The sequence below is a fragment of the Natronomonas amylolytica genome (genome assembly GCF_037031205.1).
Taxonomy (GTDB): Archaea; Halobacteriota; Halobacteria; order Halobacteriales; family Haloarculaceae; genus Natronomonas; species Natronomonas amylolytica.
This window is the reverse complement of the sequence record NZ_JAYEZM010000001.1, coordinates 493,668-547,543: the sequence shown is the minus strand read 5'-3', so window position 1 is coordinate 547,543 and position 53,876 is coordinate 493,668. Positions and strand designations below refer to the sequence as shown.

Sequence of the window (53,876 nt, the reverse complement as noted above, 5' to 3'; positions counted from 1 at the left end):
CCCGCGAGAATCGCGTAGCCGAGCGCGTAGCGCGGCGAGGCGTCGGTGTGTTCGGTCTTGATACGGAGTTCGCCGCGTTCGAGGCGGTCGAACAACCGGTCGGTCCGGGCCGGCAACCGCGCGAGAACCGGCGCCGAGGCTCGCAGGTCGTTGCGAACCTCCCTGGCCAACTCCTGTAGTTCCTCGCGGAAGAGGCCGTGTTCGACGAGGAACGACCGGATGAAGGCGACGAAGTCGAACTCGGGGTCGAGTTGTCGGCAGACGCCCTCGGTGACCGTTCCGACGCGAAGCAGGAGCATCACGTTCGGCGGAATCCGGAAGGGGAAATCGTGGAGCATCGTGAAAAGCTCCGTAATGATGTCCCGCCAGTCGATGTCGGAGCGGCCTTCGAGGTTCTCCATCGCGAGTTCGAGCACGCGGCGGACTTCGCCGCGGTCGGCCTCCGGCGCCAGCACGTCGAGGGCGATGAGCGCGTCGATGAGGCCGTCGGTGTCACGCCGGGCCAGCGACCGATAGAGGTCGATGATGCGCTGTTGGGTCTCCGGCGCGAGTTCCTCGCTCATGCCGTAATCGTAGATGAGCAGCGTGCCGTCGTCCATCACCGAGAGATTGCCGGGATGGGGGTCGGCGTGGAAGACGCCGTGTTCCAGTCCCATCGAGAGGTAGATGTCGGCGATACGTTCGGCCATCTCCTCGGGGTCGACGCCGGCTTCCCGCAGCGCCTCGGTGTCGGTGACGCGTTCGCCTTCCGCGTACTCCATGACGAGGACGCGTTCGGTCGTCCGTTCCTCGTCGACGTCGGGAATGTAGACCCGTTCGTCGTCGGCGAAGTTCTCGCCGATGAGTCTCATCATGCGGGCCTCTCGCTCGAAGTCGAGTTCGTCGAAGATGATGCGCTCGAAGTCGTCGGCGATGTTCCGAATCGAGTACTCCTGTCGCACATCGGCGATGAGGCCGACGAACGGGACCAGTTTGCGGATGATGCGCAGGTCGCGGGCGATTCGGGGTTTCAGGCCCGGCCGCCGGACCTTCAGGGCGACCTCCTCGCCCTCGATTGCGGCGGTATAGACGTAGGCCAGCGACCCGCCGGCGATGGGCGTGAGGCTTCCGGAATCGACCGCATCGCCGAGTTCCTCCTCGACGACGACTGCAGGGTCCTGTCCGCTGTCTTCGGGCACCTCGTCCTGCAGGGTCGACAGCGCCTCGGCGTAGATGGGCGGCACGATGTCGGGCCGCGTCGACAGCACCTGTCCGGCCTTGATGAACGCGGCGCCGAGCTGAAGGAGCGTCTCGACGAGGCGCTCGGCGCGTTCCTCGTGGACCGCCTCGTGGACCTGGCGGGCGCCACCGAACAGGAGGAACCGGCGCTGGTCGCGAGCGAAGGCGACGGCGAAGGGCAACAGCCGAACGACGACCTGCAGAAACCGTCGATAGAAGCCCCTCATCTCGCTGCCTCCGCGACGACGACACGACGCCTCATGTAGCCGGCTTGATGGCCCGCCATCAAATACCTGCCCTTGACTTCCTCCCACGGCTGAAGCCGTGGGATTCCTCCGCGTGGGTGATTCAGGCCGTGCCTGTGCCACCGGAGGCAACTTTCCCGTCGCCGGTACTCCGGTTTGCAGGGTCCTCTTTGGTCGAGCGATCCCGCCGTCGCCAGCGGTGATCGTCCCACTTGAGGCGCGGCACCTCTCGGTGTCCGCCCTCCGTCGTGTTCTCTCGGGAGACCGCGGGCCGAGCCATCGACCCAACCGCGTCGCACAGCAGGTTCTCGGATGCCGCCACATCCGAGTGTCCCTCGAAGCCACAGCCGTAGCACGTGAGCAGGTCGCCCTTCCGCTCCACCCGATCGCCCCCACAGTCCGGACATGCTGAGGAGGAACCGTACTCGTCGACTTCTTCGACCGCGATGCCGTACTCGCCTTCTAGGACTTCTCGGAGCCGTCGGCGGAACCGGCCGTGGCTCCAGAACTGGTGGGTCTTCTCGTTCACGGTCGCGCTCCAGTGTTCCCGCAGCACGCCCGCGAGGTCGCCGGCGATCACCTCACCGACGCCGAGCCCGGCCAGCCACTCCGCGAGATCACGGATGAGAGCGTCCTGCAGGTGGTACACCTGCTCGGTCCGCTTGCGGTACAGGCGGCGAATGCGCCTGCTTGACCGCTCGTCGCCGGCGAGGTGCCGTTGGAGGGCGGCGATCTTCTCCGTGATGTGGCGGAAGCGGTGGAATTGGGGGCGGGCGTGGTAGAGCCGCTGGTGGCCGGTGGAGGTGGTGGCGGCGACGAGGTTGTTCGCGCCGATGTCCAAGGCTGCCACCACCGAGTCGTCGCTCTCGGCGGTAGCCAGTGATTCGTCCCGTCTGAGAACAGCGTCGGAGACGGGTTGTCGTGCCCTGAACGCTTCGGCATCCCTGTCGTGCACCAACTCCAACCGGCCTTGCTCCCCACGCCAACGCGGATTGCCCCGGGCCTCCAGTCGAAGCCGCTCGTAATACCCGAGGCCGTACTTCTCCTTGAGATCGTGACCAACCGGGATCTCCAGTCGTGACTGCTTGCCCCACTCTACTGTGTACATATCGTTGCGGATGAGCGTCTGCAGCTCCCGATCGCCACTATCTTCGTCCTTCCAGTACCCGGGCGGCGAGGGATTCTTGCCGTCTTTGAGAAGGGCGAAAAATGACCGCCACGCCTCGTTGTTGCGGCGGATGAGTTGCTGGGCGGTCGCACTGCCGAGGACGCCCTTGTACTTCAGGCGGTACTCGTCCGCGTCGATCGTCCACACGTCGCGGTCGTCGAAGAAGGCTTGGCGGCGCTCGTAGGTGAGTTCGTTCCACAGCGCGGCGGACGCGTCCAGCACCTCGAGGAGCAGCAGTCTGTCTCGGTGGGACAGGGGACGCACCTCGAAGGCGTTGACGCGCTGCATACGCTGATGTTGATCTGCCTCCGAATTAAATGTCGGCATTGGAACCACGGCAGAGCGACCGAATCGGTGGACTGACCGGTCGTGGGCTTCCGCTCGCACCGTGTCACCGACGGGGCGTCCAAGTCTGCCGGTCGCTCGGGAACGATAGGACAAAGTAGCCGCCCGCCGCAGAACCGCGTATGACCGACCACGACGACCACGAGGACGAGGCCGAAGAGGGACGGACGACTGCACCGCAGAGCGATTATACGGGCCGCGACGTCGCCGTCGGCGCCGTCGTCGCCCTCGTCGGCCTGCTCGTCGTCTTCGGTATCCCGTTCCTGCTGGCCTGAGGTCTTTTAATACCCGCTATTCAGCCGTCGCGTCTCGTAGTCCTCCGTGAGTTCGTCCCATCGGTCGGCCAGTTCCTCGCCCGACCAGCCGTTATCGGACTCCGTCGAGAGGCTTCGCTCGCGTTCGGGGTCCGAGACGACCGAGACGCTGTCGCCAGCGACGGCGAGGGTACAGCCCGTGATTCCCTCAGCCGCCTCGCTGGCGAGGAAGACGGGCACGCCGGTGGTGTGCTGTGGGCCCATGTCCGCTTCGTCCATGCCGGCCATGCCGGGCAGGTCCTCGGTCATCCGGGTTAGCGCGGTCGGCCACATGGCGTTGATGCGGACGTCGTACTGGTCGAGTTCGAGCGCACCGGTCCGCATCAATCCGAGGATGCCGGCCTTCGCCGCCGAGTAGTTGGCCTGTCCGATGTTGCCGACCGAGACGCCGCTGGAGACGCAAATAAAGGAGCGCTCGCGGTCGAAGCCATCCTCGGCCTTGTGGCGCTGGCGCCAGTGAGCGGCGGCGTTGCGAAGCAGTGAGAAATGCCCCTTCAGGTGGACGTCGATGACGCTGTCCCACTGGTCCTCGTCCATCTTGAACAGCATGCCGTCCCGGAGGATGCCCGCGAAGTTGACCACCGCGTGGACGGCGCCGTATTCGTCGACGGTATCGGCGATGAGCCGTTCCGTGTACTCGAGGTCGGTCACGTCGCCGAAATGGGCCATCCCCTCGCCGCCCGCCGCCTCGATGCGGGCGACCGTCTCCTCGGCCGGCTGTTCGTCCGAACCCTCACCGGAGACGTCGACGCCGAGGTCGTTGACCACGACCGCCGCGCCCTCGTCGGCCAGCGCCGCCGCCGTTTCCTCGCCGATGCCGCCGCCGCCACCGCAGACGATACAGACCGTGTCGTCGAGCATGCTTCGGAGTTCACCCCCATTCCGTTATAAGTTGGTGCCGTCTACGGGCGGTGGCTTTAGCCGCCAGCACGAGACCCGCCTACCGTCGCGGAACCAGTACGACCCCGAGCAACACGAGCGTACCCCCGCCGGCCACGACAGCGGAGACGGGTTCGGCGAGGAATATCGCGCCCAACACGACGGTGATAACCGGTTCGACGGTGCTGAGAATCGCCGCGGGGCCGGCGCCGATACGCGAGAGGCCGGCAAAGAAGGTGAATATCGGGACGGCGGTGGCGAAGACGGCGATAGCGAGGATAGTTCCCCACGCGACGGTCCCGGAGGGCATCGCCAGCGAGTCGGTCCCGAGGCCGATGACGAGGAACGTGACTGCGGCGGCGGGCATGACGTGGGCGGTCAGAATCGGGGCAGCCACGTCCTCCAGCGTGGTTCTGCTGGCGGTGATGTAGCTGGCGTAGACCAGCGCCGCCAGCAGGACGATGCCGACGCCGCGGGGGTCGGCGGCGGCCGGGTCGGCGCCGGTGATGAGGGCGATGCCCGAGAGGGTGACCGCAAGCGCCGCGATGCTCCGTCGACCGATGGGTTCGTCCAGGAACACGGCGGCCAACACGAGGACGAAGACGGGGTAGGTATAGAGGATGATGCCGACGAGGCCGGCGGTCATGAACTCGAGGCCGAGGAAGTAGAGGCCGGACATGGCGGCGTAGCCGAAGGCCCCGAGGGCGATGCCGGCGAGCAGGTTCCGGCCCCGGAGGGGTTTCAGGCGGCCGCGGACGCCGAGGATGGCCCACACCAGCACCGTCGCCAGCGAGAAGCGAAAGAAGAGGACGGTCGGAATCGAGAGACCGGCGTCGCCGGCGACGGTGCCGAAGATGCCGAGCGTCCCGAACCCGGCGGCTGAACAGAGCACCAACAGCGCGCCGACGCGGGCGTCGTCCATGCGCGAGGCTCCGCTTGCGCGCGGAAATCGGTTGTGGAATCCGTCGACTGCGGCCGGCCGGTTGCGGAACCGACTTATTCCAGTCGCTGCTGGGTCCGGGTGTGTTGGCCCGTCTCGAAGCCCGGACGCCGCCGCTTCTCGCGCTGGCGGTCGCCATCGTCGCGGTCTCGACGAGCGCGATTCTGGCCCGCTGGAGCGCCGCCGACGCCGTCGTCCTCGCGTTCTATCGGGTCCTGTTGACGACGCTGCTCATCGCGCCGTTCGTCTTCACCCGGTATCGGGGCGAGTTCGATGCCTTCGGACCGCGAGACCTACTTATCGCCGGATTGACGGGGGCGGCGCTGGCGGTTCACTTCTCGGCGTACTTCGAGAGCCTCGAATGGACGAGCGTCGCCGCCAGCGTCACGCTCGTCCAGTCACAGCCGGTCTTCGTCGCCCTGGGCGCCGCGCTATTTTTAAGTGAGCGCATCGGCCTCCGGAAGGCCGCCGGCATCTCTGTCGCCATCGTCGGCATCGTCGCTATGTCGGCCAGCGAGTTCGTCGCCGGGGCCGCCGTCGCGGGCTCGCGGCCGCTGTTCGGCAACGCCCTGGCGGTCCTCGGGGCGTTCATGGCGGCCATCTACGTGCTTGTCGGGCGGTCGCTCCGCCAGCGGGTCGCCCTCGTACCCTACGTGATGGTGGTCTACTCCGCGTGCGCGCTCACGTTGCTCGTCGTCGCCCTGTTTCAGGACCTCCAGTTGACGGGCTATCCGACCCGCGAGTGGCTCATCTTCCTCGGGATGGCCGTCGGGCCGGGCATCTTCGGCCACACGGTCATCAACTGGGCGCTCGAACACGTCGAATCCTCGGTCGTCAGCGTCTCGCTGCTCGGCGAACCCGTGGGTGCGACGCTGCTCGGTGTGGCGTTGCTCACGGAGGTTCCGGGGCTGGCGACCGTCGCCGGCGGTGTGGTCGTACTGACGGGCATTTATATTACGTCGACTGCGCGGGCCTGAGCTACTCCGTTCGGGCCTGCCGGTGTGCCTCGGCGACCGCCGATTGCAGTTCGGCGCCCGTCTCGGCGTACGCGAGGTGGCTCTCACAGTCGCAGTCGGAGGCGCCGAAGCCGTCGACGGGGCCGTCCGGAAGCGCGCTCGCGACGGCACATTCGACGTCCGAATCGGGCGTCCGCACGTCGCCGCGAATCCGGCTGTCGGGGTGGCCAAGCAGGTAGTCGATATGCCAGTGGCGCGTTTCGCGGTCGCCCGCAGCGAGTTCGTAGTGGCGGTCGACGCGGCCGAAGCCGCCCGTCCCGAGCGCGCTGCCGGTGTAGGCGTACCAGCCCGCAGGAAACTGCTGGTCGCCGAGAGCGCCGACGGTGATGGTCGTCGCCTCGGGCACCTCGACGAGCAGGGTGTAGGTACCGCCGGTCACAGGCGGGATTCGGCGGGCGTGGACAAAACTCCCGCGAAGCGGTCGGACCCGCCATACTTTTGGCCCGGCCCACCGGAGACTTCCCTATGAAGGAGTCGCTCATGGATATCCTGTGCTGTCCGCTCGACAAAAGCGACCTCGAACTGGAGGTCATCCGCGAGGACGACGACGAAATCCTCGAGGGACGGCTGGTCTGTACCGAATGCGGCGAGGAGTACCCCATCGAGGACGGCATCCCGAACCTGCTGCCGCCGGACATGCGCGACGAGGCGGCGGCCTGAGGTCCGGTCTCTCGGCCCCAGCAACGAGTCGGTCCAGCAGTAGCCTTTTTTAGGCCACCGCGCGAGTCGACGCCCGTGACCGAAACGCTCGCTGTCGATGTCAACCGGACGGGGCTGCACACGCTCGAAGCGCCGACCACCTTCGAGGCGAACGGCCCCTTCGCCATCGCGTTGACGAACCATGGCGAGCCGACCCACATTCACGTCCACCTCGACGACCGCCTCTCGGAGATCGCCCGCATCGAGGCCTCGAACCACTACGTCGAGACCGACGAGACCAGACACATCGAGGTCAAGACCCGGGACCACACGGAGTGGCCGTCGGACCTGATTCGTGGAAAACTGAAGGTCGTCACCGCCCACGGCCAGGAGACCCACTACGTCGACATCGAGTTCGACCGAACGCCGGCGAAGGAACCGGTCGAGGTCGACCCGGACCTCTCGAAACCACGGCAGACCGAGACGTCGGAGGTCTCACCGGCGATGCGTGCCCTGCCGGTCGGCGTGCTCGGCGCCGTCGCACTCGTTCTGGCGCTCGGTGCGGTCTTTGCCGCCGACGGCATCAACTTCGTCCTCGGTGCCTTCGCCGTCGTCGCCGGCGGCCTCTGTGCGGTCGCCGCGAACTACCTGCTGGTCTGACCGCGCCTCTATTCGTCGTCGGTCGGCACGCCACAGAGGTTGCCCTCCTCGTCGAACCGTTTCGCCCGCAAAAAGCGCGTCCGATAGCGGTTGGCGCCGTCGTAGACGTCGGCCTCCCGGACCTCGTCGGCCTCGCCGTCGGCGACGGCGTCGATGATGGCCTCGATTTGCTCTTTCTCGCTGGGCGTGAGTTCGAACTCGTAGGTCTGTGTCTCCTCGCCTTCGAGTTTGGTCCACTGTCGTGCGGCCGCGATGACGAGCGAACAGGGCTCTCGACACGGGAACTCGCCGTCGCCGCCGTCGACATCGAGGTCGGTCTCGGCGTCGTAGTCCCACTCGCGGCGCTTCAGACACTGGGAGTCGTCACAGCAGGCCTCGGCGACCCAGTCGACGTGTTCGTGGCCGTCGCCGCGGTTCCACGTCTCGATGACGCCGTAGATACCCGTCTGCCGTTCCATCGTCGGCACCCAGTGAGAGACGTCGAGTTCGCCCTGTCGTTCGAGATGCCAGTTGGCGATGGTCACCGGGTAGATGACGTCGACCGCGCGGCCGAGCGCCCGGCCGTCGAGGTCGACGAAGGCCCATCCCGTCGGCAGCGTCGGCGCCGTCTTCAGCGGGCGATACCGGCCCCGGTCGTCGTGCTTGACGAGTTCGCGGGCATCGAGCGGGTCGGTGTGGACCGCCAGCGAGTCGAGGTCGGCGTCGGCGTCTTCCTCGTTGCGGAGGGTGTAGACGCGCGTTCCGTCGTCGCCGAGCGCGATTTCGATGTGGAGTTGCCCCCACGATTCGGTGAGGCCGCCGTCGGCCATCGCCTCGTATCGTTCCGTGACGGAGCGTTCGTCGGCCCCCTCCAGCCACCGGAGGAACGCCTGTTCGGGTTCGGGCCGGTCCGCCTGCGTCCAGAAGTACCAGTTCGAGACGAGCCACGGGTTCTCGGTGGCGACCTCGCGGAAGCCGTCCTCGTCGAGTCCTTCGTAGGGCTCGCCGGGGGTTTCGAAAGTGTAGACACCCGCATCGTGGGTGACGCGCAATCCGTCGTAGTCGATACCCTCGTCGGCGGCCTCGACGAGCGCGTCCAGTTGCGTGTCGTTCACGTGTTAGTCCCCCGCGCTCGCGTTGGCGTCCTCTACTCCCGCAACGCGCGTGCGGCGTCGAACCTCATCGATGGCGTCGCCGACGTCGGCGCCGGCATCGGCCGCCCGTTCGAGGACGACGTCGGCCATCAGGGCCTCCGTCCCGACGGCGCCGGCATACCAGATGCGGTGGCCGTCGACTTCGGCGGGGGTGTCCCAGCCCTTCCGGTAGTCGTCGGTTAGACCCATGTCCTCGGGGATGTCCTCCTGTGTGTGGTAGCCGTCGGCGACGAACAGCGGGACGACGACGATGTCCTCGACCTCGAAGAAGTCTGTCACGTCGTCGATTTCGGGGTCCTCGTCCATGAACAGCGCCTTCACCTCGTCGAAGCGGCCGCTCTCGGCGACGCGTTCGGCGTGGTACTCGATGGCCTTCGCGGAGTTCTCGTTGCGCTCGGTGCCGTGGCCGACGACCGCGAGGCCGAAGCCGTCTCCTACGTCGGGGTCGCCGGTAACCGTCTCCGCGCGGCGGACGATGACGTCGGTCATCGCGTCGTGGGTGCCGACCGGCCCGCAGTAGTGGACCGTCTTGTCGACGTCGTCGGCCTCCAGCGTCGCGTGGGTGGCACTCGTGCCGTCCGAATCCCACGCCTCGACGTCCCAGTCGTCGAGTCGGAGTTCTCGGGGGATGACCTCCTCGGTGAAGTACCCCTCCGAGATGAACAGCGGGACGACGTACACGTCGTCGCTTTCGAGGGTTCGCAGCACCTCGCGGAACGACGGTTCCTCCTTCCAGAACGCGGTCGCGACCTCGTCGAACACGCCCGACTCGCGGATGGTGTCGGCGTGCTCGTAGGTCGGCGTACTCGCGTCCGGGTTCAGATGCGACCCGTGGGCGACGATGACGAGCGCCTGCATACCTCTACTGTGGGCAACTGCGGGCTTATGACCTTCGGGACCCGTCTTGCCTTGCTGGATTCCCGCGGGGGTTCGAGGGCTATGCTCCGGACTCCCACGGCGAACCGAATCGACAACCCTTAAAACTGCGGCGACACTCGTGACGTGTATGGCTGGAACTATCGAAGTGCTCGTCCCCGGCGGGCAGGCCGACCCCGGGCCGCCGCTCGGCCCCGAACTCGGCCCGACGCCCGTGGACGTGCAGGCGGTTGTCAACGACATCAACGACCAGACGGAAGCCTTCGACGGCACGGAAGTCCCCGTTACCGTCACCTACGAGGACGACGGCTCCTTCGAGATCGAGGTCGGTGTCCCGCCGACCGCGGCCCTCATCAAGGACGAACTCGGCTTCGAGACGGGCTCCGGCGAACCCCAAGAGGACTTCGTCGCCGACATGTCCGTCGAACAGCTCAAGAAGATCGCCGAGCAGAAGCTCCCGGACCTGCTCGCCTACGACGCCCGCGGCGCCTCGAAAGAGGTCGCCGGTACGTGCGTCTCCCTCGGTGTCACCATCGAAGGCGAGGACGCCCGGACCTACAAGCAGCGGCTCGAAGACGGCGAGTACGACGATACGTTCGAAGCGGCTGAAGCGGCGGCGTAAGCCGGTTCGATTTTCGGTACGTTTCTCGCGTTCCTTTTACTCCTCGCAGACGTAGCAACGGGTGTGTCAAACGCCGAGTCGGCCGACACCGATGTCGAGATTCCCACCGACAAGCCGATACTGCTGTTCGACGGCGTCTGCAACCTCTGTAACGGCTTCGTCCAGTGGGTCATCGACCGAGACCCCGAGGCACGGTTCCGGTTCGCCGCGCTGCAATCGGAAGCCGGCCAGCAGTTGCTGGAACGCCACGGCCTGCCGACCGAGAGCTTCGAGACGTTCGTGCTCGTCGAGGGCGACGACTACTACACCAAATCGACCGCGGCGCTCCGGATGCTGAAGCGGCTCGGCCTGCCGTATTCGCTGCTCTATCCCTCCGTGGTCGTTCCACGCTCGATTCGCGATTCGGTCTACGGGTTCGTGGCGGCCAACCGCTACGACTGGTTCGGCCAGCGGGACCGGTGTATGGTCCCGCCACCGGATGTCGAAGACCGATTTCTCGACGGCGACGTGGGGTGAAAACCGGCCGTCGGCACCGCTGGTTCGACGGCCTTAAGTGCGTCATCCTCGTCGCTTCGAACGAGACAGGCGCAGCCTGTTTCACACCGTAGTAGCCCTCGTGGCTGCAACTACGGAGGTGAACGATGGCAAATTCGATAGAGGACGCAGTAGATCGCGCACTCGAGGAGGCCCCTGAGCGGAATTTCCGCGAAACGGTCGACCTCGCGATTAACCTGCGCGACATAGACCTAGACGACCCCAACAACCGTGTAGACGAGAGTATCGTCCTACCAGCGGGTACGGGCCAGGACACGCGTATCGTCGTGTTCGCCGAAGGTGAAACGGCCCTCCGGGCCGAGGACGTTGCTGACGATGTACTCGACAGCGACGACCTCGAAGACCTCGGCGACGACGATGACGCGGCGAAAGACCTCGCTGAAGAGACGGACTTCTTCATCGCGGAAGAGAGCATGATGCAGGACATCGGTCGCTACCTCGGTACCGTGCTCGGTCCCCGAGGGAAGATGCCGACTCCGCTGGATCCCGACGACGACGTCGTCGAGACGATCAACCGCATGAAGAACACCGTCCAGGTCCGTTCCCGTGACCGACGCACGTTCCACACGCGCGTCGGCGCCGAGGACATGGACGCCGAGGACATCTCAGACAACATCGACGTCATTCTGCGTCGGCTGTTCACGGACCTCGAGAAGGGGCCGCAGAACATCGACGCAGTCTACGTGAAGACGACGATGGGGCCGGCCGTGGAGGTGCCCGCATGAGCGCCGAAGCCGACTCCGAACGCAAGACCGAAACGATTCCGCAGTGGAAGCGTGAGGAAGTCGACGACATCGTCGAGTTCGTCGAGCGATACGACTCCATCGGCGTCGTCGACATCGCCGGCATCCCGAGCCGCCAGCTGCAGGACATGCGCCGTGACCTGCACGGCACCGCTGCCCTGCGCGTCTCGCGGAACACGCTGGTCGTTCGCGCCCTCGAAGAGGTCGACGACGGCCTCGAGGACCTGACCGAACACGTCGCCGGACAGGTCGGTCTCATCGGCACGAACGACAACCCCTTCGGGCTCTACCAGCAGCTCGAGGAATCCAAGACCCCCGCGCCCATCGGCGCCGGTGAGGTCGCGCCCAACGACATCGTCATCCCCGAGGGTGACACGGGCGTCGACCCGGGTCCGTTCGTCGGCGACCTCCAGGCCATCGGTGCGAACGCTCGCATCGAAGAGGGCTCCATCCAGGTGATGGAGGACTCGAAGGTCCTGGACGCTGGCGAGGAGGTCTCCCAGGACCTCGCGAACGTCCTCAGCGAACTCGGCATCGAGCCGAAAGAGGTCGGTCTCGACCTGCGTGGCGTCTTCTCCGACGGCGTGCTGTTCGCGCCCGAGGAACTCGCCATCGACGTCGAGGAGTACCGCGCGGACGTCGAGTCCGCCGCGGCCGCAGCCCGGAATCTCGCGGTCAACTCCGAGTACCCGACCGCACGGACCGCGCCCACGCTGCTCGCGAAGGCGGCGGGCGAGGCCAAGTCCGTCGGTCTCTCGGCGGCCGTCGAGAGCCCGGACCTCGCGGACGACCTCGTCTCGACGGCCGACGCGCAGGTTCGCGCGCTGGCCGCACAGATCGACGACGAGGAGGCGCTCCCCGAGGAGCTCCGCGGCGTCGAGGCCCCCGCGGCTGAGGCAGACGCCTCCGCCGAGGCGGCCGAGGACGAGGAAGCAGACGAATCGAGCGACGAAGAAGCAGAAGCGGAAGCCGACGACGAGGCCGACGACACCGACGAGGAAGACGGTGACGGCGGCGACGCTCTCGGCGACATGTTCGGGTGATACATCATGGAATACGTTTACGCAGCACTTATCCTGCACGAGACTGGCGAAGAGATCAACGAAGACAAGCTGACGGACGTCCTCGAAGCGGCCGGTGTCGACGTCGAGGAATCCCGCGTCAAGGCGCTCGTCGCCGCGCTGGAGGACGTTGACGTCGAAGAGGCCATCGAGACGGCCGCGGCCGCACCCGCGGGCGGCGCCGCTGCTGGCGGCGCTGCTGCCGGTGCAGCCGACGACGAGGCCGAAGCCGACGAGGCCGAGGAAGACGCCGAAGAAGAAGCGGAAGCCGAAGACGAAGGCGACGACGAAGACGAAGGCGACGGCGGCGAAGGCCTCGGCGAACTGTTCGGCTAAACTGGCCAACAGCAACCTTCTCTATTTATCGACCGGGAAGCGGCGGCACCGGCGCTCGTGGCGATGTCGAGCGCGGATTTAAATACCAATAGGCGGCCAACCCGTCTCGATGGAGGTGGCCGTCGCACCCCGGAGCACGCTGACAGCGCTGGCGTTCGTAGTCGGGGGTATCGCGCTGGGGACGGCAAGCGGCCTGATACCCGGGCTCCACGCGAACAACATGGCGCTGCTGTTGGCCGGCGTCGCGCCGTCGGTGCCGGGGCCGCCCCTTCCGGTGGGGATGGCGATGCTGGCCGCGGGCGTCGTGCACACGTTCCTCGAAATCGTACCGACGCTGGCGCTGGGTGTGCCCGACCCGGCGATGGCGGTCGCGGCACTGCCGGGCCATCGGCTCGTCCTCGAAGGACGGGGCCGGGAAGCACTCCGACTGTCGGCGCTGGGCAGTGGCATCGCCGTGTTGCTCGCCGCGCCGCTGGCGATACCCGTCACTCGAATGATGGTGGCAGTGTGGCCGCTCGTCCGCGCGAACCTGTCGGTCGTCCTGCTTGGCGTCGTCGGCGTACTCGTCCTCACCGAACGGAGCCTCGCTTCGATGGCCGTCGGCGTGTTCGCGTTCGTGACGAGTGCGATGCTCGGCATCGCGACGCTCGACCTCTCGCCGGAAGCACCGCTTGCGGCCGGTGGCGTGTTGGCGCCACTTTTCGCGGGGCTGTTCGGTGCGCCAGTCCTCATCGACGCCATCGGCGGGGAGGGCGTCCCGCCACAGGACGACCCGGCTGTCGCCCTCTCGAAAGGCGGGCTCACCGGCCTGTCGGGGCTCGGAACCGTTGCCGGCGCCGTCGTCGGCTACGTGCCCGCCGTCTCCAGTGCCGTCGCGGCGACGCTCGCCCTGCTTGCGGTGCCGGGACGGTACGGTGCGCGGGGGTTCGTCGTGACGACATCGGGCGTCAACACGGCGAATACCATCTTCGCCCTCTTCGCGCTGGTCGCACTCGGTGCCCCACGGACGGGCGTTTTAGTCGCCGTCGAGGAGGCGGGTGTACCGCTGTCGCTGCCGCATCTCCTCGCGGCGGTCGCGCTCTCGGCGGTGGTCGGGTTCGCGCTCGTACTCGCTGTCGGCGACCGCTATCTACTGGCCGTCGGCCGCCTCGACCCGACGCACCTGTCGGTCGTCGTTCTCGTCGGCCTCGGCGGGGTCGGCTATCTGTTCGCCGGACCCGTCGGTGTGGGCTGTTACGTTGCAGCGACGATAATCGGGTTGGTGCCGGCGCGGTTTCGCGCCCGTCGAGCGCATCTGATGGGGGTGTTGATCGGGCCGATACTGATCGGCTAACGGTCGGCCGGATGCTGGATACCGGCGAGCAGCGTGTCGATTCGGGACTCCTCGTCGATGTCGTGCGGATGGACGCCCGCACAGATGACGAAGTCGCCCTCGCTTTGGATGCGGCAGATGTGGATGGTGATGTCGACGCTCTCGCCGTTCGTCTGGGCCTCGGCGTCGTATTTCGAGACGGTGGTTTCGGTATCGCCGACGGCCGTGGTCCGGTCGCCGACGCTTTCGACGTTCTGGACGTTGTCGTACTGCTGTTGGACCCGTTCGGCGAGTTCGTCGTTGTCCATGTCGGCGACGGGGTTCATCGCCTGACCGGCGATGTCGACTTCCGGCGTTGCGACGGCGGTAAAGCGGGCGAGTTCCCCACTGAGTCCGAGTCCGATATCGACCGTGCGGGAGTATTCGGCGAGGACGTTGGTGACGCGGACCGTTCGACCGGCCGGCAGTTCCCGCTCGACGGTGCTGTTCTCGACTCCGACCTCCTCGTAGCCGGTCTCCGAGCGGGCGTCCTCGGAGACGACGGCCGTCTGGGCCTCGAACTCGGCTTCGCCATCGACGACGAGACTGGTACAACCGGCGAACAGTGCCATCGGAATGCCTGCAAGCAGCGCGCGACGTTTCATGTGGCCGAATATTAATCGGGGACTCATAAGTTAGATGGCCGTCGAGACGGACCGTCGAGAGATGCCTCCCGCCGCCCCACTTAATATGCCGGCAGTATACCGCGTCAAGGTTTGACACAACGGTTTCGTTGAGTCGGTATCCGTGTCTTCGCCGGTCCAACCGACCGCGCGCGAGGTCGGCGGCGCGGCCACGCTTCCGCTCGCTGCTGTCGGGGAGTCGGGAGTCGAAGACGGCAAAAAGCGCTGGAAACGGACCGATGGCGAACGCCGAATCGTCCGTATCACGTTTTCGGTCCCGGCCGGTGGGTGCCTCGAAATCGTGGCCGAATCCGGCTCCGACGAGGGTGGGAACTCGAGGCGCTAATCGGCCGATAGGAGACGTTTTGCACGTTCCATATACGGATAACGTAGTTGTTCTCAACCGACAATTTATATGCTGGGACGTATACGAAAAGGTATGGATACCAGACAGGAGGTGGAGGGATGAGTTCGCAAGGCGGGTCCGAACGGACCCTCCAGAGTCTCATCGGCGAACTGAACGGGGTCGGTCGGTCCGACTCCTCGTCGGACCCGGCGGTTCGAACCGAGGCCGTCATCCAGGACGCATCCGGAAGCCTGTTCGACGACGGAACGCCGACCATCGACGACGGACTGGTCAAGGAATCCCTCCCGGAACTACTCATGATGCTCGTCGGCCTTCGCGACGGCGACACCCACGGAAAGGGCGTCATGGAGGACCTCAACCGCTTTTTCGGTGCCCAACTGAGTCCCGGCACGGTCTACCCGATGCTGCACGACCTCGAGGAGGAGGGCTTCCTCGAGATGCGCGAGTTGGTCCAGACGAAGGAATACGCCATCGACGACGGCGACGCCGTGCGGAACGAACTCCACGAAGCGATGACCCAACACCTCGCTCTCGGCATGGTGTTCCACCGCGCCCTCGACGAGTTCGACGCCGCCGACGACTGACTGCGAGTCTCTTCTTCGCCGCCTTCGACCCCGCATCCGCCCCGTCTACAATCGGTAGGTCGGGCCGTCGTCGGTGTCCTGTACCTCGACACCGAGAGCTTCGAGGTCGTCGCGGAGGTCGTCGGCCCGCCCGTAGTTGCCGGCCTCGCGTTCGGCCTCACGGACGTCGAGGACGAGTTCGACCAGTTCCTCGGCGAGAGTGGCCTCTCCCTCGGCGGTCCCCGAGAAGTCGAAGCCGAGAACCTCCTCGCCGAACGCCTCGAAGGCATCGACGGCCTCCCGGAGGCCGCGGTAATCGTACTCGTCGGCCGCATCGATGTGGGTATGGACCGCCGCCGCGAGGTCGAACAGCGCGGCGATGGCCTCGCGGGTGTTGAAGTCGTCGTTCATCGCCTCGGTGAACGCCTCGCGGACCTCGGGGACGACCTCGCGGAGGTCGGATTCGACCTTCGTGCGCGCGTCGGGGGAGTCGACGGCCTCGACCGCTCGCTCGTAGGCGTTCTCGAGGCGGTCCCAGCGCTCCAGTGCCTCCTCGATGGCCTCCTCGCTGTAGGTCTGGGTGGAGTTGTAGGAGGCCGACAGGAAGAACATCCGCAGGGGGTTCGTCCCGAAGCGGTCGACGGCCTCGCCGACGGGGATGAAGTTGCCGAGACTGGAGGACATCTTGGTCTCGCCCATCTCGAAGAGGTCCGCATGGAGCCAGTAGCGGGCGAACTGCTGGCCGGTCGCGGCCTCGCTTTGGGCGATCTCGTTCTCGTGGTGCGGGAAGACGAGGTCACGGCCGCCCATGTGGATGTCGATGGTCTCGTTGAGGTGGGTCATCGACATCGCCGAGCACTCGATGTGCCACCCGGGTCGGCCCTCGCCCCACGGGGAGTCCCACGTCGTTCCCTCGGGGGTGTCGGTCTCGTACTCGCAGGCCTCGTCGCGGTGTTCGTGGACGGCCTCGTCGGAGACGCCGTCGGCTTTCCAGAGGGCGAAATCCGAGGGGTGGCGCTTCTCGGCACGTTCCTCGTCGGGGCCCTGTGCTTCGACCTCGTCGAGTTCCTGATTCGAGAGTTTGCCGTAGTCGGGGAACTCGGTGACGTCGAAGTAGACCGACCCCTCGGACTCGTAGGCGTAACCCTTCTCGATGAGCGTCTCGATGAGGTCGATGATTTCGGGGACGTGCTCGGAGACGCGGGGGTAGACCTCCGCCCGCTTGAGGTTGAGCGACCGCATGTCGGAAAGCAGTTGGTCGATGAAGTGGCGGGCGACGTCGGGTTCGCTGTCGCCGAGCGTCTCGCCGTCGGTCCGCTCGCCGATGCGGGCGACGATCTTCTCGTTGACGTCGGTGATGTTCTCGACGTGGCGGACGCCGTAGCCGAGGTGTTCCAGCCACCGATGGATAACGTCGACGTGCGTCCACGTGCGCGCGTGGCCGAGATGGGGGTAATCGGAGACGGTCAACCCACAGTAGTACAGGAGAACGTCGTTGGGGTCGGCCGGCTCGAACTCTTCGCGTTCGCCCGAGAGGGTATTCAGCACGCGGAGCGTCATTTGTCGGAGCGACGCCCGCGGACGGTTTGAATGCGTCGCTTACAGCGCGTCCTCGACGGCTCGAACGGCGTTGGCGCCCGCACGACGGCCGACGACGACGGCCAGCGTTCCCTCGGCGGCGGCCGCCGCTTCGACGCTCACCTCGGCGGTTCGAAGCCGGCCCAACACGTCCACGAGTGCGCCCGCGTCCACGTCGCCATCGGCGACGACTGCCGTGTAGTTGCCACCATCGGCGGTGAAGGTGGTCTCGCCGATTTGCAGAAGTGCGTCGGCGTCCGCTTCGTCCCCTGCCTCGACGGGGCCGACGCCGGATTTCATCGAGACGCTGGCACGTCGGTCCGATTCCTCGTAGTCGTCCAACTCCTCAGCGTAGCGGCGGAGTGCGGCGGCGACGGCTTCCGTCTCGCCCACGTCCAGAAAGCGGGCGGCGGCGGTGTAGTTGACGACGCCGGCCCGGAGCGCGGTTTCGAGGAAGGGCCGCCTTCTGACGGCCTCGCGGGTGTCGGCAGCGACGGTCATACCCGGTGGTCGGTGGATGGCGACAAGCAACTGTCGATTGCGGAGACGGGTTTTCGACCGCGCCGGCCGAGATGCGGACGGTCGAACACGGGGACTGCCCCGTCACAGGGGTCTACGGCAGCGAGATACCGTTGCGGACGAGAAATTCGTTGACCTCCTTGATGACGACGGGACTGCCGATGATGCGGGCGGCGTGGCCCTCGTCGTGGACGGTCACCGTGAACTCGGATTCGAGTTCGCAGCGAAGCCCATCCAGCGCCTCCCACGGGAGAACGATCTGGGTGCTGTCACGGAGGCTGGAGGGGTCGGCCATCACCGGTTTCTTTCTTGTATCCGGGCATTAAACTGTTGAAACCCCTGCCGAAACGTGGTGTGTTGGCGGGCGACACGCGTTACGCATTGATGACGAGCAGGCCGAACAGGCCGGCACCGATGAGGAGGCCACCGACCGCCTGCAGGCCGTAGCCGAACAGCGTCGAGAAGACGAGGTGGAAGACGCCGAGGAACGCGAGGCCGAGACTGACGAAGGTGTAGGCGAGTTTCTTCTTGTCCTCCATACGAGCGATTCGTCGTGGCGGCTGTTAACCCCGCCGCTTCCGGTGAGGACTGCGGATGCCCAACCGAACGGCTTTTTCGGTGGCAGCGTCTTCGGCCACATAATGGGGCTCGAAGAGGAGATCGAGGAGCTCGAAGAGGAGATCGCCAACACGCCCTACAACAAGTCGACCGAACAGCACATCGGCCGTCTGAAGGCCAAACTCTCCGAGAAAAAGGAGGAACTGGAACGGCGACAGTCCTCCGGTGGCGGCAGCGGCGGCTACGCCGTCGAAAAGCACGGCGACGCGACAGTCGCCCTGGTCGGGTTTCCCTCCGTCGGCAAATCGACGCTCCTCAACGCCCTCACCAACGCCGAAAGCGAGGTCGGTTCCTACGAGTTCACGACGCTGGACGTCAACCCCGGCATGCTCGAATACCGGGGGGCGAACCTCCAACTGCTGGACGTGCCCGGCCTCATCGAGGGCGCCGCCGAGAACCGCGGCGGCGGACAGGCGGTCCTCTCGGTCGTTCGAACCGCCGACCTCGTGTTGTTCGTCCTCTCGGCGTTCGAAATCGACCAGTACGAACGCTTGCGGGAGGAACTCTACAAGAACAAGGTCCGCCTCGACCAAGAGCCCGTGCAGGTCAACGTCCGCAAGAAGCACAAGGGCGGCATCAACCTCACCACCTCCGACCAGGTGAGCCTCGACGACGAGACCATCATGAGCGTCCTCCGCGAGTACGAGTTCATCAACGCCGACGTCACCATCCGCGAGGACCTCACCATCGACCAGTTGGTCGACTCGCTGCAGGACAACCGCGAGTACCTCCCCTCGATGGTCGCGGTCAACAAGGTCGACCTCATCGAGCCCAGCTACGTGGATACGGTCAAGGAGAACCTCCGAGAACACGACATCGACCCCGAAACGGCCGTCTTCATCAGCGCCGAGAAGGAGAAGGGCCTCGACTCGCTGAAGGAGAGCATCTGGGAGCGACTCGGCCTCATCCGCATCTACATGGACAAACCCGGCCGCGGCGTCGACCGGGACGAACCGCTCATCCTCACCGAGGAGGACAACACCGTCGACGACGCCATCGACAAACTCGGCGGGAGCTTCGACGAGCGCTTCCGCTTTGCCCGGGTGACCGGCCCCAGCGCCAAACACGACGAACAGCAGGTGGGCCGTGACCACGAACTCAAAGACGAGGACGTCCTGCGTATCGTCGCCCGGAAGTAACGTCGTGGCCGACGACGCATCGCCACGCCGCCGGTTGCTCGCTGTTCTGGCCGTCGGGCTGGTCCCGTGGACCGTCGTCCTCGTCAGGGAGCCGACGTTCGTCTTCTCGTTCGGGCTGGTGAGTCTCGACCCGTTTCACCTGACGAACGTCTACGAGTTCCTGTTCGTGTACACCGAGGTGTTGCCCCGTCGACTGCAGGCGTGGCCGGCCGGATTACTTCTCTACGCGGGCGCGCTCGCGAGCGCGATAGGTGGGCTTCGGGGATACGAGGACCCGCGACTCACGGGCGGTCTACTAGCTTTCGCCGGGATTGCACACGCACAGGTGTCCTACGGACTGTTCTGGACCTACGGGCTTCCGGTCTCTGAACTTCCCGTCCTGCCGGTGGGCGCTGTCGCCTCCTGGCTCGTGGCGTGGTGGTACTACTGGCCGCTCGCCCGGCAGAAAGGACTCGCACCGCTGGATTAGCCGCCGGAACCTGCCGGTGTCGACTCCTCGGCGACGCGCCACGTTCCGTCGATGGCGACCCGGGTTCCGTCGATGGACACGTCCCGGGTCGTCGCGGAGGTTCCGACCTCGTTCTCGATGGCGGCCCGGTCGGGCGTCTCGCCCTCCGGGTAGACGGCGGCGAGCGAGGCCGTTCCCTCCTCCGGCCCGAGGGTAACGGAACTCACCACGCCACTCGCGGATTCGAGTACCGGGCCGCTCTCGACGAACTGGTCGGTGTCGGCTTCGCCGCCCGCTGTTTCGCCGGCTTCGGGGTCGATACCCCACGCACCCAGCGTGACGTGACCGTGGCCCGCGGTTTCGAGGGCCCACCCGCCGTCGTCGTCATCGGCCAACCGCTCCGTTTCGCCGGCGATGGTATCGAGGACGGCATCGAGATCCGATTCCCCGTCCAACAGCGTGACGAGGGCGTCCTCGCGGACCGCGAAGGCTAACCCCTCCGTCGAGAGGAAGCCCTCCCCGGTGCCCTCGTAGATGTCGAAGCCGTTTCGCTCGCCGTCGGGTTCGAACCCCTCGGAGGCGGCGACGATGGTATCGGCCTCGAAGGAACCGCGGAAGACGCCGACGCCGTCGACGAGCAGCATCGAATCGACGCGTACGTCGCTCCCGGCAGCGTCGGTTTCCGTGGCGCTCTCGGTGTCGTTTTCGGACGTCTCCTCCCCGAGTTCCTCCTCGCCGAGCGGGCCGAGAAGACGGTCGGCAAAGCCGTAGGGGAGGAGGCCGAACCCGAGGCCGATGCTACCGATGAGGAGGCCCGCGGTGGGGTAGCCGACCAGCGGGTCGACCTCGACCGGCGCGGAATCGGAGCCGACGTCGATGTCGACGGCGTCTGGGAACTCCTCGGCGTAGGGCAGTTCCTCCTCGCCGTCGTAGGCGCGGAGCCACTCGGCGTCGATGTGGACGAAGAACACGCCAGCATCGTCGTTCGCGCCGTCTCCGGGCGTGCTGTCGCTGTAGGATGGTTTCTCGCCATCGCCGAGAACGCCGGTACAGCCCGCGACCGCCGCCAGCGGGACCGCGGCGGCCGTCTTTAGGACGTCGCGTCGGTGGAGGGTCACATGCTGGATTCCCCGGCGTGAGCGTATAGTTCATACGGCCGGGCGATAGCGAACCGCCGCTGCTGCTACGCTTTGGCGTCCGGTCGAACGCGCGCGCGGCGCACGCGATAGTAACAAATCGAAGCCGGAGGCTTCGCCTCGAAAACGCTGAAGCAGGAATCAGACGACCTCGCTGGGGTCGGTCCGGTCGACGATACCATCGAAGTCGTCGTCGAAACTGAGGACGGTGTCGATGTCGTTGGCTTCGACCTGCGATATTATCGTGGCGTCCGTGAAACTGAGGTCGTGGTCGCGGTAGCGTTCGAACGTTTCCACGCTTTCCCGGACTCGTGGTCTGTCGACTTGGAGGATGCTGATTGGTGATCCGGAGTCCAGGATTCGGTCACTGACCGCCTTCGTCCCTTCGAAGCTCCCGGTTCGCTTTCGGACTAGCGTGACGGCCTCGTCGTGAACGTAGTCACTCGTGTAGAGCCGACCGTATTCCCCGGAAAGCGTGGCACGAAGTGCGTCTGTCGCAACGTCGTGGCGGCTCGCTCGTTCGTGTTGGTGTGCGTAGAAGACCCCCGTATCCACGAAGACGCTCATTCGATTTGTTCCTCGTCGTAGAGGATTCGGTCGATATCCTCCTCTTCGACGGGGTCGCCGGACGCGGTCGTCCCTGAGAGGAACTCGTCTATCTCCTCTTCGCTCAGCGGGAGCGACGTCTCTCGAAACGAGTCGATAAACTCCGTTTTCGACTCGTAGGCCTCCGTGACGAGTCGCTCTAAGATCTCCTGTTGGGTCACCTTCCGGCCGGTCTCCAGTTTGATCTCAGCTTGGAGCTCCTCCAGCCGAGACTTCGTTTCCTCGTCCATCTTCACCGAGGTCGCCATACCTATCAGTAGAACGTTCTACTGGATAAACCCTCGGCGCTGCCATACGATACATGGCCGAAACCCGACACTGGTTCAGGCAGACAACCGTCGTGCTGCGGCGATGAATAGCCCGGATGTTTCTCCGTCAACGGCTTCGATTTATATACCGACGACGCCCGTCTGACGGGTGTGATACAAAGTACCAAATGGCCGCTACTGCCGGAATACGGCCGCGTCAAACGTTGTCATGAATCTCGAAACCCCACAAAGCATTTATAGTGTCCAATAGTTGTTCTGGGTGTACCCCTACCCATGGTGACAGTGCTGAGTATCGGTGTGGGCGGAATGAAGTGCCCTGCCGATTACGACGTACGGTCGCCGATTGCAGACCGAAACCAACTATGACAGACAACAATAGCAAGCTGCGTGCGGTATTCCTTGCAGCGCTGATGGTCCTGTGGGTCTTCGCAGGAACCATGGCGTTCGCGGGGAGTGCTGCGGCAGCGGACGGTAATACCTCGGCTACCGCCTTGGACCCGAGTCCGAACGGTCCTGGCGAGACAGCAACGTATACAGTTAACGTAACACTCGATAGTGTCGAGTCTAGCAGCCACGGGCAAGTTGACGGCTTCCAGGTCAACTTCACGCAGGCTGCTGTTGACGCTGGCCTTGACGCGAGCAGCGTGCAATCGGGCGACATCACAGTCACTCGTGAGCAGGCTGACGGAACGTCAGCGACACAAACTGTTGACAACGCACAGAGCTACAATGATCGGGTCTTCGTCGGTATCTCGAGCGATTCGATTGGCAGTGGGGCCAACGACGGTACGACCTACGAGATTGTAATCGATAACGTTCAGAATCCGGCTGCTGGTGACTACCAGTTGAACGCCTCTGCCCTCGCGGGTGAGGAAGGTTCCACTAGCGTCGGCGGTGGCTCCATGGCCTCCTTTAGTGTCGGTAATGCCCAGACGGCTGGCGCTGACGCAACCTGGCAAACTGGTGGCACGCTGCGCTGGCAGGGTCAGGGTCTGTTCTTCGACGCTGAAGGCCAAGGCTACTCTGAATTCCAGGTTAACGAGTGGGACAACTCGGCAAGCGACCTAGATGCTGCCATTGGTTCCCCCGTTCGTGAATTCAGTCTCAACGATGACGGACAGCGGGTCCTCAGTACGTCCAACCTGGAAGGTGACTACGTCATCACGGCTACCGACAGCAATGGTAACCGTCACGCCCTCTTGACGAACAGTGACGGTATCGTTACTGGCGAAGCAGGCAGTACTGCTGACGACCCCCACGTCGTGGTTCAGGTTCAGTCCATCACGACTGAGTTCACCGACGACGAGGTCAACAAGGGCGACAACTCGACTGTTGAAGTCGACTCCGCTCGGACGGACTTTAGCCTCAACGTAACGTCTGACAGCTTCACGGGCGCTGAACTCGAAGAGCTCTTCCCGGAAGCCACTCAGATTGACAGCGACACGGCTCAGTTCACCGGCGTCACGAACGATCCGGACGAGCTCGAATTCAACACGAGTTCGGACGAACTGTCCTTCGACCTCGAAACTGGTAACTACACGTTTGACTTCGATGTCACCGACACGACCGCGTCGGATAACGCGAGCATCACGGTCTCGGAAGAGCTCGCTGGTGACGCCAACTTCGACGAGAGTCAGTACTCCGCACCGCGTGGCGATGTCGTGAACATCACGTACTCCACTCAGGAGCTCGACACAACTACGCTCCACGTTGGTGGTGCCGAGGATGGCTACAACGCAACGCTCGTCCTCGAACCCAACGACGACGGTGAGGTCGCAGTCGAGATGAATACCTTCATCGCCTCGGATAATAGCTCCAACATCGAGGATGCCTTCGAGGCAACCAAGGGTAACCTCGTTGTCGAGGAATCTACCCGCGACACGTTCGACTACGCAATCGAGGAGGGCACCTACGATCTCGAAATCACCGCTGGTGATAACGAGACGCAGGACCTCTCGCGCCTCCGCATCACTGAGCGCTCCTACGACGGTCTGACCGTCCACACGGCACCGTCGAACGAGTTCACTCGGATGCAGTCCAAGGACCGTCTGCTCACCCGTCTCAACGACGGTTGGGTGACGGAATCCGAAGAAATCGCCATCGCCCCGTCGGACCGTTCGAACGGTCGCATGGGCGATGTCATCGTCTACGAGGTTGAGGCCAGCGGCATTGAGGGTTACCTCGAGACTGAGAGTGGTAGCGATACTACTGTCCAGACCCTGCTCGATAGCGGCTACTTCGATCTAGCGATCGATCAGGAGAACCCCCGGCAGAACCGTTACCCCAAGGCGCTGAACGTGGACGACTCCGCTGCTAACAACTCGTTCGCCTTCGTTCCGGATACGGACAACAACACCCACTACATCGTGGTCAAGTCCGACCGGCTTCGATTCGACCGCGTTGATGGTGGCGACGATGTGACCGCTAGTGGCCTGCACGCCACACCCGACGACCAGTTCAACACCTCGTTCCAAATCACGGACAACTACGAGAGTCAGTTCATCCGTGGTGACGTGGACAACGTCACGAACTACGCTGACTACGAGATGGTTGACCGTGAGGCGAGCTTCGACACCCGCGGCGGTAACGTCACCGCCCAGGCCGTCGAAGGCGCCGAAATCACGGGCGAGACGACCGTCGCGCCCGGTACGGAACTGACCCTCTTCGTCGAAGGCAATGAAGGCGACGAAGGTGCTCCGGTCTTCGAGAACAGCGTGACGCGTGTTGACGAAGACGGCACGTTCAACGCCACGTTCGACTTCTCGGGTGCCGAGGACGGCCAGCAGTTCACGGCCACCATCGGCTCGCAGTCCTTCGAGGACAACGCCGAGACGCCCGGTGTCTTCGGTGAGGCGACTGGCGCGTCCTTCGACGTGTCCAACGTCTCGCTGAGTTCGAGCTCCGTCCAGGCCGGCGACGATGTCGACGTGTCCGCGACGATCACCAACTCCGGTGACGTCGAGGGCAACCAGACCGTCTCCGTCATGGTCGACGGCACTGAGGTTGACAGTCAGGAAGTCTCCCTCGCTGCCGGCGAGTCCACCGACATGTCCTCGACTATCAGCACGAGCGATCTCTCCGGTGACGTCACCGTCGAGGTCGCCTCCGCTGACGACAGTGGCAGTGCGACGCTGACTGTCGAAACCGAGGAAACCGAGACGGCAACGCCGTCCGACGGTACCGAGACGGCCGCGCCCGAGACGGACGAGCCCGGCACGGAGACGCCTCAGGAAGAACAGCCCGGCTTCGGCGCTGTCATCGCCCTGATCGCGCTCCTCGGTGCTGCGCTCCTCGCTGCCCGTCGCAACGCGTTCTAACTAACCGGAACTCCGTTTCCGGTCCTTGCGGTTGCGGTCGCGGTTTTCATTTTTCGCGCGCTACGCTCCCAGCGGCGCGACCCTCGATAGGAACGAAGTCACGGCTTCGTTGCCGGCGGTCGTGTCGCGGGCCCGCCCACGACGACAAGACATATACTCGTCGTGACGTATCTCGAAGTAATGAGACAGCCTGCGCTTTCGCTGGCGGAGATGTCGGTCATTCCGATCACCGACGTCCTCGCGTGGGTCGTCATCGCGGTGTTCCTCGGCGGCGTCGTCGCCGAATGGCAGGGCCGCCGCGAAATTGCACGCCAACTGACGGCCGGCGCGTGGAGTCTTTTTGCGGTCTTCTGGTTCCTCTTGATCCAGTATTTCGTCTTCATCCACCGGAGTATCGTCGAGTCGGTGCTGGTGCTCGTGGCGGTGCCGGGCTGTCTGTACGTGGGCTGGAAGCTCCTGCAGGGTCGGGACTCCCTGCTGTTGCTGTCCAGAGCCGTCGCGTTCATGGGGCTCATCTATCTGCCCTTCGAGACCTCGGTGCTGGCTCGGGGCGTGTTGATCGAGACGGTCGCCGCCCAGACGGAGTTCCTCATCGAGGTTCTCGGCTACGGGGACGGCGTTCGCCTCATTCAGGACACGAGCGGCGAGACGACGTTCGTGAACACGTTCTACTTCCCGGAGACCGACCGGGGCTCACGCATCGTCTTCGCGTGTACCGGCATCGGGAGCATGGCGATTTTCGGCGGGCTCATCTCCGCGGTGAAGGCGCCGCTCCGACGGAAGGCCGTGGGAACGGTCGTGGCCGTGGCCATCATCTGGGTGCTCAATATCGGGCGGAACGCCTTCATCGCCTTGGCGAACGGCCACCAGTGGTTCGATCAGGCGTGGGTCGAAGGCCCGGTCATGTTCGCCTTCGGGCTGAGCGACCCGGGGCGCGTGTCGTTTTTCGTCGCCGACCGGATTCTCTCGCAAGGGCTTGCCGTCTTCGCGCTGATCGGCGTCGCGTGGCTGGTCGCCCGCTGGGTGCCGGAAATTCTCGATATCGCCGAAGACCTGCTATACTTGGTGACCGGCGACGAAATCACGCTCCGCGCGCCGGAGGCGGCCCCTGACGGGGGTGACCGCGAGGTATGAGCGACGACGGAGGGTCCCGGCTTCCGGAAGACCTCGAGGACGTCTCGCGGCGACAGTTCCTGATGGGTGCCGGCGGCGCCCTCACGGCGGTCGGGGCGGCAAAGGCAGCCCACAATACGATACTCGGCTACGGCGAACTCGGCATGGGGACGAACCTCAAAGAACAGGACCTCGCGGCGGTCGCGGACGGTAACCTCCGTCCGAGTTACGACGAGACGTTCGGGTCCGTGCGGCTCCGAATCGTCGATGAGGGCGTCGCATTGGACGCCGACGGTGACCGGCAGGTGCTGGGCTTCGAGTCGACGACCGACGACGAGGCACGGGAACTCGACGCCGAGTACGGCCTCGATGGCCGGTTGACCGCGCTGTTCGCCGACGCTCGGGACCTCCACGCGGGGGACTATACCTTCGAGTTCAGCCAGCCGTCGGCGTTCTTCGAGCGGATGGAGGCCGCCGACGCGCGTCCCGATGCTGTGACGGCGGTTCGCGAGCGATACGACCGGACGGCCGACCCTAATATTGTCGGGGCGTTCGCCGAAACGGAGCCCTCGGATACCGAGGCGCTGGTTGAGGGGATGATGACGGGCTTTCGCGAACACGGCCACTACGACGTGCCGCGGTACGTCGCGGGGTCGGTAGAGGACAACGTCATCTTCGGGGCGGCGGACCTCCGGGCCCCCTTCGAAGACCCGGTCGACTTCGAATCGCTGCTGGAGGCCGATTCGACGGGGCTGTTCTGCTGGGAGTTGGTCTACCGGTCGATGGGGGCGTTTCAGGCCGTCGGTCCGTGGGACCAGACGGTGCCGATGGCGGCCGGCTACGTCCGGGATAGCCGACACAAACACGCCTTCACGGCACTTCTGAGTGCCGTGCGGGAGAACGGCACCTTGCGTCTGCCCGTGACCTTCGTCGATTACACCCATTCGACGCTGTACGACGACCTTCACACCACCGGGCTCATGGGGGAAGGACTCACGGCCTACGATACGGACCACCGGGCCGACGAGATTATCTGGTAACGGCTCACCACGGCGGGTATCGCGATTCCGTGTGTGGCACATGTGCCAACAAGGATTTTAATCGGCCGCCCCTTCGCTCGGGTAGATGCTCCCTGTCGACGTGTTGGCGGTTACGGACCCGCTCGCGTGGGTCATCGTGGCGCTGTTCGGCGGCGGTGTCCTCGCCGAGCGACGGTATCCGGAGCCCGCACGCTACGTCGTCGGCGCGGCGTGGACGCTTTTCGCCGGTTTCTGGCTTCTGTTGGCGCCGCATTTCTTCTTCGTCTCCAACAGCATCGTCGAGGCGCTGTTGGCGCTGGTCGGCGTGCCCGCCTGTCTCTACGCCGGCTACCTCCTCGCGGACGGTCGCGACTCGCTTTTCGTGTTGTCCCGTGCGGTCGCCGTGATGGGACTCGTCTACCTGCCGGCCGAGACGCTGCCGTTCGTCCGCCAGCTGTTGGTCGAACACGTCGCCAACCAGACGGCCCTCCTGATGGACCTGCTGGGCTACGACCCGACCCTCCAGCCCATCGCCGACCGCCGGGAGGCCTACGCCGGCTTCGAGGCGGCGTTCTTCTTCGAGACACCGGCCCCCGACCACGCCGGTATCGTCTACAACATCGTGATGGCGTGTACCGCCCTCGGCAGTCAGGCCATCTTCATCGGCTGCATCGCGGCGGTGAAGGCGCCGCTCCGACGGAAACTCCGGGCGCTGGCCGTGGCGGTTCCGGTCATCTACGTTCTCAACATTATCCGGACGACGTTCATCGGCCTCGCGTTCGGCCACCAGTGGTTCGACGGCCCCTACGGTCCCTATCTCCTCGCGCTGTTCGGCGAGTCGGACCCGTATCTGGTCTCCCATATCGTCGCCGAAAGCATCATCAGCCAGACGCTCTCGGTCGTGGCACTGGTCGCCATCGCGTGGTTCGTCATCCGCGAGTTGCCGGAACTGCTCGTCATCATCGACGACATCGCCTACATGGCGACCGGCGAGGACCGTGACACGGCAGAAGAACTCGGCCTGTTGCCGGACGCCTCCGACGATACGGCCTCGGCGCGTCTGAGCGACGACTGAGACGACTGAGTTCGGGCCCGTTTAAACGGGGTCCGGAAGCACCGATGCGGGCGCGCCGGCGAGTTCCGAGAGCGCGTCGCGTTCGATGACGTGGAGGTCGCCGGGGATGACGAGCAGATGCAGCGGTTCGCCGAAGGACCGCTCGGCCAGCGCGTCGAGGCTGTCGGCGGCGACGATGGGGTCCGGACTGCCGGCGCGAGCCACGACGACGCCGACGGCATCGAGGTCGTCGGCGAGCAGTTCGGCCGCGTACTCGCCGGTCATGTACTCCTCGTGGTCCGGGTCCGGGCCTTTCGGACCCGTACCGACCTTGATGTCGAGATAGACGAGCGTATGGAGGCCGCGTTCGCGGTTGTCCGCGATGGTATCGAGGACGCTGCCGGGGACGCCGTCGGCACCGTGGGCGTAGGGGAAGGGCAGCGTCGTCGCCTTGCCGAACCGGTAGTTCTGGAGGCCCGTCAGCGAGGCCGCCGCGGCCTCGGCGGTCGTCCCGTGGACGATTCGGGTGTCGATGTCGCGCTCGTCGGCGCGCAAGCGGAGGTCGACGTGCGTCGTCGATATCATGGTATCGCCAGCGGTGAGGAAGACGACGTCGCCCTCGGCGGCGGCATCGAGGATGGGTTCGGGGTCCTGCTCGACGCCCGCGCGGTCCCGAACCTCGATGTCGACGTCGTGGTAGGCTTCGACGTCGTCGACGGTCGCGCCCGCGAGTTTGCTGGTGTAGAACTCCGCGAAGACGCGGTCGGCCGCTCGGATGGCCTCCCGGCCCTCGATGGTGATCGAGCGTTCGTCGTAGAGGCCGAGACCAACGAAAGTGAGCATACACGGCTTCGGTGTGGCGGCGGCAAAAGCCTCGCGCTCCGGGGTCGGTTCCGGGCCGTCGTCGGGCGCTCGGCATCGTCAGCCTTACCGCGGCGCCGGCCGGAGAGGTGACGATGACTGTTCCGTGCGTTCGCGTCCCCCGAGAGCGCGGCGAGGCGGCCCGCAAGCGCATCGCCGAGCGGGATGCCCTCTCGGACACCCACGAAATCGAGGTCGTCGACGGCGACATCTACATCCCGCTGGACGAGTCGGCGGACCTCGAAGCCATCGCCGCGGAGTTCGAGGTCGTCGACCGGGACGTCGAGCGCCGCGAGACGCAGACGCTTCCCGCCGACATCCTCGGGTTCGAACCGTCCTACGAACGACTGGGTGAGATCGCTATCATCGACGAGGACGACGCCGAGCGGGCCCGGGAGATGGCTGACGCCATCGCGGCCTCGGACCTGCCGCTGGAGACGGTGGTCAACCGCGCCTCGCCCATCGAGGGCGAACTCCGCATCCGCGATTGGGACCTGCTGGTCGGCGACAGCACCGAGACGGTCCACCGCGAGTACGGCTGTGAATTCGCGGTCGACATCGCCGAGATGTACTTCTCGCCACGGCTGGCGACCGAGCGGCGACGGGTCGTCGAACAGGTCGAAGCGGACGAGCACTTCTTCGATATGTTCGCCGGCGTCGGCCCCTTCGTGATTCCGGCCGCGAAACGGGGTGCCGACTGCGTCGGCGTCGACCTCAACGAATCGGCCATCGAGTACCTGCGCCGGAACGCCGAGCGGAACGGCGTCGCCGAGCGCGTGACGGCGATTCACGGCGACGTCCGCGAAGTCTCGGGCTACGACGACTGGGCCGACCGACTCGTGATGAATCTCCCGCACAGCGCCGACGAGTTCCTCGAGACGGCCGTCGAACTGGCCGGCGACGACTGTCTGCTCCACTTCTACGACATCCAGCACGAATCGGACCCCTTCGGCCCCGGTGAACGCGCGATTCGGGAAGCGGCCGAACCCGAATACGAGGTGACCGTCGAAACGAGACACGAGGTCCGCTCCTACGCACCCCACGAACTCAACGTCTGTCTCGACGTTCGTCTCCGGCGATAGGGGCCGGTCGACCGCTCGCTTCGCTGTTGATAATCCTCGGCTATCCCCGTCGTTTGGACGGGTTTGTCACAACCCCTTTTGTCGGATAGTGGGTGGTCCTCGTCAAGACGGAGCCATCTCGGCGGCTCGAACCGACCATGACCGACGCACGCACACACGAACTACGTGCCCTCCTGCTCGCCTGTCTCGTGGCGCTGTCTGCCCTCGCGGGCGGCGTCGCCTTCGCCGGGACGGCGGCGGCAGAGCAGCACGACCTGACGGCAAGCGACGGGGCCGGGGGCAACGCCTCCGCGCTCGTCGCCGGGTTCGACGACCAACTCCCCGACGGCGACGAAAGCGACGACGACACGCTGCGCGTCGAAGCCACGAACGAATCGCTCCCCGCCGACTTTCAGGGCGAACTGCGCGTTCCCGACAGCGAGGTCTCCTTCGCCGACGAACAGGCCTTCGAGGTGGTCGTCATCGGCGAGACGGGCGACGAGCGGACCACCGCCGACGACAGCGTCACCGTCACGCACGTCGGCAACGACCGCATCGCCTTCGAAGTGAACGACGCTACGCTCTCGTCAGCCCCGGTCGCCATCGAGATTCGCGACCTCCGGTTCGACGCCGCTGCAGCCGAAACCGCGACCCTCCAGTGGACCGTCGCCGGCGAGGAAGCGACCCACGACCTGCGGGTCGAACCCTTCGACGCCGAACTGACTGCGACCGACGAGAACGGTGGTCTCTCCGCCGCAGTCACCGCCGGCGCTAAAAACCAGACGATGGTCGGCGCTGCGACGGGGACGCCCAACGACCCCGCCGACAGTCTCGTCCTCCGGGCCGACGAGGACGAACTCCCCTCCCAGTTCGTGGCGACGCTCTCGTTGGACGGGTCGGGAATCACGTTCCACGACCGGAACAACGGGGACTTCGACGTCAGTTCCTCCAGCGGCCGTGCGGTCGTCCCCACCGGCGGCGTCTCGCCGACCGAAATCCGCGTCGAGGTCTACGAACTCGACGGCAACAGCGAAGACGCCGCCGTCATCCAACTCGACGACGTGACGTTTGACGTGCCCCCGAACGCGAGTATCGAGAACGTCACGTGGGAAATCAGCGGGCGGTCCGACACCTACGAACTGCTGCCGGACCGACCCGCCGTTCGGTTCGCGAGTAGTCAGGCGGTGCCGCGTGGGCTCGATGGCGCGCCGTCCGACGGCGCTACTGTCGAGATTTCGGGGCAAGACGCGTACACGACGGGTCTCCACGACGGCGACGAGAACATCACCGTCGCGATTCCCGACGACCGGCGTGAGAACCTCTCGTTCGATACCACCGCCGAGACGACCGCGGCTATCGAATCCGACGACGACCTGTTCGGTTCGGAAGCGGCCGCGACCGTCGAGGAGAACCGCATCGTCGTCGCGGTCGACCGCGATATCGACGACAGCGAGACGGTGACGCTCTCGAACGTCCGGTTCGACACCTCGGGCTTCGAGGGGCCGGCCGACGCGGCGGCCGCCGACTTCGAGAGCAACCTGGCCGTCGTCACCACGCCCGTCGACAGCGGCGCCTTCGCGCCGGTCGAAACACCGACCGAGAACGTACTGACGGTCGGCACTCCCGAGATAACCGTCGAGGGCGACACCACGCAGTTGGAGTCCGGCGTCGCCGCGACGAACGGAACCGCCGACATCGGCGTTCGCATCGACGACACGACGGGCCACCAGATCGCGCCCGGAAGCGAGGTCGTCGTCTCACTGGACGGCGCCGACGGCATCGACTTCGACACGACACAGACGGTGACCGTCAACGGGTCACTCTCGGAGTCGGTGGACGTCTCGGCCACCGAAAACGCCATCGTGGTCTCGGTCGCCGAGGACGCCTCGCCGACCGCCGCCGGTGACAGCCTCGTCATCGAGGGGGCCGACGGCGATGGCCTGCGGTTCGATACGACCGATGCCGCGACCGGCGATTCGGCGTCCTTCAGCGTCGAAACGAACGCGGGCGATGTCCCGGTCGTCCAGTCGACCGACGCGGTCGCCGCGGTCAGCGACCCCGGTCTCAGCGTCGACCGGGACACGCTCGCGCTCGCGGACGGCCGGACCGTGACGGCCACGGTCGTCGATGCTGACGGCCAGCCCGTCGAGGGCGCGGACGTCTCCGTTACGAGTGACGCCCTCGGCGTCGATACGACGGTCACGACTGGTTCGGACGGGACTGCGACGGTCACGCTGAACCTCGCTGACGCCGATGCCGTCGGGACCATCGGCATCAGCACGACTGTCGACGGCCGGCAGCTCTCCGAGACCGTCGAGACGGCCGACATCGGCACGAACGTGAGTCGACTGCCCGCCGGTCAGGAAACCGCGGTCGGCGTCACCATCGAGACGAGCGCCGACGGCGCCCAGCAGGGCGTCGATGTCACCGCGACGGCCGATGGGTTCGAGGTCGACGACGGCACGGCGACGACCGGCGACGATGGCGTCGCGAACTTCACCTTCACGCCCGATGCCGGCGGCAACATCTCCATCGACGCGACGGTCGCCGATGCGACCCTCGAAGCCGGCGTCACGTCGGTGCCACCGACGATGACCGCCGCTCCCGACAGTATCAGCGCCGGGAACGAATCCACCGTCGAGGTCACCGTCGAGGCGCTGGACGCTCCCGACGGCGAGATGGCGACTCGAAGCGGCGTGGCCGTCAACGCGGTGAGCGACCAGTACGACATCGACCGTGAGGCCGAGACGGACGAGGCCGGCGTGGCGACCTTTACGTTCAACGTCTCGGAGAACACCGAGTCCGGGCACATCGACCTCTCGGCGACAGTCGACGGTATTGCGGTTTCGGACCGTGTGGACGTCTCCGGGTCGAAAAACGACAGCAACACTGGCGGCGACGGTGACAGCGTCGATGACGGCGATGGTGACGACGGCTCCGGCGGTGGCGGTGGAGCCGGCACCGGTGGCAGCGGTGGCGGCAGCGGTGCGGGCGGTGGTGGCGCACCCACGCAACCGTCCGAGGACGAGGAAACCCAAGAACCTGCCGCGAACATCACGGTGACCGATGCGGCGTTGTCGGCGTCCGAACTCACCGTTGGCGAGTCGGTGAACGTCACCGCGACCGTCGAAAACGACGGCGAGGAAGCCGGCGAGCGCGAGGTCAGCGTCCTCGTCGACGGCGACGCGATTGCGACCGAGACGGTCGCGCTCGATGCGGGCGAATCGGGGATGGTCTCGGCGACGGTCGTCTTCGAGACGGCCGGCGAACGCGCGGTCAGCGTCGGTGGCGTTACCGCCGGTACCGTGGTCGTCGCCGACGCCGGGAACGAAACGTCGGACGGCGAAGCCGACGCCGAACCGCCGGCGGGTGCCGTGGCCTTCGACGCCCGAGGAATCGACGACACGATGCCGGGTCGAACGGGCACCGCCGTCGCCTTCGAGAACGTCACCGTCGAGCGTATCACGTTCGTCGAGGGCGCCGACGGGCGGGTCGCTATCACTGAGATGGCCGAACTTCCTGACGGCGTCCCCGAGACGCCGGGCGACCTCCTCTCCGTGATGGAGATCACGGTCCCGGAGAACCTCTCCGATGCGGAGGCGACGGTCCGGTTCACGCTGAACGAATCCGAACTCGACGCGGTCGGGGCCGACCCCGAGGCGGTCCGCCTCGGCCACTACACCGACGGGGACTGGGAGGTCTATCGGCCCGCCCTCGTCGACACCGAGGGCGGCGAACTCGTCTACGCGTCGTCGGTCCCCGGGTTCTCGCTGTACGCGGTCTACGCGGCGGATTCGGAGGAGTCGACGGAATCGGACGCGACGGAGGCCCCCGGGACGGAAGCGCCCGTCGGTGAGGTGGCCAGCATCGTCGACTCGCCGGTGACGGTGGTTCTCGGCTTCGTCGGTCTCGTCGCCCTCGTCGTCTCCATCGCGGGCGCCCGGATGTACCAGCGGAACGATAGATTCTGAGGGAGTCGAGTTCGGGGCGTCGGTCGGCCCGCCGGAGGCGGAATTTCGCCCGCCGCCGCCCGGAGTTCGCAACCCTTATGTCGATAATCCCCCCACGTTGGAATGTAGTGCCGGAGTAGCTCAGCTGGCAGAGCGAATCCTTCGTAAGGATTAGGTCGAGGGTTCAAATCCCTCCTCCGGCTCTTCTGTCGAACACAGTGAGACGAAGAGACTGGGGGATTTGAATCAGGTCGGTGCTCCGCTCCGACCGTGGTCCAAATCCCTCCTCCGGCTCTTTTGCGGAACGACGTGACGCCGAATCGTCACGTCAGGCGCGTTTCTCGTCGGTTTCGGCGCCCGTGTTCCGGAGCAGCGCCGACAGCATCTTCGATTCGGCCTTCCGGAGGTGTTCGTCGACGGTGGAGGGCGCACAGCCGAGCCGTTCGGCGAGATCGCCCTGATTGACCTGCCGCGGGATGTCGTAATAGCCCATCTCGACGGCCGTCTCGAACACCTCGCGCTGGCGGTCGGTCAGCATCGACAGCATATCGCGGGTACCGGGCGAGTACTGGCCGACCTGCTGGATGGAGATGCTGATGCGGTCGGGGACGGCCTTCAGCGCCTGCCGGAGCATGTCGTGGGTGCCGACGATGGTGACGAGAACCCCGCCGCGATTGGTGAACTCGATGGGCGTATCGATGATGAGCGCGTACTCGTAGCAGAGCGCCATCAGGGTGCCGGCGGGTTCGCCGGGATGGACGTGGAGATACAGGTGGAAGGTGTCCTCGGCTTCGACGTCGAGGAGGTCGTAACTGATGACGTCCTCGTGTTCCTCGATGACCTCGACGACCGCGTCCTTGGTCCCGACGAGGCGGTAGAGCAACACGCCGGTTCCGTCCCCGAATGAATCGATATGGAGCAGCGAGTCCCGTTCGACACCAGCGATGTCGGCCAACTGGGCGTCGACGGGGTGAATCCCCTCGTGTTCCGGGGTCAGGACGAGGTCGAAATATCGCATGGGGCGTCTCTATCCGGTGTAGCGTGTCCAATATGGTAATCGTTTGGGGTGGCAGGGGTATTTTCGCCGTCGGGGAAACCGTTTATACCGTCTCCGGGAGGCCACCACGTATGCGAAAAGTCGCTATCGACGACGTGGATATCGAACGGAGTCCGCTCGGCGTCCACAGCGTCCGCCGGCCGGTTTCGGACGCGCTGGGGACCGAACACTTCGCGATGAACTACTTCGAACTCCAGCCCGGCGAATCCTTCTCGGGCGGGCTACACACCCACCACGACCAAGAGGAACTGTTCTACGTCCAGTCCGGGGAGGCGACCTTCGACGTGGCCGACGAGCCGAGCACCGACGTGACCGAACAGGAGACCGTCGGGGCGGGCGAGGTCGTTCGGTTCCCGCCGGGCCAGTATCAGGAGGGGTACAACGACGAGGCCAACGACGAACCGGTCGTCGGCTTCGCCTTCGGCGCGCCCGATTCGAAACACGACTGGGACGGTCTCGAATCCGTCCTCCACTGCGGCGAGTGCGGCGAGGAGACGGGCCACGGGATGGACCTGACCGAGGCGGGAAGCTTCGAGTTCACCTGTCTCGAATGCGGTAACGAACTGACGCTCTGACTCCGACGCGTTCCCCGCCTGTAGACGTATTTTTCACATGAAAGGGGAAAGTTACTTGGCACTTGGTGTTTGCTGTGTAACACATGCCACACTGCCGCAACTGCGACGGGTTCGTGACTGAAAACTATGTACGCGTGTTCGCTCCGCAGGGTATGTCGACGGTCCGAGTGTGTCCGAACTGCGAGGACAAACTCAGAGATGGGGCAGAGGTACGGGAAGCTCGCTCGACGCGACAGAACTAATCGCCGGCCGCGAGCACGGCGCGTTCGCCGGCGAGGTACTTCTCTCCGCGGTCGGTGACGGCGTATATCTCCTCACCAGTCACCGGCTCCACGAGCCCGTGTTCGACGAGCGTCTCAACCCGCTTTTCGACGTACCCGAGATGCATCCCGAGCCGGTTGGCGATGAGAGGGATATAGTCCGGTGGGTTCTCGTCGAGGTATTGCAGGATGCGCTCGTCGGCTGGATGGGTCCATTCCGGGCTGGTGGCCATTCGAACTCACTCCGGCCTATGTGTGGGTACTGATAACATATAACACTATTGGTGTTCAGGCAGGTATTGCTACACCCGCTTTTCGGGACGAAACTACCGCCGAGTCCTCGATGGGAGGGATTCCAGCGGGTTCTGAACCGCCGTCAACAGGTCCCGTTCGTCGACCGTTCGCGCGTGGTCGGGCGGGTCGGTGCCCGGCAGGGCGAGCATCGGGTCGGCGGTTCGGGCCAGCGTCGCGTTCGCCCCGTCGACTGGCGCGGCGAGGACGGTCACGTCGGCCGCGGCAACGAGGTCGCTTGCCGATTCCGTCCGGGTCTCGGGGACCGACTCGAACGGCGGTGCGGTCACCACGTCGCTGGCGACGCTTCGGGCGGTCGCCACCGCGGCGTCGCCCTCCGGCAGGATACCGACCGTTACGGCGATGCCGGCATCGACGAGGCGCCCGATAACCCGGGCGGCGCGTTCGCCGCCGCCGAGAACGTGGACCCGTCGGTCGCCCGGCGGGACGTCCGACAGCGGCGTGACCGCCCGCGTCCCGGTCACGGGATTGGTCGCGACCGCGGTCCGGACGTCGAAGGCGGTTTCGAGCCGTTCGGCGGTGAGGACCTCCTCCGGCGGGCCGTCCGCGACGATGTCGCCGCCCGCGAGCAGCGCCATGCTGTCACAGAAGCGGGCGGCCAACTCGAGGTCGTGAATCGCGGCGACGACGGTCTTGCCCTCGTCGGCCAACTCGCGGGCGAGCGAGAGGGTGCGGACCTGATGGTTGATGTCGAGGCTGGCGGTCGGTTCGTCGAGCAGGAGCGTCGGCGTCTCCTGTGCCAGCGCCCGCGCGAGCAGGACGCGCTGGCGCTCGCCGCCGCTGAGGGAGTCGATAGAGCGGTCGGCAAAGCGGGCGGTGTCGGTCCGCTCCAGCGCCGCTTCGACGGCCTCGCGGCCGGCGGCGTCGGCCGTCGAAAACCGCGAGCGGTGCGGCGTCCGTCCCATCGCGACCACGTCCTCGACGTCGAACTCGAAGGCGACCGAGGTCGCCTGTGGCACCGTCGCGACACGTCTGCCGACCGCCTTGGCCGACAGTTCGGCTACGTCCTCGCCGTCGACGGTGACCCGGCCGCTGTCCGGCGCCAATAGCCCGTTCGTCGTCCGCAACAGCGTCGTCTTGCCGGCGCCGTTCGGGCCGACCAGCGCGAGGAACTGCCCTTCGGGCACCGAAAGCGAGACGCCGTCGAGGACGGTCGTCGCCCCGAAGGATATCGAGACGTCGTCGAGAGAGATCACAGCGCGTGCACCTCCCGTTTTCGGAGCAGGTACAGGAAGAAGGGCGCACCCAGCGCCGCGGTGACGATGCCGACCGGCATCTCGCCGGGGCCCATCCGGGCGATGGTGTCGGTCGCGACGAGGAAGACCGCGCCAGCGAGCGCGCTCGTCGGGATGAGGATTCGGTGGTCGGGCCCGACGACCAACCGCATCATGTGCGGGACGATGAGGCCGACGAAGCCGATGACGCCCGAGACGGCGACGACGGCGGCAGTGACGGTCGTCGACCCCGCAAGCAGGACCCGCTTGGTCCGCTCGACGTCGATACCGAGGGTGTGGGCGTCCTCCTCGCCGAGCAGCAGGACGTTCAGGTCCCGGGCGTAGGCCAACAGAATGACGAAGAGGACGGCAACGACGGGGGCGGCGATGCGGACCCGGCCCCACGTGCTGTGCTGGAGGTGGCCCATCAGCCAGTAGACGGCGGTTTCGAGGCTGTCGCCGGCGTACAGGAGCATATAGGAGATGACTGCCCCGAGGAACGTCTGGACGGCGACGCCGGCCAAAAGGAGCGTGGCGACGGGCGTGCGGCCGTCCTCGTTGGCGATGAGGTAGACGCCGAAGGCGGCGACGAGCGCGCTCACGAAGGCGAATGCGGGCAGGCCGTAGGAGACGGAGACCGGCAGGACGATGAAGGCGACGGCACCGACTGCGGCGCCCGTCGAGACGCCGATAATCGAGGGGTCGGCCATCGGGTTCCGGAAGAAGCCCTGCATGACGGTCCCCGCAAGCGCGAGCGCGAAGCCGACGACCGCGCCGAGCACGATGCGGGGCAGGCGAATCCCGCGGACGATGAGTTCGGTCGTCTCCGGGAGTTCGAAGGCGAAGGGGCGAACCCACGCGAGCCCGCCCGTCGTCGGTACCGGTACCGTGAGACCGTTGAGGGCGGCGAAAAGCACCGCCTGTGGCCCGATATCCGCGGACCCGACGGTAGCGCTGGCGACGACGACACAGACCAGCAGTGCCGTCAGACCGGCGGACCACGCGAGCGTCCGTCGGAGGACCATGAACAAACGTATTTGCTTTAGCCAAATATTTATTGCGTTCGGTTGTGCTTCCCCATGATGACAGCAACACATCGCGCGCTGGCGTTGTCAGCGCTGCTCGTCGTCTCCCTCGTCGGCTTCGCCGCCGCGCCCGCGGCCGCGAGCCACGACGGTGACGCCACGGACTGTGCGTTCCCGCTGACCGTCACCGACGATACGGGAACCGAGGTAACGCTCGATGGAGAAGCCCAAACCGTGGTCGCGCTCGATGCGGCCTCCGCTCAGACCTTCTGGGAGGTCGGCGCCGCCGACCACGTCGTCGGGATGCCCGTCCGTTCGTATACGGAGTATCTCGACGGCAGCGAGAACCGAACCGACGTCCTGAGCGACGACGGCATGACCGTCGACGTCGAGACGGTCGTCGAACTCGATGCGGACCTCGTCGTCGCGCCGAACTTTACGCCCAACGAGACCGTTCAGCAACTCCGAGACGCCAACCAGACCGTCTACCGGGCGCCGTTCGAGTCGTCCTTCGAGGCCATCTACGACAAGACCGAACTCTACGGCCACTTCGTCGGCAACTGCGAACAGGGCGCCGAAACCGCCGAGGAGACCCGCAACGAAGTCGAGACGATTCGCGAGACAGTCGCCGACTCCGAGCGCCCCCGCGTGCTCTACTACATCTTCGGCTCCGTCGCCGGCGAAGGGACCTTCATCGGCGACATGGTCGAGACTGCCGGCGGCACCAACGTCGCCGCCGAGGCCGGCCTCAGCGGCTTCCCGCAGATATCCGACGAGACCATCGTCGAACAGGACCCCGAATGGATCGTCACGACCGACAACGACGCCGCCATCGACACGAGCCGCGAGCCGTTCCAGACGACGACCGCCATCGAGAACGAGCAGGTGCTCCGGGTCGACGCCGACCTCGTGAGTCAGGCCGGTCCGCGCGTCGTCGTCCCACTCCGAACGATGGCCGAGGCGTTCCACCCCGAGGCCTTCGCCGAGGAGACCGAAACCGAAGCGACGACCGGGACCGCCACTGGGACCGCCACCGAGACCGACGGCGACACCGACGGTGACGGTGCCGGCTTCGGCGTCGCCGTCGCCGTCGCCGCGCTGCTCGGTGCGGCCTTCCTCGTCCGCCGTCGATAGCTGGCCTGTCAGCCGTCGACACACTGCTTCGCCCGCCAACCGCCCTCTTTTTACGACGCCGACGCCCACCGTCGGGTATGGTCGAGAACGTCATCTGGCCCGCCTATCTCGACGCGAACTGCTCCCGAAGCGAGGGGCGACGCGTCCCCGAGGACCTCGCGGTCCCCGACCCCACCGTCGACGAAATCGCCAGCGCCGTCCAGCAGGTCGGCTACGACGCGGTCATCGAGCGCGACAAGACCTATCCCAAGGAGTACGGCCCCCGCGGTCGCGTCGTCGTCAAAGGTGCCGAGGACGCGACCAAATCCGACCTCCTCGGAGCCGTCGCCGCCTACGTCTCCGCCCTCCGGGAATGAAACGCATCGGCGAAGTCGTCCGGACCGCACAGGGACTGGCCGTGGTCCGGTGTTCGGACGACGACCACCCCGACCTCGGCGCGCCCGTCGTCGACCAGAACCTCGACGATATCGGAAGGGTTGTGGACGTCTTCGGCCCCGTCGAGCGGCCGTACGTCGCCGTCTCGCCTCGGGACTCGGTTTCGCTTCCGGGGTTACTCGGTGAGAAACTCTACGTGCGATAGTGGTTCTGTTTGTTTCTCGTTGACTTTATAAATCGAGCGTGGCGGCTTCCTGAGCACGAACAGTCAGAAAGCCCTCGGCCCGCTGGCGGTCGCTGAGCGGCCTATATCCGAACGAAGTGAGGATATGCCGCTCAGCGACTCCCCTCCGGCGCCACCGGACCTCGCCCTTTCATTCCGCCAAGGACCACAACCGCACCGCGCCTGCCCTTCCCCGGGTTCGCGGGGCTTCGCCCCGCTCACCACATCGAGGGCTCACTCCGCTCGCCCCCCGCAACGGCTCGCGAGGGCCGCCACGGGCGGCCACTCGCTCCCGGCCCATTGATTATTTAAATGGCGTGCGACCGTATCCGGCCAAGGGCTTCGGGTGCAGTGGTCCCTTTTCAGTCCCAGCCGTAGCAAGCAACCCACACGTCAGCAGCGATAGTCAACCACAACGCCCAAACGCGGGCCGCCGGAGTGTAGTGGTATGAAGCGGGCCTACGCCGCCGTCGCCGCCACCGCTGGCATATTCCTGCTCGTCCAGCTCGGTTCCCTCGCCCTGGTACAGCCCTTCATGGACGCCGGCTACCAGACCGTCGAGGACCCCAGCGACCCGACCAACAGCCTCCTGTACATCGGTGCGATTCTCGTCGCGACGCTGGTGATGCTCGCGGCCATCAAACTCGACGTCGAGCGCCTGATTCAGGGGCTCATCATCTTCGCGTCGGTCTTCCTCTCGTTTTACGTCTTCTCGGTGGTCGTCCCGTCAGTCGTCACCGTCGCCGGATTGAACGTCCTCGCCGTCCTCGCGGCGCTGGCCCTCGGTGCCGGCCTGCTGCTGTATCCGGAGTGGTACGTCATCGACGCCGCCGGCATCGTCATGGGCGCGGGCGCTGCAGGGTTGTTCGGCATCAGTTTCGGCCTGCTGCCCGCGCTGGTCCTGCTGGTCGTGCTGGCGGTCTACGACGCCATCTCGGTGTACGGCACCGAACACATGCTCACGCTGGCCTCGGGGGTCATGGACCTCCGCCTGCCCGTCGTGCTCGTGATTCCGCTGACGCTGTCGTATTCGTTCCTCGACGAACAGGGCCCCGAGACGATTTCGGACGGGGAGGCCGAGGAGGACGACACATCGGAGGACGGCACGGACGAAGCGCCTGACGAGGCCCCTGACGGCGAGGAACCGCCGGAGGACCCCTTCGCCCGCGACGCCTTCTTCATCGGCCTCGGCGACGCGGTGATTCCGACCATCCTCGTCGCGTCGGCGGCCTTCTTCCGCCCCGGCGACGCCACCCTGCTGGACGTGCCGGGGCTCGCCCTCACCCTGCCGGCCCTCGGCGCGATGGTCGGCACGCTGGTCGGGCTGTTGACGCTGATGTGGATGGTGATGAAGGGGCGGGCCCACGCCGGCCTGCCGTTGCTCAACGGCGGCGCGATTGCGGGCTATCTCGTCGGCGCGCTGCTGGCGGGCATCGCGCTCGTCGACGCACTCGGCGTTGCGCCGTATCTCTGATTACTCGCCGGTCAGCGCTTCGCTGCCGGGCAGGAACTCGATGGTCTCGCCCAGCCCCTGCTCGTCGGCGCGCTGGTAGAGGTACCACGCGGCAGCGACCGTCTCGATGCCGGTTCCGCCGCTGTCGAAGACAGTAATCTCGTCGTCGCTGGTCCGGCCGGGTTCGTGGCCGGCGACGACCTCGCCCAGTTCGGCGTGGATGTGTTCTTCGTCGATGAGGCCGCCGTCCAGCGCATGGAGGAAGGCGCCGGCGTCCTGAAACGCGCGCTCCCGGAGGTCGGGGACGTAGGTCGAGCGGGCGACGGTTTCGGGCGGAATCTCCTGTTTGCCGCGGTCGTACTGGCCCATCGCCGTCACGTGGGCGCCGTCGGGGAGTTCGTGGTCGTGGAAGACGGGGTCCGAAGCCTTCGTCGCGGTGATGACGACGTCTGCGTCGGCGATGGCGTCTCCCGAGGAGTCGGCAGCCGTGACGTCGGCGTCGAGGCGGTCGTCGAACTCCTCGGCGAAGGCCTCGCGGTTCGCCTCCGTCGGCGAGAAGACACGGACCGTCTCGAAGTCCCGGACGGTCGCGGTGGCCTTCAGTTGGCCGCGGGCCTGTGCGCCCGAACCGATGACTGCACAGGTGGTCGCGTCCTCGCGGGCGAGTTCGTCGACGGCGACGGCGCCCGCGGCGCCGGTCTTGAAGGGGTTCATCGAGGCGCCGTCGAGCATCGCGAGCATGCGGCCGGATTCGGCGTCGAATATCGGCAGCGCGAAGTGGACGTCCTCGTCGCCGAAGCCGGCGGCGTAGGTGTAGCCGCCCATGCCGCCGACCTCGGGGAGGATGGCGAGATAGCCGGTACACATCCCCGGCGGGTCGGCGCTGACGAGTTTGGTTCGCGGTTCGGCGCTGCCGGAGTTCCCGTGGCTTTCGTAGCCCTCGCGGACCCACTCGACGTAGTCGGCGGGAGTAGCGAGGTCGGCGAGTTCGTCACTTCGCAGGAACAGAACGTCGGTCATGGAAGGCGCTTCGAGCGCGGCGGGTTTAGTGACTGCGGCTATTCGAGGGAGGGACCGTTACCGGAGGGGGCGTCGGGAGCCGTCTGCCCGCCGTTGGGTGCCGTCGACGCCGCGACGGGCGCGTTGACGAACATCGCATGGCCCATCAGCCCGAGGGAGGCGATGGAGGCCAGCGGCACGGAAGCGGATAACGACATCCCGGCGGCGAGCAGAATTGCGGTCAGGCCGGCGAGCGAAAGGGGAATGAGTCCCAGCACGATGTCGTAATAACCCGTCATAATACATGTACAACTAGGAGGAATACCGGTATAAGTGTTTCCTAAAACGCGCTGATATGAAACGGGATGTAGACGTGTCGGTGTCGTGTATGTGCTGGATTATATCTTTATAACTTATAGATTGGTTTTACACCGAAATACCGATATTTGGGCCTTCTCAGTCGGTCCGACGGATTCGCCGAGATAACCTGTCGAAACGCCGGCGGAATGCGCATTGGTAATATCGTTTCGATGGATGCCAGCGAAGCGCGCCGAGTCCGTTCGTTTATTCCGAGGGGGCCGCAATCGCCGCACGATGAGTGACGATTCGCCGGGGGGAGACGACTCGGCCGATGGCTCGGGTGGCGGCTCGACGGCGATGGACGGAGACGCCGACGCGTCGTCGGGCATCGACTACGACGGACGCGCACGCGACGTGCTCGGCTTCTCTCGGTGGTGGCAGATCGTCGCCGCCGCCGGGATGATGGCCGCCGTCAGTCCCTACCAGTACGTCTGGTCGTCCATCGAGGGGCCGCTCGCCGAGAGCCTCGATATCGCCCTGCCGGCGCTCGGGGCCGTCTTCTCCTTTTATGTCGTCTTCCAGTCGCTCTCGCAGTTCCCGGCCGGCTGGTGGCGGGACCGACGCGGCCCGCGTGCGCTGACGTTCCTCGCGGCTCTCCTCGCCGGCGGCGGCTACGTCGGCCTCGCCTACGCCGACAGCGTCTGGCAACTCTACGTCCTTTACTCGCTGGGAGCGGTCGGCGTCGGCATCATCTACACCGTCGCGGTCAACACCGCCGTCAAGTGGTTCCCGGACCGAACTGGCCTCACGACCGGCATCGGGACGATGGCCTTCGCCGGCGGGAGCGCGCTCGTCGTCCCCTACGTCCGCGCGAACGCGACGGTCACCGCCTACGCCGACGTCCTCCGGAACGTCGGCATCGCCATCCTCCTCATCCTGCTTGTCGGGGCCGTCGTCCTCCGGGACCCGCCCGCCGAGTGGTTCGGCGGCGACGACACCGACGATTCGGACCTCGCGGCCTCGCTTCGTGGCGACGCCTACTCGCCGACCGAGATGCTCCGCACGTGGCAGTTCTGGCTGCTGTATGCCATGTTCGTCGCGATGGCCGGTGCCGACCTCGTCGTCATCGCCAACGTCGTCCGTGTGGCCGAACACTTCGGCTTCGCGGCGGTCGTCGCGACCATCGCCGCGACGCTGTTGCCGCTTTCGGCGGGCGTCTCCCGGATGATACTCGGCGAGCTGTCGGACCGCTTCGAGCGAAAGTACGTCATGGCCGGCTCCTTCCTGCTCGCCGGCCTGTTCCGCCTCGGCCTCGTCGGGGCGGGCACGGCGGATGCCGGCCTCGCTTTCGTCGGGATGGTCATCCTCGCGATGTTCTTCTCCTCGCCGCTGTACGTCTTCTTCCCGGCGATGCTCTCGGAGTACTACGGCGCCGAACACTCCTCGTCGAACTACGCGGTCCTCTACACCGCCAAGGTCGGTGGCGGCGTCTTCGCCGGCACCGTCGTCGGCTTCCTCGTGGCGGCCTACGGCTGGGTCCCGACCGTCTCGCTCGGGGCAGCCCTCGCCATCGCCGCCGGCCTCGCGGCCTTCGTCCTCCGGCCGCCCTCCGGGTCCGGCCTCCTCGCGTGATTCCGCAAGGACTTGTAAGGGCCCCGCCGAACGGCCGGATATGGCAGACCAATCGTTCCTCGAACAGCGACTCGACGCCAGCACGTGGCCCATCGCGGTCGGCGACCTCGTCGTGCTGCTGGCGTTCCTGCTGGTCGGTACGGCCCAACACCGGCCCGCGCTCTCGCCCATCGACATCCTCACGACCGAACCGCTCGTCTTCGTCAACGCCGCCGCCCCCTTCATTCTGGGCTGGCTCATCGCCGCGCCGCTCATCGGGGCCTACTCGCCGGGCGGCGGGTCCGCGCCCAACTCATCGATTCCGCTGGCGATTCGCTCGTGGATTCCCGCCGCAATCATCGGGTTCGCCATCCGCGCGACGCCGTTCGTCGAAGGCAACGTCCAACTCACCTTCGTCGCTGTCATAACCGTCGGCGGGGCCGTCGTCCTCGCGGTCTGGCGGTTCATCTACTTCAAACTGCGGTAGCAGTTCGACGCCCGCTCGGGTATTCAAAAGGCGGTGTATATCCGGGGTAAGCTCTTTTCGTGGTGGTTTCCCAGTTCGGAGAGACAGGAGTTACCAATGCGCAAATCACGGGGGCAGACCGGGACGGATATCGACTCCTACGCGGGCGCCGACGTCACGGCGGGCCGACTCGCGTTGCTACACCACCCCGTCGTTCATTCGATTCGGGTGTTGAACCACCGACGCGCCGAGGGAATCGGAATCGACGAGCACTCGGAGGTGAACGGGACGGTCGAGAACGGCGACGAATAGCTACTCCTTGACGCCGACGATGGTCATCTCGAAGCCGTACTCGATGGGCCGTGGGTCCAAGCCGGCCGCCTCGATGCGGGCTTCGAGTTCTGCCGCCGTATAGAAGGTCGAATCGAACGCGACCGCACGCTCGGCCACATCCAGCAGTCGGCCGCGGCGGGTCGAGCGGTCGAACTCCCGAATCACGAGCACGCCGCCCGGCGCGAGCACGCGGGCGATCTCCTCCAGACAGCGGTCGTGGTCCGGGAAGTGATGGAGTGCGTCCACGATGATGACGGCATCGACCGATTCCGTCGCCAGCGGTAGGTCGGTCGCGCTGGCCTGTACCGCCTCCAGTCCCTTCGCGCGCGCCCGTTCGAGCATCCCGCGGGCGGGGTCCAGCACCGCCGCGCCGACCTCCCGCGCGGCGCGTCCGGACCCGCCGCCCACCTCGACGATGCGCTCGACGTCCCGGTCGGCACACGCGAACCCCTTTTTGAGGGATAGCGCGTCGGCCGACGGCATGAACAGGTCGTACAGCGGGGCGAAGGTGTCGAAGGCCGTCACGTCCCAGCGGTTCATGTCGTCTCCATCGAGCGCCGAGCATAACACCGTTGTCCCCCTACACCGACCGTGACCGCCGCTATCGTCGACCCAGTGGTGCTCGGCTGGCCCGAGGAGGGGCCGACGCTCCGACTGGACTACCGCGAGTTCAGCTACGCCGGGAAGTTCGTCATGTCGAACACGGGTAAGGCGGTGATTCGGGCGCGTGCGGGCCGCGACGACCCGGACACAACCGATAGCAAGTGGGACGAAGACGTCCTCGCCGCGGTCGCGTTCAATGAGGACCGGACCGACCCCGAGACGCTGTGGCTCCGCTACGTGACCGTCCACGAGGACCGTCGCGGCGATGGCCTCGGGCCACGACTCTGTGCGTTCGTCGCCCAGCGAGCGGCCGACCGCGGCTACGAACGGGTCCGCATCGCGGTCAACAACCCCTTCGCCTACGAGGCGCTTTATAAATCGGGCTTCGCCTTTACCGGCGAGGAGACCGGCATCGCCGAACTCGTCCTCGAACGGCCCGCCGACCGCCCGGCCGAGCGGCCGACCAAGCGCTATCAGGCCGGGCTCGACATCTACCGCAAGCGGGACCTCTCCGAGGCGGAGACCGCGTTTCTGGAACGCAAACGTGGGGCGTCACCCCCGCCGACCGAGTGACCGCGTTCGGTTTTCGCACCGCCCGGAGCCCGACGGTTTCAAGCGCCCGCGCGGTCAACGCCCGCCAATGGGAAACGCGGATATCCGACAACTGGCGGTCATCGAACCCAAGCCCTTCGAGGAGTTGACCGGCTCGGTCGTCGCCATCGACGCCCACAACTGGCTGTACCGCTACCTCACGACGACGGTCAAGTTCACCCGCAGCGAGGTCTACACCACCGACGACGGCGAGGAGGTCGCCAACCTCGTCGGCGTCGTCCAGGGCCTTCCCAAGTTCTTCGAACACGACATCACGCCGGTCTTCGTCTTCGACGGCGGCGTCACGGAACTCAAAGACGACGAGATCGCCGAGCGGCGCGAACAGCGCGAGGAGTACGAGGACCAGCTCGAAGCCGCCCGCGAGGAGGGCGTCGAGGCCGCCGAAATCGCCACGCTGGAATCCCGCACCCAGCGGCTCACCGACACGATTCAGGAGACGACCCGCGAGCTGCTCGCCCTGCTCGACGTCCCCTACATCGAGGCGCCGGCCGAGGGTGAGGCACAGGCCGCCCACATGGCCCGGACCGGCGACGTCGACTACGCCGGCTCCGAGGACTACGACAGCCTCCTCCTGGGTGCGCCCAAGACCCTCCGGCAACTCACCAGCAAGGGCGACCCCGAGTGCATGTACTTCGACCGGACGCTCGAAGAACACGACCTCACGTGGGAGCAGTTGGTCGACGCCGCTATCCTCATGGGCACCGACTTCAACGAGGGCATCTCCGGCGTCGGCCCCAAGACCGCCGTCAAACTCGTCCGCGAGCATGGCGACCTCTGGAGCGTGCTGGAAGCACGTGACGAGGTCATTCCCAACGCCGAGCGCATCCGGCACATGTTCCTCGACCCCGACGTGACCGACGACTACGACTACGATACCGATATCGACCCCGACCTCGATGCCGCGAAAGCCTACGTCACCGACGAGTGGGGGATTCCCGCCGACGAGGTCGAGCGCGGCTTCGAGCGAATCGAGGAATCCGTCGTTCAGACCGGCCTCGACCGCTGGAGTTAGTTTTTAAATATCGACGCGTTCGGCGCCGGCCGCATCCTCTTTTGCCCGCTCGAAGATGTCGTCGGGTTCGACCTTCAGCAGCCCCTCCAGTCGGCCCTTCGTCTCGGGTTTATCAGGCGCCAGTCGATTACACCCGGCAGAGATTCCGGCGTCCTCGAACGTGCCGAGGTCCTTCGCGCGCTCGACGATTTCGGGTTTGTCGGCCGAAAAGAGGGGCCGATGGACCGGCGTATCGACGGCGGCGCTGGTCACCTGCAGGTTGCGCGCGGTCTGGCTGGATTTCTGCCCGAGCGCCTCGCCGGTGACGATGCCGGCGGCGTCTTCCTGTTCGGCGATGGCTTCGGCGACGGCGAAGAAGTAGCGCCGCAACGAGAGCATCCGGCCGCGGTCGACGTGGTCGGCGATGTGGTCGACCGACGCCCCGCCGTCGACGACGTACGGGCGGAGGTCGTGGTTCGGCGCGCGCTCGGCGAGGCGTTCGCAGGCCGAGAGCGCGCGGGCACGGTGGTCGACGCCGCCGTAATCGCCCAGGTCGACGTAGACCGGAATTACGGGCGAGCCGTGGCGCATCGCCTCGAACGCGGCGACGGGCGAGTCGATGCCCCCGGAGACGAGCGCGACGAGCGGCGCCTGCGTGCCGACCGGCAGGCCGCCGGGCCCCTCCCGGCGCTCGGCGAAGACGTAGGCGACCTGATGGCGCACGTCGGCCTCGAAGGTCATGTCGGGGTCCTCGAGGTCCACGGCAGCATCGACGGCCTCGCCGACGGCGGCGCCGCCCTCGCGTTCGAGTTCGGGACTCGTGAAGGGGTGGTCGCCCGCGCGTGAGGCGCGGACGGCGTAGGTGTCGAACTCGTCGGCGCGCTCGCGAGCGAGGTCGGCGAGGGCGTCGTAGATGGTCTCAGCCTCGGGAGCGACCGCTCGGGCGGGGCTGGCTGAGACGACGCCCGGAAGGGCGCTGGCGGCGTCGGCCGCGGCGTCGGTCGCATCCGTCTCGACGATGAGGCGGCCCGCGGTGCGTTCGACCTCACCGTCGATATCGCGGGCATCGAGGGCGGCCGCGAGGTTCGAGCGCAGTTGCTCCTCCATGTTGCGGCGGACGGGCCGGCCCTTCGTGCTGAGTTCGCCGTAGCGAACGACGACGCGATTCATACCCGAATTCGACGGTCGGCGGATAAATGCGTGCCGCTGTCGGGACACGGGATTCCGGTGCGCGGTGTTTTTGCTCCCCCGGTGTCCACTAACGGCCATGACTCCCGAAGAGGTCGAGGAACGCATCGAGGCGGCCATCGACGACTGCGAGGCGACCGTCGAGCGAGCGCGCGGCGACCACGACGACGACCACCTGCGGGCGACGGTCGTCTCCCCGGCCTTCGAGGGCGAGTCGCTGCTCGACCAACACGACATGGTCTACGACGCCTTGGGTGAGGCGATGACGACCGAGATTCACGCCCTGGAGTTGACGACGCGGACGCCCGAGTGAGTCTCGGAGCTAACGGTCGGAAGCCACCAAGCCTATCGGTCGCGGTGGTTCGACGCGTGTTTCGATGATTTTTACGTACCCCGGTGTGACCCTCCGCGTATGGCTGACGACGAGCAGGAATACCGGACCGAACAGGACAGTCTCGGCGAGATGCAGGTGCCGGCGGACGCCTACTGGGGCGCCCAGACCCAGCGTGCCATCGGCAACTTCCCCGTCTCGGGGCTCACCTTCCAGCGGCGCTTCATCCGCGCGCTCGGCATCGTCAAGAAGGCCGCCGCGCAGGCCAACCTCGAACTCGACCTCCTCGAGGAGGACAAGGCCGACGCCATCATCGAGGCCGCCGACGAGGTCATCGCCGGCCAGCACGACGACCACTTCCCGGTCGACATCTTCCAGACCGGCTCCGGCACCTCCTCGAACATGAACGCCAACGAGGTCATCGCCAACCGCGCCACCGAGATTTACGGCGGCGAAATCGGCACCCGCGAAATCCATCCGAACGACCACGTCAACTACGGCCAATCGAGCAACGACGTCATCCCGACGGCGATGCACGTCGCCGCCCTCGAAGCGGTCGAGCGCGACGTCATCCCCGGCCTCCAGACGCTCGCCGACGCCCTCGAAGCGAAGGAAGCGGAGTTCGACGACGTCGTCAAGACCGGCCGCACCCACCTGCAGGACGCCACGCCGGTCCGCCTCGGTCAGGAGTTCGGCGGCTATCGCGCCCAGATCGAGAAGGGCATCCAGCGCGTCGCCGGCGTCCGCGACAGCCTCGGCGAACTCGCACTCGGCGGCACCGCCGTCGGGACGGGCCTCAACACCCACCCCGAGTTCCCCTCGCGTGCCGCCCAGCACATCTCCTCGGCGACCGGTCTCGAGTTCCAGGAAGCCAGCAACCACTTCGAGGCACAGGCGGCCCACGACGCCATGAGCGAGGCCCACGGCGCGCTCCGCGTCGTCGCCGGGTCGATGAACAAGATCGCCAACGACCTCCGGCTGCTCGCCTCCGGGCCGCGAAACGGCCTCGGCGAGATCGAACAGCCCGAGAATCAGCCCGGCTCCTCGATTATGCCCGGCAAGATCAATCCGGTCGTCGCCGAGTCGGTCAATCAGGTCCACAAGCAGGTCGTCGGCAACGACGCGGCGGTTTCGGCCGGCGCCGCCCGCGGTGAGATCGACCTCAACCTCTACAAGCCGGTTCTCGCGTACAACTTCCTCCAGAGCGCGAACATCATCGCCAACAGCGCGGAACTGTTCGGCGAGCGCTTCGTCGCGAAACTCGAAGCCAACGAGGACCACTGCAAGAAGCAGGTCGACCAGTCGATGGCGCTGGCGACGGCGCTCAACCCCGCAATCGGCTACGACAAGGCCTCGAAGGTCGCCAAGAAGGCCCTCGAAGAAGGCAAATCCGTCCGCGAGGTCGCCGTCGACGAAGGCTACCTCAGCGAAGAGGAAGCCGACGAGGTGCTCGACCCCGCGGCGATGACCGAGCGGGTCATTCTGGGCGGCGACTAACCGACGCTTTCTCTTTTCGGCTGCTGTGCTATCGCTCCCTTGAAAAGCCGCCGCCCCGATTCTTCGGTAATGAGCGACGACGACTACGAGGAACCGGACCGCGAGGAGTTTCACCACGACCCGGTCGAACACGCCAGCGTCTCGGCGGGCATGTCCGTCGCCGACCTCGCCGAGCAGTACGGCAAGGCCGGCATCGGCGCCGCCGACCTCAGCGAGGCCATCGACGTCACCGGCGAGATGTTCGCCAGCGACGAGACGACCGTCTTCCTCGGCCTCGCGGGCGCGATGGTGCCCGCCGGTATGCGACAAATCGTCGCCGACCTCATCCGCGACGGCTACGTCGATGCGCTGGTGACGACCGGCGCGAACCTCACCCACGACTCCATCGAGGCCATCGGCGGTAAACACCACCACGGCGCCGCGGAACACGACAAACTCTCCGAACGCGAGTTCGACGAGCAGCTTCGCGACGAGGAGGTCGACCGCATTTATAACGTCTACCTACCGCAGGAGCATTTCGCGCTCTTCGAGAACCACCTCCGCGAGGAGGTCTTCGACGAAATCGGCGAGGAGGTCGTCTCTATCGCCGAGTTCACGAACGAACTCGGTCGGGCCAACAGCGAGGTCAACGACCGCGAGGACATCGACGAGGACCCCGGAATTGCCGCGGCGGCCTACGCAAACGACGTGCCCGTCTACGTGCCCGCGATTCAGGACTCCGTGCTCGGCCTGCAGGCGTGGCTCCGCTCGCAGGTGACGGGCTTCTCGCTGGACGCGCTGAAAGACATGTCGCCGCTCAACGACATCGCCTACGAGGCCGAATCGACCGGTGCCATCGTCGTCGGCGGCGGCGTCCCGAAGAACTACGTCCTCCAGACGATGCTCGTGACGCCCGACGCCTACGACTACGCGGTGCAGTTGACGATGGACCCGCCACAGACCGGCGGCCTCTCCGGGGCCACGCTGGAGGAAGCCCGCTCGTGGGGCAAACTGAAAAGGGACGCCCGAAACGTCTCGGTGTACGCCGACGCGACCATCACCCTCCCGCTCGTCGTCGCCGGCGCGCTCGACCAGGCCGAGTAAGCGACGACCTTCCTCTCGACGTTCGCGGTGTCCCTCGGTTCCTCGGCGGCGCCGACGATGCGGTATCGCGGGTCAGATACCCGCCGTGTTCGTGCTTCCACACTCCGGACATTGCGCCAACTCGCCGAGCGGTGGGTGGTCGACTCGGTTCCACGCGTCGTCGCCCGGCGGGGCTTCGAAGCCGCATTCGAGACAGCGCTGTCTGGTTGTCGCGGACATACCTACCCATGTGTCGCGGTGTCACTTAACGATACCTCGATTCCCGGAACCATCCGCATGCCGGAAGAAAAGCCCCTGACTGGGGGACCACCACGCATTTGCGAGAGGCACACTACTGTATAGCCGACATGTCAGACGTGTCCGACCTGTTCGAGGAGTTGCAAGCCGAACTCGAGGACAGCAGCCGAAACCTGAGCGACATCATCGAAAGCGCCGTCGAGGATCCGGCCTCGGCGCCCAACGTCGCCGTCGAACTGCTCGAGGAGGCCGCCAGTCGCGGCCAGTCGGTCGGCGAACTCCTGCAGGACTTCGTTCGCGAGAGCGACGACGTGGTCGGCGAGTTCACCGACGGCAACCTCTTCGTCGACCTCGGCGAGGAGGACTTCGCGCTCGACCTCGACGAGGACATCCTGCTCGTCGACCCCACCGCTGAGGAATTCGAGGACCTCCTCCGGAGCCTCGACGTCTTCGGCATCGGCGAGCAACTCGGGTTCGTCCCTTCCGAGAAGGACTGACCGCCCCTCGCCTCCGGATAACGAACGGTTTTTGCGGCGGTTGGCCGAACCGACGGCATGGAGCGTCTCCGCGAGTCGCTACACGACGCACCGATTATCGACAAGGACGGCTATCAGTACCTCGTCCACCCCATCAGCAACGGCGTCCCGATGCTCGACCCCGCCCTGCTTCGGGAGGCCGTCAGCGGGGTCATCCGGCAGGCCGACCTCGACGTGGACAAAATCGTCGCCCCCGAGGCGATGGGCATCCATCTGGCGACGGCCCTCTCCCTGCAGACCGACATCCCGCTCGTCGTCATCCGAAAGCGCTCGTACGGCCTGCCGAACGAGGTCTCGCTTCACAAGACGACTGGCTACTCCGAGTCCGAGATGTACATCAACGACATCGAGGAGGGCGACCGCGTTCTCATCGTCGACGACCTGCTTTCGACCGGCGGCACGCTGGCGGCCATCTGCAGCGCCTTCGACGAGATCGGCGCCGACATCGCGGACATCGTCGTCGTCTTCCGAAAGGTCGGGGATTCGGCGATGGACGACGTCGACCACGAGGTGACCAGCCTCCTCGACATCTCCGTCGACGAGGACGGCGTCACGATTCATTGAATGAATGCACGTATCTGTATAAATTTCCTGTAAATAGCTCTCATTTGGACGTAAACACGCAACTATTATGAGGGTGGGTATGCACCTGCCGGCCATACATGTCGGAAACTGACGGCGAGATACGGCTCGAATACGGGCTCGACGAAAAGCCCCCGTTGCCGAAATCGATCCTGCTCGGCCTCCAGCACGTCGCGGTGATGATCGTTCCGGCGACGGCAGTCGCCTTCATCGTCGCCAGCGCGGTCGGCCTCAACCCGGCCGATACCGCCTACATCGTCCAGATGGTGCTGCTGTTCTCGGGGCTGGCGACGGTCGTTCAGGCCTACACGGTCGGCCCGGTCGGCGCGAAACTCCCCATCGTCATGGGGACGAGTTTCACCTTCGTCGGCGCGGCGACGACCATCGGCGCAAATCAGGGCCTCGCGGCCGTCTTCGGCGCTATCCTCGTGACTGGATTCGCCGTCGAGGGGCTCATCGGCTGGCAGTTCAAGCGCATCAAACCCTTCTTCCCGCCGCTGGTGACCGGTCTCGTCGTCGTCATCATCGGCCTGTACC

At 66.0% G+C, this 53,876-nt stretch carries 61 protein-coding genes and 1 tRNA gene (2 of these 62 cut by a window edge); 37 read left to right on the top strand and 25 right to left on the bottom strand.

Annotated features, from left to right (window positions below; genetic code table 11):
• Together U5914_RS03010 and U5914_RS03005 are read right to left on the bottom strand one after the other, a co-directional pair.
• On the bottom strand, positions 1 to 1,445 hold the 5' portion of the coding sequence (locus tag U5914_RS03010; RefSeq protein WP_336134053.1) for an ABC1 kinase family protein. It extends 109 nt beyond the left edge of the window; the window shows 1,445 of its 1,554 coding nt (coding positions 1-1,445); its start codon is at positions 1,443 to 1,445; its stop codon lies beyond the left edge, outside the window.
• Positions 1,446 to 1,566: 121 nt separating this feature from the next.
• Entirely contained in the window at positions 1,567 to 2,919 is a 1,353-nt protein-coding gene (locus tag U5914_RS03005) for an RNA-guided endonuclease InsQ/TnpB family protein (protein WP_336134052.1), read from the bottom strand.
• A 179-nt stretch (positions 2,920 to 3,098) separates the two neighbouring features.
• Here U5914_RS03005 and U5914_RS03000 point away from each other — a divergent pair, with 179 nt between their 5' ends.
• Positions 3,099 to 3,251 carry a DUF7550 family protein gene (locus U5914_RS03000; RefSeq protein ID WP_336134051.1) on the top strand — a complete coding sequence of 51 codons (153 nt, stop codon included), beginning with the start codon at positions 3,099 to 3,101 and terminating at the stop codon, positions 3,249 to 3,251.
• A 6-nt stretch (positions 3,252 to 3,257) separates the two neighbouring features.
• Here U5914_RS03000 and U5914_RS02995 read toward each other — a convergent pair whose 3' ends face one another.
• Together U5914_RS02995 and U5914_RS02990 are read right to left on the bottom strand one after the other, a co-directional pair.
• Complete coding sequence (locus U5914_RS02995) at positions 3,258 to 4,151, bottom strand: SDR family NAD(P)-dependent oxidoreductase (protein ID WP_336134050.1); 894 nt, start codon at positions 4,149 to 4,151, stop codon at positions 3,258 to 3,260.
• 79 nt (positions 4,152 to 4,230) lie between these two features.
• Complete coding sequence (locus U5914_RS02990; protein ID WP_336134048.1) at positions 4,231 to 5,091, bottom strand: DMT family transporter; 861 nt, start codon at positions 5,089 to 5,091, stop codon at positions 4,231 to 4,233.
• A gap of 101 nt (positions 5,092 to 5,192) precedes the next feature.
• Between U5914_RS02990 and U5914_RS02985 the strand changes: the two genes are divergently transcribed.
• The gene (locus U5914_RS02985; protein WP_336134047.1) at positions 5,193 to 6,086 is read left to right on the top strand and encodes a DMT family transporter; all 894 of its coding nucleotides are present in this window, start codon (positions 5,193 to 5,195) and stop codon (positions 6,084 to 6,086) included.
• 1 nt (position 6,087) lies between these two features.
• On the opposite strand, the gene U5914_RS02980 is transcribed toward U5914_RS02985, so the two are convergent.
• A complete protein-coding gene (locus U5914_RS02980; RefSeq protein ID WP_336134045.1) occupies positions 6,088 to 6,504 on the bottom strand; it encodes a GIY-YIG nuclease family protein in 417 nt (138 codons plus the stop codon).
• An 86-nt stretch (positions 6,505 to 6,590) separates the two neighbouring features.
• Between U5914_RS02980 and U5914_RS02975 the strand changes: the two genes are divergently transcribed.
• Positions 6,591 to 6,785 (top strand): methytransferase partner Trm112, encoded by a 195-nt coding sequence (locus U5914_RS02975; RefSeq protein ID WP_332311683.1) that lies wholly within the window; start codon positions 6,591 to 6,593, stop codon positions 6,783 to 6,785.
• Between the two features lie 75 nt (positions 6,786 to 6,860).
• On the top strand, positions 6,861 to 7,424 hold the full coding sequence (locus U5914_RS02970; protein ID WP_336134041.1) for a DUF7524 family protein: 564 nt from the start codon (positions 6,861 to 6,863) through the stop codon (positions 7,422 to 7,424).
• 8 nt (positions 7,425 to 7,432) lie between these two features.
• On the opposite strand, the gene U5914_RS02965 is transcribed toward U5914_RS02970, so the two are convergent.
• Together U5914_RS02965 and U5914_RS02960 are read right to left on the bottom strand one after the other, a co-directional pair.
• Positions 7,433 to 8,518 (bottom strand): DR2241 family protein, encoded by a 1,086-nt coding sequence (locus tag U5914_RS02965; RefSeq protein WP_336134039.1) that lies wholly within the window; start codon positions 8,516 to 8,518, stop codon positions 7,433 to 7,435.
• A 3-nt stretch (positions 8,519 to 8,521) separates the two neighbouring features.
• Entirely contained in the window at positions 8,522 to 9,415 is an 894-nt protein-coding gene (locus tag U5914_RS02960) for a CbiX/SirB N-terminal domain-containing protein (RefSeq protein WP_336134038.1), read from the bottom strand.
• Between the two features lie 148 nt (positions 9,416 to 9,563).
• Here U5914_RS02960 and U5914_RS02955 point away from each other — a divergent pair, with 148 nt between their 5' ends.
• The 6 genes from U5914_RS02955 to U5914_RS02930 all read left to right on the top strand — a co-directional run bounded on the left by U5914_RS02955 (position 9,564) and on the right by U5914_RS02930 (position 14,083).
• On the top strand, positions 9,564 to 10,055 hold the full coding sequence (locus tag U5914_RS02955) for a 50S ribosomal protein L11 (RefSeq protein ID WP_336134037.1): 492 nt from the start codon (positions 9,564 to 9,566) through the stop codon (positions 10,053 to 10,055).
• Positions 10,056 to 10,118: 63 nt separating this feature from the next.
• Entirely contained in the window at positions 10,119 to 10,571 is a 453-nt protein-coding gene (locus U5914_RS02950) for a thiol-disulfide oxidoreductase DCC family protein (protein ID WP_336134036.1), read from the top strand.
• A 125-nt stretch (positions 10,572 to 10,696) separates the two neighbouring features.
• Positions 10,697 to 11,335, top strand: a complete 639-nt coding sequence (locus U5914_RS02945; protein WP_336134035.1) for a 50S ribosomal protein L1 — start codon at positions 10,697 to 10,699, stop codon at positions 11,333 to 11,335.
• Complete coding sequence (locus tag U5914_RS02940; RefSeq protein ID WP_336134034.1) at positions 11,332 to 12,396, top strand: 50S ribosomal protein L10; 1,065 nt, start codon at positions 11,332 to 11,334, stop codon at positions 12,394 to 12,396. The genes U5914_RS02945 and U5914_RS02940 overlap by 4 nt, the downstream gene beginning before the upstream one ends.
• A gap of 6 nt (positions 12,397 to 12,402) precedes the next feature.
• Positions 12,403 to 12,750 carry a 50S ribosomal protein P1 gene (rpl12p, locus tag U5914_RS02935; RefSeq protein WP_336134033.1) on the top strand — a complete coding sequence of 116 codons (348 nt, stop codon included), beginning with the start codon at positions 12,403 to 12,405 and terminating at the stop codon, positions 12,748 to 12,750.
• 109 nt (positions 12,751 to 12,859) lie between these two features.
• On the top strand, positions 12,860 to 14,083 hold the full coding sequence (locus U5914_RS02930) for a tripartite tricarboxylate transporter permease (RefSeq protein WP_336134032.1): 1,224 nt from the start codon (positions 12,860 to 12,862) through the stop codon (positions 14,081 to 14,083).
• Here U5914_RS02930 and U5914_RS02925 read toward each other — a convergent pair.
• A complete protein-coding gene (locus U5914_RS02925; protein ID WP_336134031.1) occupies positions 14,080 to 14,706 on the bottom strand; it encodes a DUF6517 family protein in 627 nt (208 codons plus the stop codon). The two genes, U5914_RS02930 and U5914_RS02925, sit on opposite strands and share 4 nt — an antisense overlap.
• Positions 14,707 to 15,189: 483 nt before the next feature.
• Here U5914_RS02925 and U5914_RS02920 point away from each other — a divergent pair, with 483 nt between their 5' ends.
• The gene (locus U5914_RS02920; RefSeq protein WP_336134030.1) at positions 15,190 to 15,675 is read left to right on the top strand and encodes a PadR family transcriptional regulator; all 486 of its coding nucleotides are present in this window, start codon (positions 15,190 to 15,192) and stop codon (positions 15,673 to 15,675) included.
• Between the two features lie 45 nt (positions 15,676 to 15,720).
• Here the strand turns inward: U5914_RS02920 and cysS are convergent, their stop codons facing one another.
• The 4 genes from cysS to U5914_RS02900 all read right to left on the bottom strand — a co-directional run bounded on the left by cysS (position 15,721) and on the right by U5914_RS02900 (position 18,290).
• Positions 15,721 to 17,214 (bottom strand): cysteine--tRNA ligase, encoded by a 1,494-nt coding sequence (cysS, locus tag U5914_RS02915; protein ID WP_336134029.1) that lies wholly within the window; start codon positions 17,212 to 17,214, stop codon positions 15,721 to 15,723.
• A 39-nt stretch (positions 17,215 to 17,253) separates the two neighbouring features.
• A complete protein-coding gene (locus U5914_RS02910) occupies positions 17,254 to 17,733 on the bottom strand; it encodes a DUF7523 family protein (protein ID WP_336134028.1) in 480 nt (159 codons plus the stop codon).
• A 112-nt stretch (positions 17,734 to 17,845) separates the two neighbouring features.
• Complete coding sequence (locus tag U5914_RS02905; protein WP_336134027.1) at positions 17,846 to 18,046, bottom strand: VNG_1110C family protein; 201 nt, start codon at positions 18,044 to 18,046, stop codon at positions 17,846 to 17,848.
• Positions 18,047 to 18,125: 79 nt separating this feature from the next.
• On the bottom strand, positions 18,126 to 18,290 hold the full coding sequence (locus U5914_RS02900; RefSeq protein WP_336134026.1) for a hypothetical protein: 165 nt from the start codon (positions 18,288 to 18,290) through the stop codon (positions 18,126 to 18,128).
• A gap of 102 nt (positions 18,291 to 18,392) precedes the next feature.
• On the opposite strand from U5914_RS02900, the gene U5914_RS02895 reads away from it, so the two are divergent.
• Together U5914_RS02895 and U5914_RS02890 are read left to right on the top strand one after the other, a co-directional pair.
• Positions 18,393 to 19,508, top strand: coding sequence for an OBG GTPase family GTP-binding protein (locus U5914_RS02895; RefSeq protein WP_336134025.1), 1,116 nt, complete (start codon positions 18,393 to 18,395; stop codon positions 19,506 to 19,508).
• Between the two features lie 4 nt (positions 19,509 to 19,512).
• Entirely contained in the window at positions 19,513 to 19,977 is a 465-nt protein-coding gene (locus U5914_RS02890) for a TIGR04206 family protein (RefSeq protein ID WP_336134023.1), read from the top strand.
• Here the strand turns inward: U5914_RS02890 and U5914_RS02885 are convergent.
• The 3 genes from U5914_RS02885 to U5914_RS02875 form a co-directional block, all read right to left on the bottom strand.
• Positions 19,974 to 21,074, bottom strand: a complete 1,101-nt coding sequence (locus U5914_RS02885; protein ID WP_336134021.1) for a hypothetical protein — start codon at positions 21,072 to 21,074, stop codon at positions 19,974 to 19,976. The two genes, U5914_RS02890 and U5914_RS02885, sit on opposite strands and share 4 nt — an antisense overlap.
• Positions 21,075 to 21,233: 159 nt before the next feature.
• The gene (locus tag U5914_RS02880; RefSeq protein ID WP_336134019.1) at positions 21,234 to 21,659 is read right to left on the bottom strand and encodes a type II toxin-antitoxin system VapC family toxin; all 426 of its coding nucleotides are present in this window, start codon (positions 21,657 to 21,659) and stop codon (positions 21,234 to 21,236) included.
• Positions 21,656 to 21,946 (bottom strand): hypothetical protein, encoded by a 291-nt coding sequence (locus tag U5914_RS02875; RefSeq protein ID WP_336134017.1) that lies wholly within the window; start codon positions 21,944 to 21,946, stop codon positions 21,656 to 21,658. Before U5914_RS02875 ends, U5914_RS02880 begins: the two co-directional genes overlap by 4 nt.
• A 383-nt stretch (positions 21,947 to 22,329) precedes the next feature.
• On the opposite strand from U5914_RS02875, the gene U5914_RS02870 reads away from it, so the two are divergent.
• The 4 genes from U5914_RS02870 to artA (U5914_RS02855) all read left to right on the top strand — a co-directional run bounded on the left by U5914_RS02870 (position 22,330) and on the right by artA (U5914_RS02855) (position 28,491).
• Entirely contained in the window at positions 22,330 to 25,284 is a 2,955-nt protein-coding gene (locus tag U5914_RS02870; RefSeq protein WP_336134015.1) for a BGTF surface domain-containing protein, read from the top strand.
• Between the two features lie 180 nt (positions 25,285 to 25,464).
• On the top strand, positions 25,465 to 26,418 hold the full coding sequence (gene artA, locus U5914_RS02865; protein WP_336134014.1) for an archaeosortase A: 954 nt from the start codon (positions 25,465 to 25,467) through the stop codon (positions 26,416 to 26,418).
• Positions 26,415 to 27,437 (top strand): hypothetical protein, encoded by a 1,023-nt coding sequence (locus U5914_RS02860; RefSeq protein WP_336134013.1) that lies wholly within the window; start codon positions 26,415 to 26,417, stop codon positions 27,435 to 27,437. Before artA (U5914_RS02865) ends, U5914_RS02860 begins: the two co-directional genes overlap by 4 nt.
• Before the next feature lie 85 nt (positions 27,438 to 27,522).
• Positions 27,523 to 28,491: an archaeosortase A gene (gene artA / locus U5914_RS02855; RefSeq protein WP_336134012.1), complete on the top strand. Its 969-nt coding sequence runs from the start codon at positions 27,523 to 27,525 to the stop codon at positions 28,489 to 28,491.
• Between the two features lie 21 nt (positions 28,492 to 28,512).
• Here artA (U5914_RS02855) and dph5 read toward each other — a convergent pair whose 3' ends face one another.
• Positions 28,513 to 29,313: a diphthine synthase gene (dph5, locus tag U5914_RS02850; RefSeq protein WP_336134011.1), complete on the bottom strand. Its 801-nt coding sequence runs from the start codon at positions 29,311 to 29,313 to the stop codon at positions 28,513 to 28,515.
• A gap of 113 nt (positions 29,314 to 29,426) precedes the next feature.
• Here dph5 and U5914_RS02845 point away from each other — a divergent pair, with 113 nt between their 5' ends.
• The 3 genes from U5914_RS02845 (at position 29,427) to U5914_RS02835 (ending at position 34,545) form a co-directional block, all read left to right on the top strand.
• The gene (locus U5914_RS02845; protein WP_336134009.1) at positions 29,427 to 30,413 is read left to right on the top strand and encodes a class I SAM-dependent methyltransferase; all 987 of its coding nucleotides are present in this window, start codon (positions 29,427 to 29,429) and stop codon (positions 30,411 to 30,413) included.
• Positions 30,414 to 30,550: 137 nt separating this feature from the next.
• Entirely contained in the window at positions 30,551 to 34,363 is a 3,813-nt protein-coding gene (locus U5914_RS02840) for a PGF-pre-PGF domain-containing protein (RefSeq protein ID WP_336134007.1), read from the top strand.
• A 109-nt stretch (positions 34,364 to 34,472) separates the two neighbouring features.
• A tRNA-Thr gene (locus tag U5914_RS02835) sits at positions 34,473 to 34,545 on the top strand.
• Positions 34,546 to 34,670: 125 nt separating this feature from the next.
• Here the strand turns inward: U5914_RS02835 and U5914_RS02830 are convergent.
• Positions 34,671 to 35,360: a helix-turn-helix domain-containing protein gene (locus U5914_RS02830; protein ID WP_336134005.1), complete on the bottom strand. Its 690-nt coding sequence runs from the start codon at positions 35,358 to 35,360 to the stop codon at positions 34,671 to 34,673.
• A 110-nt stretch (positions 35,361 to 35,470) separates the two neighbouring features.
• On the opposite strand from U5914_RS02830, the gene U5914_RS02825 reads away from it, so the two are divergent.
• A complete protein-coding gene (locus tag U5914_RS02825; RefSeq protein WP_336134003.1) occupies positions 35,471 to 35,974 on the top strand; it encodes a cupin domain-containing protein in 504 nt (167 codons plus the stop codon).
• Positions 35,975 to 36,057: 83 nt separating this feature from the next.
• The gene (locus U5914_RS16840; protein ID WP_418766729.1) at positions 36,058 to 36,216 is read left to right on the top strand and encodes a DUF7563 family protein; all 159 of its coding nucleotides are present in this window, start codon (positions 36,058 to 36,060) and stop codon (positions 36,214 to 36,216) included.
• Here the strand turns inward: U5914_RS16840 and U5914_RS02820 are convergent.
• From U5914_RS02820 to btuC, 3 genes are all read right to left on the bottom strand, one after another.
• Complete coding sequence (locus tag U5914_RS02820; RefSeq protein ID WP_336134002.1) at positions 36,213 to 36,467, bottom strand: helix-turn-helix domain-containing protein; 255 nt, start codon at positions 36,465 to 36,467, stop codon at positions 36,213 to 36,215. The two genes, U5914_RS16840 and U5914_RS02820, sit on opposite strands and share 4 nt — an antisense overlap.
• Before the next feature lie 93 nt (positions 36,468 to 36,560).
• Entirely contained in the window at positions 36,561 to 37,742 is a 1,182-nt protein-coding gene (locus U5914_RS02815) for a heme ABC transporter ATP-binding protein (protein ID WP_336134001.1), read from the bottom strand.
• On the bottom strand, positions 37,739 to 38,785 hold the full coding sequence (btuC, locus tag U5914_RS02810; RefSeq protein WP_336134000.1) for a vitamin B12 ABC transporter permease BtuC: 1,047 nt from the start codon (positions 38,783 to 38,785) through the stop codon (positions 37,739 to 37,741). Before btuC ends, U5914_RS02815 begins: the two co-directional genes overlap by 4 nt.
• Positions 38,786 to 38,842: 57 nt before the next feature.
• On the opposite strand from btuC, the gene U5914_RS02805 reads away from it, so the two are divergent.
• The 4 genes from U5914_RS02805 (at position 38,843) to U5914_RS02790 (ending at position 41,991) form a co-directional block, all read left to right on the top strand.
• Positions 38,843 to 39,919, top strand: coding sequence for a PGF-CTERM-anchored ABC transporter substrate-binding protein (locus U5914_RS02805; protein ID WP_336133999.1), 1,077 nt, complete (start codon positions 38,843 to 38,845; stop codon positions 39,917 to 39,919).
• Positions 39,920 to 39,996: 77 nt separating this feature from the next.
• Entirely contained in the window at positions 39,997 to 40,275 is a 279-nt protein-coding gene (gene srp19 / locus U5914_RS02800; RefSeq protein WP_336133998.1) for a signal recognition particle subunit SRP19, read from the top strand.
• A complete protein-coding gene (locus tag U5914_RS02795) occupies positions 40,272 to 40,499 on the top strand; it encodes an H/ACA ribonucleoprotein complex subunit GAR1 (RefSeq protein ID WP_336133997.1) in 228 nt (75 codons plus the stop codon). Before srp19 ends, U5914_RS02795 begins: the two co-directional genes overlap by 4 nt.
• Positions 40,500 to 40,965: 466 nt before the next feature.
• On the top strand, positions 40,966 to 41,991 hold the full coding sequence (locus U5914_RS02790) for a presenilin family intramembrane aspartyl protease PSH (protein WP_336133996.1): 1,026 nt from the start codon (positions 40,966 to 40,968) through the stop codon (positions 41,989 to 41,991).
• On the opposite strand, the gene U5914_RS02785 is transcribed toward U5914_RS02790, so the two are convergent.
• A complete protein-coding gene (locus tag U5914_RS02785; protein ID WP_336133995.1) occupies positions 41,992 to 42,990 on the bottom strand; it encodes an ornithine cyclodeaminase family protein in 999 nt (332 codons plus the stop codon).
• 38 nt (positions 42,991 to 43,028) lie between these two features.
• Positions 43,029 to 43,268, bottom strand: coding sequence for a DUF8015 family protein (locus U5914_RS02780; RefSeq protein ID WP_336133994.1), 240 nt, complete (start codon positions 43,266 to 43,268; stop codon positions 43,029 to 43,031).
• Positions 43,269 to 43,563: 295 nt separating this feature from the next.
• Here U5914_RS02780 and U5914_RS02775 point away from each other — a divergent pair, with 295 nt between their 5' ends.
• From U5914_RS02775 to U5914_RS02765, 3 genes are all read left to right on the top strand, one after another.
• Complete coding sequence (locus U5914_RS02775) at positions 43,564 to 44,901, top strand: MFS transporter (protein ID WP_418766728.1); 1,338 nt, start codon at positions 43,564 to 43,566, stop codon at positions 44,899 to 44,901.
• 40 nt (positions 44,902 to 44,941) lie between these two features.
• Positions 44,942 to 45,367 (top strand): DUF3054 domain-containing protein, encoded by a 426-nt coding sequence (locus tag U5914_RS02770; RefSeq protein ID WP_336133993.1) that lies wholly within the window; start codon positions 44,942 to 44,944, stop codon positions 45,365 to 45,367.
• A gap of 96 nt (positions 45,368 to 45,463) precedes the next feature.
• On the top strand, positions 45,464 to 45,658 hold the full coding sequence (locus U5914_RS02765; protein WP_336133991.1) for a hypothetical protein: 195 nt from the start codon (positions 45,464 to 45,466) through the stop codon (positions 45,656 to 45,658).
• Here the strand turns inward: U5914_RS02765 and U5914_RS02760 are convergent, their stop codons facing one another.
• Positions 45,659 to 46,219, bottom strand: a complete 561-nt coding sequence (locus tag U5914_RS02760) for a class I SAM-dependent methyltransferase (RefSeq protein ID WP_336133990.1) — start codon at positions 46,217 to 46,219, stop codon at positions 45,659 to 45,661.
• Between the two features lie 51 nt (positions 46,220 to 46,270).
• On the opposite strand from U5914_RS02760, the gene U5914_RS02755 reads away from it, so the two are divergent.
• Positions 46,271 to 46,855, top strand: a complete 585-nt coding sequence (locus U5914_RS02755) for a GNAT family N-acetyltransferase (RefSeq protein ID WP_336133988.1) — start codon at positions 46,271 to 46,273, stop codon at positions 46,853 to 46,855.
• Positions 46,856 to 46,922: 67 nt separating this feature from the next.
• Positions 46,923 to 47,906, top strand: a complete 984-nt coding sequence (gene fen / locus U5914_RS02750) for a flap endonuclease-1 (RefSeq protein WP_336133986.1) — start codon at positions 46,923 to 46,925, stop codon at positions 47,904 to 47,906.
• Positions 47,907 to 47,909: 3 nt separating this feature from the next.
• Here the strand turns inward: fen and U5914_RS02745 are convergent, their stop codons facing one another.
• A complete protein-coding gene (locus U5914_RS02745) occupies positions 47,910 to 49,055 on the bottom strand; it encodes a tRNA sulfurtransferase (RefSeq protein WP_336133984.1) in 1,146 nt (381 codons plus the stop codon).
• A gap of 97 nt (positions 49,056 to 49,152) precedes the next feature.
• On the opposite strand from U5914_RS02745, the gene U5914_RS02740 reads away from it, so the two are divergent.
• From U5914_RS02740 to U5914_RS02730, 3 genes are all read left to right on the top strand, one after another.
• Positions 49,153 to 49,386 carry a BolA family protein gene (locus U5914_RS02740; protein WP_336133982.1) on the top strand — a complete coding sequence of 78 codons (234 nt, stop codon included), beginning with the start codon at positions 49,153 to 49,155 and terminating at the stop codon, positions 49,384 to 49,386.
• 99 nt (positions 49,387 to 49,485) lie between these two features.
• On the top strand, positions 49,486 to 50,901 hold the full coding sequence (locus U5914_RS02735; RefSeq protein ID WP_336133980.1) for a class II fumarate hydratase: 1,416 nt from the start codon (positions 49,486 to 49,488) through the stop codon (positions 50,899 to 50,901).
• A gap of 69 nt (positions 50,902 to 50,970) precedes the next feature.
• The gene (locus tag U5914_RS02730; protein ID WP_336133979.1) at positions 50,971 to 51,984 is read left to right on the top strand and encodes a deoxyhypusine synthase; all 1,014 of its coding nucleotides are present in this window, start codon (positions 50,971 to 50,973) and stop codon (positions 51,982 to 51,984) included.
• Positions 51,985 to 52,056: 72 nt separating this feature from the next.
• On the opposite strand, the gene U5914_RS02725 is transcribed toward U5914_RS02730, so the two are convergent.
• Positions 52,057 to 52,203, bottom strand: a complete 147-nt coding sequence (locus U5914_RS02725) for a hypothetical protein (RefSeq protein ID WP_336133978.1) — start codon at positions 52,201 to 52,203, stop codon at positions 52,057 to 52,059.
• 128 nt (positions 52,204 to 52,331) lie between these two features.
• On the opposite strand from U5914_RS02725, the gene U5914_RS02720 reads away from it, so the two are divergent.
• The 3 genes from U5914_RS02720 to U5914_RS02710 form a co-directional block, all read left to right on the top strand.
• A complete protein-coding gene (locus U5914_RS02720; protein WP_336133977.1) occupies positions 52,332 to 52,718 on the top strand; it encodes a hypothetical protein in 387 nt (128 codons plus the stop codon).
• Positions 52,719 to 52,775: 57 nt separating this feature from the next.
• Positions 52,776 to 53,321 carry a hypoxanthine/guanine phosphoribosyltransferase gene (hpt, locus tag U5914_RS02715; RefSeq protein ID WP_336133975.1) on the top strand — a complete coding sequence of 182 codons (546 nt, stop codon included), beginning with the start codon at positions 52,776 to 52,778 and terminating at the stop codon, positions 53,319 to 53,321.
• Positions 53,322 to 53,419: 98 nt separating this feature from the next.
• On the top strand, positions 53,420 to 53,876 hold the 5' portion of the coding sequence (locus U5914_RS02710; protein ID WP_336133973.1) for a uracil-xanthine permease family protein. 917 nt of this gene lie beyond the right edge of the window; the window shows 457 of its 1,374 coding nt (coding positions 1-457); its start codon is at positions 53,420 to 53,422; its stop codon lies off the right edge, out of view.

Coding starts and splice junctions, on each gene's coding strand:
- U5914_RS03005 (WP_336134052.1), bottom strand. CDS start 2,919: ATGCAGCGCGTCAACGCCTTCGAGGTGCGTCCCCTGTCCCACCGAGAC.
- U5914_RS03000 (WP_336134051.1), top strand. CDS start 3,099: ATGACCGACCACGACGACCACGAGGACGAGGCCGAAGAGGGACGGACG.
- U5914_RS02995 (WP_336134050.1), bottom strand. CDS start 4,151: ATGCTCGACGACACGGTCTGTATCGTCTGCGGTGGCGGCGGCGGCATC.
- U5914_RS02990 (WP_336134048.1), bottom strand. CDS start 5,091: ATGGACGACGCCCGCGTCGGCGCGCTGTTGGTGCTCTGTTCAGCCGCC.
- U5914_RS02975 (WP_332311683.1), top strand. CDS start 6,591: ATGAAGGAGTCGCTCATGGATATCCTGTGCTGTCCGCTCGACAAAAGC.
- U5914_RS02960 (WP_336134038.1), bottom strand. CDS start 9,415: ATGCAGGCGCTCGTCATCGTCGCCCACGGGTCGCATCTGAACCCGGAC.
- U5914_RS02955 (WP_336134037.1), top strand. CDS start 9,564: ATGGCTGGAACTATCGAAGTGCTCGTCCCCGGCGGGCAGGCCGACCCC.
- U5914_RS02945 (WP_336134035.1), top strand. CDS start 10,697: ATGGCAAATTCGATAGAGGACGCAGTAGATCGCGCACTCGAGGAGGCC.
- U5914_RS02940 (WP_336134034.1), top strand. CDS start 11,332: ATGAGCGCCGAAGCCGACTCCGAACGCAAGACCGAAACGATTCCGCAG.
- rpl12p (WP_336134033.1), top strand. CDS start 12,403: ATGGAATACGTTTACGCAGCACTTATCCTGCACGAGACTGGCGAAGAG.
- U5914_RS02930 (WP_336134032.1), top strand. CDS start 12,860: ATGGAGGTGGCCGTCGCACCCCGGAGCACGCTGACAGCGCTGGCGTTC.
- U5914_RS02925 (WP_336134031.1), bottom strand. CDS start 14,706: ATGAAACGTCGCGCGCTGCTTGCAGGCATTCCGATGGCACTGTTCGCC.
- U5914_RS02920 (WP_336134030.1), top strand. CDS start 15,190: ATGAGTTCGCAAGGCGGGTCCGAACGGACCCTCCAGAGTCTCATCGGC.
- cysS (WP_336134029.1), bottom strand. CDS start 17,214: ATGACGCTCCGCGTGCTGAATACCCTCTCGGGCGAACGCGAAGAGTTC.
- U5914_RS02910 (WP_336134028.1), bottom strand. CDS start 17,733: ATGACCGTCGCTGCCGACACCCGCGAGGCCGTCAGAAGGCGGCCCTTC.
- U5914_RS02905 (WP_336134027.1), bottom strand. CDS start 18,046: ATGGCCGACCCCTCCAGCCTCCGTGACAGCACCCAGATCGTTCTCCCG.
- U5914_RS02900 (WP_336134026.1), bottom strand. CDS start 18,290: ATGGAGGACAAGAAGAAACTCGCCTACACCTTCGTCAGTCTCGGCCTC.
- U5914_RS02895 (WP_336134025.1), top strand. CDS start 18,393: ATGGGGCTCGAAGAGGAGATCGAGGAGCTCGAAGAGGAGATCGCCAAC.
- U5914_RS02880 (WP_336134019.1), bottom strand. CDS start 21,659: ATGAGCGTCTTCGTGGATACGGGGGTCTTCTACGCACACCAACACGAA.
- U5914_RS02875 (WP_336134017.1), bottom strand. CDS start 21,946: ATGGCGACCTCGGTGAAGATGGACGAGGAAACGAAGTCTCGGCTGGAG.
- U5914_RS02870 (WP_336134015.1), top strand. CDS start 22,330: ATGACAGACAACAATAGCAAGCTGCGTGCGGTATTCCTTGCAGCGCTG.
- artA (WP_336134014.1), top strand. CDS start 25,465: ATGAGACAGCCTGCGCTTTCGCTGGCGGAGATGTCGGTCATTCCGATC.
- U5914_RS02860 (WP_336134013.1), top strand. CDS start 26,415: ATGAGCGACGACGGAGGGTCCCGGCTTCCGGAAGACCTCGAGGACGTC.
- artA (WP_336134012.1), top strand. CDS start 27,523: ATGCTCCCTGTCGACGTGTTGGCGGTTACGGACCCGCTCGCGTGGGTC.
- dph5 (WP_336134011.1), bottom strand. CDS start 29,313: ATGCTCACTTTCGTTGGTCTCGGCCTCTACGACGAACGCTCGATCACC.
- U5914_RS02845 (WP_336134009.1), top strand. CDS start 29,427: ATGACTGTTCCGTGCGTTCGCGTCCCCCGAGAGCGCGGCGAGGCGGCC.
- U5914_RS02840 (WP_336134007.1), top strand. CDS start 30,551: ATGACCGACGCACGCACACACGAACTACGTGCCCTCCTGCTCGCCTGT.
- U5914_RS02830 (WP_336134005.1), bottom strand. CDS start 35,360: ATGCGATATTTCGACCTCGTCCTGACCCCGGAACACGAGGGGATTCAC.
- U5914_RS02825 (WP_336134003.1), top strand. CDS start 35,471: ATGCGAAAAGTCGCTATCGACGACGTGGATATCGAACGGAGTCCGCTC.
- U5914_RS16840 (WP_418766729.1), top strand. CDS start 36,058: ATGCCACACTGCCGCAACTGCGACGGGTTCGTGACTGAAAACTATGTA.
- U5914_RS02820 (WP_336134002.1), bottom strand. CDS start 36,467: ATGGCCACCAGCCCGGAATGGACCCATCCAGCCGACGAGCGCATCCTG.
- btuC (WP_336134000.1), bottom strand. CDS start 38,785: ATGGTCCTCCGACGGACGCTCGCGTGGTCCGCCGGTCTGACGGCACTG.
- U5914_RS02805 (WP_336133999.1), top strand. CDS start 38,843: ATGACAGCAACACATCGCGCGCTGGCGTTGTCAGCGCTGCTCGTCGTC.
- srp19 (WP_336133998.1), top strand. CDS start 39,997: ATGGTCGAGAACGTCATCTGGCCCGCCTATCTCGACGCGAACTGCTCC.
- U5914_RS02795 (WP_336133997.1), top strand. CDS start 40,272: ATGAAACGCATCGGCGAAGTCGTCCGGACCGCACAGGGACTGGCCGTG.
- U5914_RS02790 (WP_336133996.1), top strand. CDS start 40,966: ATGAAGCGGGCCTACGCCGCCGTCGCCGCCACCGCTGGCATATTCCTG.
- U5914_RS02785 (WP_336133995.1), bottom strand. CDS start 42,990: ATGACCGACGTTCTGTTCCTGCGAAGTGACGAACTCGCCGACCTCGCT.
- U5914_RS02780 (WP_336133994.1), bottom strand. CDS start 43,268: ATGACGGGTTATTACGACATCGTGCTGGGACTCATTCCCCTTTCGCTC.
- U5914_RS02775 (WP_418766728.1), top strand. CDS start 43,564: ATGAGTGACGATTCGCCGGGGGGAGACGACTCGGCCGATGGCTCGGGT.
- U5914_RS02770 (WP_336133993.1), top strand. CDS start 44,942: ATGGCAGACCAATCGTTCCTCGAACAGCGACTCGACGCCAGCACGTGG.
- U5914_RS02765 (WP_336133991.1), top strand. CDS start 45,464: ATGCGCAAATCACGGGGGCAGACCGGGACGGATATCGACTCCTACGCG.
- U5914_RS02760 (WP_336133990.1), bottom strand. CDS start 46,219: ATGAACCGCTGGGACGTGACGGCCTTCGACACCTTCGCCCCGCTGTAC.
- fen (WP_336133986.1), top strand. CDS start 46,923: ATGGGAAACGCGGATATCCGACAACTGGCGGTCATCGAACCCAAGCCC.
- U5914_RS02745 (WP_336133984.1), bottom strand. CDS start 49,055: ATGAATCGCGTCGTCGTTCGCTACGGCGAACTCAGCACGAAGGGCCGG.
- U5914_RS02740 (WP_336133982.1), top strand. CDS start 49,153: ATGACTCCCGAAGAGGTCGAGGAACGCATCGAGGCGGCCATCGACGAC.
- U5914_RS02735 (WP_336133980.1), top strand. CDS start 49,486: ATGGCTGACGACGAGCAGGAATACCGGACCGAACAGGACAGTCTCGGC.
- U5914_RS02730 (WP_336133979.1), top strand. CDS start 50,971: ATGAGCGACGACGACTACGAGGAACCGGACCGCGAGGAGTTTCACCAC.
- U5914_RS02725 (WP_336133978.1), bottom strand. CDS start 52,203: ATGTCCGCGACAACCAGACAGCGCTGTCTCGAATGCGGCTTCGAAGCC.
- U5914_RS02720 (WP_336133977.1), top strand. CDS start 52,332: ATGTCAGACGTGTCCGACCTGTTCGAGGAGTTGCAAGCCGAACTCGAG.
- hpt (WP_336133975.1), top strand. CDS start 52,776: ATGGAGCGTCTCCGCGAGTCGCTACACGACGCACCGATTATCGACAAG.